The sequence below is a fragment of the Microbacterium azadirachtae genome (assembly GCF_000956505.1).
GTDB lineage: Bacteria > Actinomycetota > Actinomycetes > Actinomycetales > Microbacteriaceae > Microbacterium > Microbacterium azadirachtae_A.
Window position 1 is genome coordinate 1 of the sequence record NZ_JYIX01000027.1, and the last position, 56,606, is coordinate 56,606.

The window sequence follows — 56,606 nt, forward strand, 5'->3', positions numbered from 1 at the left end:
GTTCGGGGGTGGGGTGCCGGAGGAGGGGGAGCGCTGCGTCCGTGTCGGTGATCGTGAGCTGCGGCGGGTAGAGGGACATGACCTGGATCGCGGCGGCGTGATTGGCTGGATCCGAACCTGCGCACGCATCGGCGGCGATCGTCACGCGCGCACCCGCATCGGCGGCGGCCAGCGCGGTCGAGATCACGCAGCAGTCCGTCGAGACGCCAGCCAGCACGACCGGAGCGGACCCCACGATCCGCTCCAGCTCCGGGCCCCACTTGCCGAACGTGGGCAGGTCGAGCGTCGGATGCGGGGAGAGGTCCCGCGCCTCGGGCACGAGGTCGTAGAGCGGGTCGTCGGCCGGCTTGTCCGCGAAGGGCCAGGCCGCGAAGTAGTCGCCCCACGCCGTGCGCCGATCCGCGGTCGGCAGCCAGCGGGTCACGAGCACCCTGCCCGCCGCGGCGTCGGCGAGGCGGCGGATGTTGGCGAACGCATCCGGGAACATCGGGGATCCCCACGCCGAATCCGGCGCGGCGAAGATGTTCTGCGGATCGATCACGACGAGCCAGGCCGCAGCAGTCGGCGCGAGCGGCGTCGGAGCCTCCGCGGCAGTCGGCGCGAGCGGCGTCCCCGTCATGCCTGCTCCTGGCGGCGGATCCTCCCGGCGCGCGCGAACCAGGTCACCACGAAGCCCAGCACGAGTGCGAAGAAGACGCCGAGGTTGGCGTAGGCCCACTCGCCGTCCTTGCCGCCGATCACGCCGAGGAAGTAGCCCTGCCAGTTGTTCCACGGCGCGGCCTCGGCGAAGTTGTTGATCACGAAGCCCCAGCCGATGACCGAGGCCACGACGAGCGTGCCGATCGCGACCCCGTCCCAGGCTCCGTACCGCCCGCGCGCGTCGAAGAGCGCCTCGTCGTCGTAGTCCTTCTTCCGACGCAGGATGTCGGCGATCAGGATCCCGGCCCAGGCCGCCATCGGAACGCCGAGCGTGATGAGGAACGACTGGAACGGCCCGATGAAGTTCTGCGCGAAGAACACGACCACGATCGTGCCGATCGTGAGGATCACGCCGTCGACGGCCGCGGCCGCAGGACGGGGGATCCGGATACCCAGGCTCAGCAGGGTCAGGCCCGAGGAGTAGATGCCGAGCACCGCGCCGGAGACGAGGGTGAGGATCGCGACGATGAGGAACGGGAACAGTGCCCACGTCGGCAGCAGAGTCGCGAGCGCGCCGATCGGGTCGGCGGCGACCGCGGCGCTGAGCTTGTCGTTCGACCCCGCCAGCAGCAGACCGAAGAACACCAGCACGATGGGAGCGACGGATCCGCCGATCGTGTTCCAGGCGACGATCTGGGAGTCGGAGGCGGTGCGCTTCTGGTAGCGCGACCAGTCGGCCGCGATGTTGATCCAGCCGAGGCCGAAGCCCGTCATCACCATGACCAGCGCCCCGATCGTCTGCGCGAGCGTGCCGTCGGGGTGCGCGAACGCCTTGGTCCAGTCGATGCTGTTCACCGTGAGGATGAGGAACAGGATGGTGAACGCCCCGGTCAGCCAGGTCAGCACCGATTGCAGCTTCATGATCGTGTGATAGCCGAGCACCGAGGCGCCCACGATGAGCGCCGCGACCAGCACGGTCGCGATGAGGTGAACCGCGACGTCGCCGTCGGCGCCGACCCAGCCGAGCGCATGCAGCACGGTCGTGGTCGCGAGCACGGCCGTGATCGTGAGCGAGGTCTCCCACCCGATCGAGGTCAGCCACGAGACGATGCCGGGGATCTTCTGCCCCCGCACGCCGAATGCGGCGCGGGACAGCACCATGGTCGGTGCGGATCCGCGCTTGCCGGCGATCGCGATGAGCCCGCACAGTGCGAACGACACCACGATGCCGATGATCGCAACGACCGTCGCCTGCCAGAGCGAGATCCCGAACCCGAGCAGGAAGGATCCGTAGGACATGCCGAACACCGAGACGTTCGCCGCGAACCACGGCCAGAACAGGTCGCGGGGACGCGCGGTGCGCTCGGACTCTGGGACGATCTCGATGCCGCGTCGTTCGATGAGGGCGGCGGATCCGGGCTGGGAATCGGCGGACATGGCTTCATCCTGGCAGGGGTCGCGATCGTGTGGGCGGTCCGGCCGGAATTCGATGCGCGCCGACCGGGTGGCGCGGGTCCCGGTCGGCAGGCGGGCGGGCGCATCGGGCCCTGTGGCCGACCCGCGGCGACGCGGTACGATATCGCCGACCCGTTGATCCGGCGCGGCAGTCGGCTCGTCGCCGGGCGCCCGTCGGCTTCCGGGTCGGAAGGATCCTCCATGGACGCCGCGCGCATGCATGCCGCCTCGCCCGAATCCGCTGCGATCGTCGATGCCGTGCTCGACTACTCCCGTCGCCGGATGCTCGCCACGGATGTGCCGCTGGACAAGCCCCAGCCCGAAGCCGAGCTGCGCCGCCTGGTCGGCACGACCATCACGGACCAGGGGCTCGGCGCCCAGCGCGCGCTGAGCGTGTTCGAGCACATCCTCGCTCCGGCGAGCCTCACCACGAGCCACCCGGCGTACCTGTCGTTCATCCCGACCGCGCCGACCGTCGCTTCGATTGCGTTCGACCTCGTGGTCTCCGCCTCAGGGCTCTACGGCGGCAGCTGGCTCGAGGGCGCCGGCGCCGTGCACGCCGAGAACGAGGTGCTCGCGTTCCTCGCGGCCGAGTTCGGTCTGCCCGCGACCGCCGGCGGCGTGTTTGTGCAGGGCGGCACGATCGGCAACCTGTCGGCGCTCGCCGCGGCACGAGACCGCGCCGCGCGCCGCTTGACCGAGGCCGGCCGTCCGCTGCCCGCGCGGTGGAAGCTCGTGTGCAGCATCGAGGCGCACTCCTCGAACAAGTCCGCCGCGAAGATCATGGACGTCGACGTCGTCGCCGTGCCAGCAGGGCCCGACGGAAAGCTGCGCGCCGACGCCGTGCGCGAGGCGCTCGAGGAGCACGGCGAGGCCGCGTTCGCGGTCGTCGCGACGGCCGGATCCACGAACTTCGGCATCGTCGACGACATCGCCGGGATCGCGGCGCTCAAGGACGAGTTCGACTTCTGGCTGCACATCGACGGCGCCTACGGGCTCACCGCGATGCTCGCGCCCGAGGCTCGGGCGTGGTTCGCGGGCGTGGAGCGCTCCGACTCGCTCATCGTGGATCCGCACAAGTGGCTGTATGCGCCGTTCGACTGCTGCGCGCTGCTGTACCGCGACCCGGAGGACGGCCGTCGCGCGCACACCCAGCACGCGGAGTACCTGGACACCCTCACGGACACCGACGAGTTCAGCCCGTCGGACTACTCGATCCAGCTGACCCGTCGCCCGCGCGGCCTGCCGCTGTGGTTCTCCCTTGCGACCTACGGCGTGGACGCCTACCGCACCGCGGTCTCGGCGACGCTCTCGCTCACGCGCCGGATCGCCGACGAGATCGCGTCCCGCCCCGAGCTGCGACTGGTGCGCGACCCGCAACTGTCGGTCGTGGTGTTCGAGCGCGAGGGCTGGGAGCGCGCCGACTACGACCGCTGGTCCGACGAGCTGCTGCAGACGCAGCGTGCGCTCGTCGTGCCGAGCTCGCACGCGGGCCGCACGAACACGCGGTTCGCGATCCTCAACCCGCTGACGACGTTCGAGAACCTCGTCGGGATCCTGGACACGATGCGCTGACCCTTCGTCTCGCTGCGCTCGCTCAGGGACCGGGGTGAGGGTGGTCCCTGAGCACCCTTCGTCTCGCTGCGCTCGCTCAGGGACCGGGGACCGGGGTGCGCGGTACGCCTCAGCCCGCGAAGAACGCCTTCGCGACGGCGGCGAGATCGTGCAGGTCGCTCACGCCGGCGAGCTCGCGAGCGGAGTGCATCGAGAGGATCGGGATCCCGACGTCGACCGTGCGGATCCCGAGGCGGGTCGCCGTGATCGGGCCGATCGTGGATCCGCAGGGCACGTCGTTGTTCGAGACGAACTCCTGGGTCACGACGCCGGCGGCGTCGCACCAGCGGTGCCAGGCGGCGGCGCCCACGGCGTCCGTGGCGTAGCGCTGGTTCGCGTTGATCTTCAGGATCGGGCCGGATCCGAGGACCGGCTGCACGACCGGGTCGTGCTTGCCGGCGTAGTTGGGGTGCACCGAGTGGCCGACGTCGCTGGACAGGCACCACGACGACGCGTACGCGCGGTGCACGTCGACGGCGTCGGCACCGAGGCCCGCATAGATGCGCTCCAGCACGTCCTCGAGGATCGGGCCGGCGGCGCCCGAGCGGGAGCCGGATCCGAGCTCCTCGTGGTCGAACGCGGCGAGCACGGCGATCGCGTGCGGGTCGCCGTGGGCCGCGATCTCGCCGAGTGCGACCACGCCGGCGTGCACCGAGGCGAGGTCGTCCAGGCGTCCGCTCGCGAAGAACGCGTCGTCCTTGCCGAACACCGCGCCTCGGGCGCTGTCGGCGACCACGGCGTCGAAGCCGCGGATCTCGAGCGGATCGACCCCGGCCGCGCCGGCCAGCTCTGCGAGCAGATCGGCCTCCTCGGGATCGCCCAGGCCCCACACCGGCTGGGTCTCGTTCTGCTTGTCGAGCGCGAGACCGTTGTTCACGCCCCGGTCCAGGTGGATCGCGAGCTGCGGCAGCCGCAGCAGCGGCCCGGTCGAGGCGAGCACGACCCGGCCATCGGCGAGGGCGAGCCGTCCGGCCAGGCGCAGCTCGCGGTCGAGCCACGAGTTCAGCAGCGGGCCGCCGTACACCTCCACGGCCGCCTGGAGCCAGCCCTTGGCGCCCGTGGTCGGGCGCGGCTTGAGCTTGAAACCGGGGGAGTCGGTGTGCGCGCCGAACACGTGCGAGGGCGTAGTCGCCGTCGCCCCCGCCGGCACGACCCAGGCGATGGCGGCGCCGTCGCGCACGATCACGAAGCGGCCGCCGGCCTGCGCCGGCCAGGCCTCGGTCTCGTCGAGGCGGGTGAAGCCCTGCTCCTCGAGGCGCCGGGCGACCTCCTCCGCCGCGTGATAGCTGGACGGGGAGGCGGCGACATAGTCCGCCAGATCCTCGACGTGCGTACGGGCGGAAGCGGCGTGGGACATGAGGATCCTTCCGGGGCGGGTGCGCGACCGCCGAGGCGGCGCAGAGCACCTTCGATGCTAGCCGTGCGGCGTGTCCGCGAGATGGATGCGCCCAGCGCTCAGGTCGCGATTTCTGCTCCTCCGGCCGCCGTTCTCGCGCCGAAAGTGCGACCTGAACGTCGGGGAATGGAAAAGGGAGCGGATCCGTGCGGACCACTCCCTGCACTTCCATTCTAACGGCGGGGGTGGGGCTTGCGGCAAGGCCCCCCTGCGGGGGCAGACTGTGTGGTTTCGCCCAGGAATCGGAGGATCCGTGCGCCCTGAATCCACCCCCGTCACCGCCCTCGTCGCCGACCCGCAGGCCCCTTCGTGGTCGCCGTCGGTCTTCGCTCTGCCGCCCGCTGTCTCCCGCAAGGCGGATCCGGCCCTCATCGCCGCCGACGATGCCCACCTCGCCGCGATCCGCGACCGCCTCGCCGAGGAGATCGCGGCTCTCCAGGAGCGCCTCGTCCGACTCCGCGCCGCCCCGGCGCGTGCCGGGCAGGAGGCGCTCGAGCGCGACCTCGAGATCCATCGCTCGAGCTCGCGCCTGCAGCTGCTGGGCCGGTTCGGCGTCGACCTGTGCCTCGGGCGCATGGTCGTCGCCGGCGCGGCCGGGTCCGAATCCGTCTACATCGGGCGCATCGGGCTGTCCGACGCCGACGGTCGACGGCTGCTCGTGGACTGGCGCGCGCCGGCGGCCGAGCCGTTCTTCGCCGCGACGCACGCGGATCCGGAGGGCCTGATCAGCCGCCGTCGGTACCGCTGGGCCTCGCGTCGCATCACCGACTACTGGGACGAGGTGTTCGACCCCGAGGGACTCGAGGGCGCGGCCGCGCTCGACGACCAGTCCGCCTTCATCGCCAGTCTCGGCGCCTCGCGCTCGCCGCGGATGCGCGACGTCCTCAGCACGATCCAGGCGGACCAGGACGCGATCATCCGGGCCTCGTCCCGCGCCCCTCTGGTCGTGGACGGCGGACCCGGCACGGGCAAGACGGTCGTCGCACTGCACCGGGCCGCCTACCTGATGCACGCCGAGCAGCGGCTCGGCCACGGCGGGATCCTGTTCATCGGGCCGCACCAGCCGTACCTGGCCTACATCGAGGACGTGCTGCCGGGGCTCGGCGAGGACAGCGTCCGCGTGTGCACGCTGTCGGACCTGGTCCGGGAGGGGAGGGCCGGCGACCGCATGCCGGATGAGCGGGATCCGCTCGCGAGGATCCTGAAGTCGAACGCCCGCCTGCTCGACGCCGTGGCCTCCGCGGTCCGTTATCACGAGCACGCGCCGAGCGCCCGCCTCTTCGTGGAGACGCCGTGGCGCGACGTGATCGTGGAGCCGGCGGTATGGACAGAGGCGTTCGACGCGCCGGAGCCCGGCACGTCGCACAATGACGCGAGGGACGTCGTCTGGGAGGCGTTGATCGGCGCTCTCGTGGAGGACAACGCCGACGAGGACGTGCCGCCGCGGCAGCTCGATCGCGCCCTGCGGCAGAGCGACGCGCTGCAGCGCGCATTCGTGGCGGCCTGGCCGGTGCTGGATCCGGCCGGGGTCGTCGCCGATCTCTGGGCGACGCCGGCGTACCTGCGGATCTGTGCGCCCTGGCTCGCGGACGACGAGCGCGCGGTGCTGCGAAGGGAGGACGCGAGGGCGTGGACGCGCCAGGATCTGCCGCTGCTCGACGCGGCCCGTGCGCTCACCGGGGATCCGGAGGGGGCGCGGCAGCGACGGCGGCAGGAGGCCGTGTCCGCCGAGGAGCGGGAGCAGCGCGAGCGGGTGCTGGACGAGCTGCTCGCGGCCGATGACGACAAGGAGAGCGCGATCACCGGGTTCTTCTTCGGCGACGAGAGCGCGGGGGTGCGCGCGATGCTGCAGGACGAGGCTGCTCTGCCGCGTCTCGACTCCGATGCGCTCGCCGGGCCGTTCGCGCACGTGATCGTCGACGAGGCCCAGGAGCTCAGCGATGCGGAGTGGGCGATGCTGCTGAGGCGCGTGCCGTCGCAGAGCCTCACGATCGTCGGCGACCGGGCGCAGGCCAGGCACGGGTTCCGCGAGTCGTGGACCGAGCGGCTGGAGCGGGTGGGGCTGCGGCGCATCGCGCAGGCGTCGCTGCGCATCAACTACCGCACGCCAGAGGAGGTCATGGCGGAGGCAGAGCCCGCGATCCGCGCCGCCCTGCCCGACGCGAACGTCCCGGTCTCGGTGCGCGCGAGCGGGATCCCGGTGCGCCACGCGACGCCCGCGGACCGTGACGGGATCCTCGCCGCCTGGCTCGCGGCGCACGACGACGGCATCGCCTGCGTGATCGGCGACGACCGGCCGTTCCCGGATGCGCGGGTGCGGTTCCGCACGCCCATGACTGCGAAGGGGCTCGAGTTCGACCTCGTCGTGCTCGTGGATCCGGAGTCCTTCGGCGAGGGCATCGAGGGCGCGGTGGACCGATACGTCGCGATGACCCGCGCGACCCAGGAGCTCGTCGTGCTCGACCGGGGTCGTTGAGCGAGTGACCCCCCGGGGGATCAGAGCGCGGCGCCGACGAGCGCCTCACCGAGCGGGCTGCGCAGATGCATCATCCGCGCCCCGTCGCGCGTGCTCACGACCAGGCCGGCGTCGCGCAGCACCCTGAGGTGATGTGAGGCGGTGGATGCGGCGATCCCCGCCTCCTCCGCCACGCGGGTCGTTGTGCGCGGCACATGCGCGGCGAGCAGGATGCCGGCGCGGACGGGGCCGACCAGCGCCTCGAGCGCGTGCACGAGGTCGTCCGCGTCCCTGGCCCAGCCGGCGGTCACCCCGCGGGCGGGGTAGTACAGCGTCGGCTGGGCGGGCGGCTCCGTGATCACCATGCAGCCCCAGGACGACATCACGGAGGGAACGAGCACCAGTCCGCTGCCTCGGCAGTCGACGTCCTCGCTGTGCCGGCGCAGTCGCACCCGCACGGATCCGTCGCCCCAGCTCACCCAGGGGTGGATGCCGGAGGCCATCGCTGCGAGCCCCTCAGTCGCGACGCTGCGGGAGCGCACCGCGACGTCCGCGCGCAGTATCCGCTCGAGCTGCGGCCAGACCGGCGCCATCGCGCTCTCCCAGACCTCAGCCCAGGCATCGGCGATGACGGTGCGCGCCCGCGCAGGGTCGTCCTGCATGCCGCGCAGCGCCTCCTGGCGCCGGCCGGAGGAGCGCACGACCATCTTCGCGAGGTCGACGCGCATTCCCGCGAGGGGAGCGGAGCGGATCGCCGCGAGCTCGTCATCGGGGGTGAGGTCCCAACGGGCGGTCGTGGTGAGGAAGTCCGGCATGTAGCCGTCGGCCCCGATCACCTGCGCGAGCACGCCGAAGGCTTCACGCGGGACCCGCCCGCGGAACTCCTTCAGCCACCCCCAGGCGAGCGGGTACTGCTCCGGTCGCAGCAGCACGCGGATCGCATGGGCGAGCTCGTGCCCGGGCGAGACGCCGAATCGCACGGCCTGGATGTCACCGGGACTGAGCCGGAAGTCGACACGGTGGTGCTCCCACTCCACGCCCTCCATGTTTCGATCCACATCGAAACTCTACGTCGCGAAGCGCGCCCCCGCGAGAGTGGGAGCACCCCGCAGAGAGGACCAGATCATGAGCAGCATCGCCCCCGACATCGCCGTCATCGCACCAGAGGAGATCCGCCTCGGCACCGGCAACGGACGACGCTTCGAAGGCGCCGAGCACGGCGCCGGCGTCTCGTACTTCTACGTCGACAACCAGCCGGGACAGGGATCCCTGCTGCACTGGCACCCGTATCCCGAGACCTGGGTCGTGCTGGAGGGCGATGCCGCGTTCACCGTCGGCGACCGCACCATCACGGCGACCGCGGGCGACACGATCACCGGCCCCGCCTTCGTGCCGCATCGCTTCGAGAACGTAGGATCCGGCACAATGCGACTGATAGGCATTCACGCCTCCGCCGTCATCATCCAGACCGTGGTCGACTGACCGCACCTTCAAGGAGAAGAACGATGTCCTTCCAGGCATACCTCGACGCCGTCGAGACCAAGACCGGCCTCACCCCCCGCCAGATCGTCGACCTCGCCGCCGCGCAGGGCTTCGGCCCCGACACCAAGGCGACGCCGATCCTCGAGTGGCTGAAGTCCGAGTACGACCTCGGGCGCGGCCACGGCATGGCGATCGTGCACGTGATCACGAAGGGGCCGACCATCAGCGCGAAGCATGTCGGAACCGATGGCGTGCACCGCGATGCGAGCGATACGCTCTGGCTCGACGGCAAGGACTCGAACCCGCTCGGCTGAGCCCGCCCGCTACCAGCAAGGACACCGCACATGGCCGTTCGCGTCGACCTCAACATCTCTCTGGACGGATACGCCACCACGACCGACCAGACCCCCGAGAACCCTTTCGGGGAGGACTGGGGCCGTCTCGTGGCCGCGTACACCGCGACGCGCACCTTCCGCGCGCGCGTCCTGGGCGATCCGTCCGGCGGCACCACCGGTGTCGATGATCGCTACGGCGCCGCATACTTCGAGAACATCGGCGCGGAGATCATGGGCGCGGGCATGTTCGGGCTGCACAACTTCCCCGACGATGCGGACTGGCGCGGCTGGTGGGGCGAGGAGCCGCCGTTCCACTGCCCGGTGTTCGTGCTGACGCACAGTGCGGGCCGCGCGCCGATCTCGTTCGACAACGGCACGGAGTTCCGCTTCCTCGACGCGGCCCCGGAGGAGGCGCTCGCGCTCGCCACTGCGGCGGCGGCCGGCGCCGACGTGCGCATCGGCGGCGGCGTCGACACGGTGCGCTCGTTCCTGGCCGCGGGGCTCGTCGACCGCCTGCACGTCGGCATCACGCCGATCCTGCTCGGGCGCGGCAAGAACCTGTGGGCGGACCTGCGCGGGCTCGAGAGCGACTACGCGGTCACGAGCGAGGTCGCCGAGAGCGGTGTCGTGCACCTGACGTTCGCGCGCGACTGACGCGACTGAGCAGGCCCACGGGCGCGCTGGACGACAGCGGTTCGGTGGTCAGGGGGCTTGGCGGTCAGGGGGAGTGGCGGTCAGGCCGCGTGACGGGATCCGGCGTCGCCCGAGTCGTTCGCTCCGGTGCCGTTCGCAGCGGGTCCACGCGGGTCCGTTCCGTCGGAATCGGGAGCCTCGGCGTCCTCGATGTCCTCGTCGGAGGGAGTGGAGGCGACCTTCGACGAGCGCTTGGCGTAGATCGCACGCGACGCGTCGGAGAGAGGGCTGCGCAGGAACAGCAGCGAGATGCTGATGCCGATGAGCGCGGCGAACAGGGCCGCCAGCCACCAGAACTCCCGGAAGATGGGGAAGAAGAACCACAGGATCCCCAGCGGCACGAGGAACGCCAGCAGGCGCAGCACCGAGTAGACGAGCAGGGGAGGAAGTTTCACGCGTTCAGTCTAGGAGGGCGCGTTCGGCACGCGCTGTGAGGTCCCTATGCCGATGCTCGGTCCGCGAGTTCCGCGGTGCTGCCGCAGGGCGGATCCGGGAGCCGCGGGCATGCCTACACTGGAAGGGTGGCACGTTTCCTTGTGATCGGCGGCTTCCTGGCCGCGGTCTTCTGGGTGTTCAGCATCGTCGACTGCATCGTGCAGCCGGCGAGCCGGCACCGCGGCGTGCCCAAGGGCGTGTGGATCGCGATCGTGGTCGTCTTCCCCGTGATCGGCGGCCTGCTGTGGTTCGCGATCGGGCGCACACGGCGCGGACGCACCGCGGATCAGGAGCGCTACCTGCCGCTCGACGACGTCGATCCGGCCGGGCGGCCGGCCGACCGGATCAGTGCTGCCGAGCAGGAGCGGCTGATCCAGGAGCTCCAGGAGGAGCTGTCCCGTTTCGACGACCGCGGCGACACCGACACCCCCGGCCCGCGCCCGTGACACCGCCGCCCTTCGCGGATCCCGCGCCCGCCGCGGCGGGGACCACAGGGCGTGAGGCGTCTCCCTCGTCTTCTTTGTCGTCTCCCGCGTCATCTCCCGCGACCGAGGCGGCCGTGCGCCTGCTGACCGGCCTCATCGCGCACGGCGTCCGCGACATCGTGCTGTCTCCCGGCTCGCGCTCCCAGGCGCTCGCGCTCGCCGCCGTCGCGCTCGCCCGATCCGGATCCGTGCGCGTGCACGTGCGGATCGACGAACGGGTCGCCGGCTTCACCGCCCTGGGCCTCGGCCGCGGAACCGGCGTGCCGGCGGCACTCGTGTGCACCTCTGGCACCGCCGCCGCCGGATACCTGCCCGCCGCGATGGAGGCGTTCCACGCCGGGATGCCGCTGATCCTGCTGACCGCAGACCGGCCTCCCGAGCTGCGCGGCGTCGGGGCGAACCAGGCCACGATCCAGCCCGGCATGTACCGGCCCTGGGCGCGTTCGAGCATCGACGCGCCTGTGCCGGGGGAGGTCGAGCCGGCGCACTTCGAAGCGCTCGCGGCCGATGCCGTGGCCGTGGCCCTCGGCGCGCCGGGCGAGGGGCTCGACGGCGTCGCCGGACCCGTGCACCTGAACCTGCCCACGCGCGAGCCGCTGTCCGGGCCGATGCCGGATCCGCTCCGCGCCACCCTCGGATCCGCTCCGCAACTCGCACCCGGGGAGCCGCTGCGGATCGCCCGGGATCCGCGCACGCTCGTCGTCGCCGGGGCGGACGCCGGTCCGGACGCCGAGCGGATCGCCCGCGCCGGCGGCTGGCCGCTCGTCGCCGAGGTCGTGAGCGGATCCCGCTTCGGCGCCCATCTCGTCCCCGCCTACCGCGAACGGCTGCGCGACCCCGCCCTCGCCGACCGGATCGAGCGCGTGATCGTCTTCGGGCACCCGACGCTCAGTCGCGAGGTCGCGGCCCTGCTGCGCCGCACGGACCTCGAGGTGATCGCCGTGCGCCGGGGCGGTGAGCGGCTGAACCTCTCCGGCGCCGCGGTCGACGCGCGCGCGATCGACGTCGACGCGGAGGCGGGCACCGGCGCGGATGCTGAGGCGTGGCTGGCCGCGTGGACCCGGGCCGGGATGCCGGTGGACGGTGCGGGTGCTGGTGCTGGTGCTGGTGCTGGTGCTGGTGTCGGTGCTGGTGTCGGTGTCGACCGCCCGCTGGACCGCGCCGCGCTGGTGCGGGCGGTGTGGGCGGCGACCGGATCCGAAGACCTTCTGCTTTTCGGATCCTCGCGGATCGTCCGGGTGGCCGACCAGATCCTCGAGGGCAAGGACCTGCGCGTGCACGCGAATCGCGGGCTCGCCGGCATCGACGGCACGATCGCGACGGGCGTCGGCCTCGCCCTCGCGGGCGCCGGGGTCACCCGGGTGCTGCTCGGCGACCTGTCGCTCCTGCACGATGTCGGATCCCTGCTGCTGCCCGGTGACGAACCGGCTCCGCGGATCCAGGTCGTCGTCGGCAACGACGGGGGAGGGACGATCTTCGACGGGCTCGAGGTCGCCGGCACCGCCGCGACGGAGGACCTCGACCGCGCCTTCTACACGCCGCAGACCGTCGCGCTGGCACCTCTCGCTGCGGCGTACGGGTGGGCCTATGCGCGGGCGGCGACCCCCGACGAGCTCGAGCGCGCGCTGTCCGCGGAGGTCGAGGGACCGCAGCTGATCGAGGTGCCGCTGGCGCGCTGACGCCCGGCGCGCCGAGATCCGCTCCGCTCCGATGCGGCCAGGCGGATGCGGCATCATGGGGCCATGAGCCAGCACTCCGCCGGGTGGACCGCCCCCGCTTCGGAAGTCCTCCGCGTCACCTCCGCCGGTCTGAGCGGAGTCGATCCCGAAGCGACGCCCGGGTACCAGGGGAAGAAGACCGACGGAGCCGAGTCGCTGGCGTCCGGGCTCGCCGCGCTCGGCGACCTGCAGGAGCGGCTCTTCGCGCGCTCCGCGGTGGGCGAGGCGCAGGCGAGTGTGCTGCTCGTGCTGCAGGCGATGGACTCGGCGGGCAAGGGCGGCATCGTCCGGCACGTCGTCGGCGGCGTGGATCCGCAGGGCATCGAGCTCGCCGCGTTCAAGGCGCCGACCGCCGAGGAGCTGCAGCACGACTTCCTCTGGCGCATCGAGAAGCGCCTGCCCGCGGAGGGCAAGATCGGCGTCTTCGACCGCTCGCACTACGAGGATGTGCTCATCGGGCGGGTGCGCGCGCTCGCGCCGGCCGAGGAGATCGAGCGCCGCTACCGGGCGATCGTCGACTTCGAGAAGCGCGTGGCGGACTCCGGCACCCGCATCATCAAGGTCATGCTGCACATCTCCCGCGACGAGCAGAAGCAGCGCCTGATGGAGCGGCTCGAGCGCCCGGAGAAGCACTGGAAGTTCAATCCCGGCGACACGGACGAGCGCCTGCTCTGGGACGACTACATGGTGGCGTACGACACCGTCTTCGAGCGCACCTCGACCGACGACGCCCCCTGGTACGTGATCCCGGCGAACCGCAAGTGGTACGCCCGTCTCGCGGTGCAGGAGCTGCTGCTGGCCGCGCTCGAGGACATCGATCCGCAGTGGCCCGTCGCCGACTACGACGTCGCGGCCGAGAAGAAGCGCCTCGCCGCGAGCTGACCCGGGGATTCGGTCGGGGGTGATCCCCGTTTTGGGGCGTGCCGTTCCGTTTTGGGGCGCGTCTCGACGTGGATTCCGGGGCTCCCGCGCCCCGAACCGATGAATCACGCCCCAAAACAGGGGTGGAGGGGGAGCCTCGCTCCGGGCCGGTCCCAGACTGATGCTTGGTTGGGGCGTGCTCTCTCGTTTTGGGGCGCGTCTCGTCGTGGATTCCGGGCGCGACGCGCCCCAAAACGGCAGCCCGCGCCCCAAACCGGGGATGGAGCAGCCGCAACCGGCGCGGCTGCGGTCGGGGCAGCCGGGGATCGAGCAGGCCGGGCCGGGGCGTCGGCGCCCCCTCGTGGCATCGGCGCCCCCTCCTGTGCGCGTCCGTGCGAGGGGGCGCGGACGCTGCGAGGGGGCGCGGACGTGGGGGTGCCCGTCCACTCGAGGTGCGCATCAATGCGAGCGAGCACAGCGCAGGGCGAGGCCCTGGATCCCTGGAGCCACCGGGACATTCGGGGTATCCGGAGTCATCCTCGGGGGTTCCCCGAGTCATCCTCCAGAGGGATGCGCGGAGGGCCCGTCGCCGCATAGCGTCGAAGGCATGATCACAGCAGAGGGCCTCAGCAAGAGATATGGACCCAAGACCGCGGTCGACAACGTGTCGTTCACCGTCCAGCCGGGGTCGGTCACCGGCTTCCTCGGGCCGAACGGTGCCGGCAAGTCGACCACGATGCGCATGATCGTGGGCCTGGACCGCCCGAGCGCGGGCCGCGTCACCGTGAACGGCCAGGAGTACCGCCGTCTGCGCGCGCCCCTCACCGAGGTCGGCGTGCTGCTGGACGCCAAGGCCGTGCACACGGGCCGCTCCGCCCGCAACCACCTGCGCGCGCTCGCCGCCACGCACGGACTCCCGTCGAAGCGCGTCGACGAGGTGATCGAGATCACGGGCATCGGATCCGTCTCCCGCAAGCGTGCGGGCGGGTTCTCCCTCGGCATGGGGCAGCGCCTCGGCATCGCCGCAGCTCTGCTCGGCGACCCGCACACGCTCATCCTGGACGAGCCGGTCAACGGCCTCGACCCCGAGGGCGTGCGCTGGGTGCGCGAGTTCGTGCGGCATGCCGCGTCCGAGGGACGCACGGTGCTGCTCTCCAGCCACCTCATGAGCGAGATGTCGCAGACCGCCGACCACGTGATCGTGCTGGGCCGCGGCCGAGTGCTCGCGGATGCGCCGCTGGCGCAGCTCGTGCAGCAGTGGACCACCGCCCAGGTGCGGGTGCGGAGCCCCCGAGCCGCCGAGCTCGGCGACCTGCTCGTCGCGGCCGGCGCCCTGGTCACCCCCTCGGGTCACGACGTGATCGACGTCACCGGTCCCGAGGCGTGGTGGATCGGCGACCTCGCCGCAGAGCGAGGCATCCCGCTGCACGAGCTCACCCCCACCAGCGGTTCGCTGGAGGACGCGTACCTCGCCCTCACCGGCGAGGCCGTCGAATACCGCACCCGCGCCGTGTCGGAAGCCGGCGCACCGATCCCGGAGGTGGTCGCATGAGCGCCGTCGCTCCCGCCGTCCCCGCCGTCTCGGGCCGGTTCCGCCTGAGCTTCCCCCGGAGCCTCCGCAGCGAGTGGATCAAGCTGAGCACGCTGCGCTCGACCTGGTGGTCGATCGCGATCACCGCCGCGCTCACCATCGGCATCGCCGTGCTGATCGCGTTCGCCTTCACGTCGACGGGCGCCGTGCGCCAGGGCGTCAACGGCATCATGGCCGTCGTCTCGCCGATCCAGTTCACGGCTCTCCTCGCGGGGATCCTGGGTGCGATCGCGGTCACCGGCGAGTACTCCACGGGCATGATCCGCTCCACCCTCACCGCGGATCCGCTTCGCGGGCGGGTGCTGGTCGCGAAGGCCGCCGTGCTCGCGGTGTTCCTCTTCCTCGCCTCCCTGGTGATGTTCGTGATCGCCGCCGTCATCGTCTCGACGATCCTCGGCGCGCACGGTGAGGCGCTCGAGTGGGGCGCGCCCGACAAGGTGCTCCTGCCGCTGCTGTCGGCCGCCGCGACGATGGCGGTGTGCGCGCTGATCGGCGTCTCGTTCGGCTTCATGCTGCGCTCCGGCGCCGGCGCGATCGCCGCGACGGTCGGGCTGCTGTTCGTGCTGCCGATCATGTCGAACTTCTTCGCCTTCGCGGGCGAGTCCTGGAAGTGGGTGCTGGACGCGGCGAACTACCTGCCGCTGTCGGCCGCGCAGAACGCGATCCTGCCCAGCGACACGGCGCCGATGTCCGCGGGCGTGGCGTTCCTCACGCTCGGCGCCTGGGTGGCCGCGGGGCTGCTCGGATCCTGGGTGGTGCTGCGCTCGCGCGACGCCTGATCGCCGCGCGTCTCCCTCGCCCCGTCGCCCCCTCCGGCCGTCCGTGCCGGAGGGGGCGACGTCGTCTGCTCGCGCGGCCGACGCACCCGGATGTGGTACTTGAGGACGACCCCGAGATGGGCGGGATCCTCCCCGAAGCGGATGTGCGGACCCGGTCGCGACCGGTTTCCTGAAGATACGGCTCGTCGCAGGTGGCGACAGCCGGGGCGCCCTGCGCCCGCTCGTGATCGCCCTGGAGGATCCGTGACCCTGCTGACCCGACTCAGCCTCGCCAACCGCGCCGTCGTCGCCCTGTTCACCGTCCTCATCGTCGGGGCGGGGCTCTGGGCCACCGGCAGCATGAAGCAGGAGCTGCTGCCGTCGATGTCGCAGCCCGCGGCGGTCGTCCTCGTGACCAAGCCCGGCGCCTCTGCCGAGACCCTCGACCACGACGTCGTGAAGCCGCTGTCCGACACGCTGGGCTCCGTGACAGGGGTGGACGAGGTGCGCACGAGTACCTCGAGCGGCAGCGGGCAGCTGACCGTGTCGTGGGCGTTCGGCCGCGACGACACCAAGATCCTCGCCGACCTCAAGGCCGCCGCGACGGCCGCCGGATCCGCCGCCGACGGCATCCACACCGAGGTGTATGCGGGCAGCTCCGCCGACATCCCGGTGCAGAGCCTCGCGATCACCGGGGACGGCGACGTCGAGGCACTGGCCGACCGAGTGGACAAGACCCTCGTCTCCGCGATCGAGCACGTGCCGGGCGTGCGCGCCGTGCAGGTGTCGGGACGCGTCTCCGAGCGCGTGCTGGTGACCCTGGATCCGGCCAAGCTCTCGGCGCGATCGGTCGATGCGGCCGCGGTGTCGGGGATCCTGCGCACCGCCGGCGTCGTGGTTCCGGCCGGAACCAGCAGCGACGGCACCAGGGCGATGGCGATCGAGGTGGGCCAGGAGGGCACGTCGATCGAGCGGCTCTCCGCGATGCCGATCCCGACGATGCAGGGGCCCGTGCCGTTGTCCGAGGTCGCGACGGTCGAGCTCGCTCCCGTCCCGCAGAGCTCGATCTCGCGCTCGGACGGCCGTCCCGCACTGAGCCTGACGATCACCAAGACCCCCGAGGCGAACGCCGTGCAGGTGTCGCATGCGGTGACCGCCGCGGTCGGGAAGACCCTGCCCTCTCTCGGTGCGAATGCCGCGAGCTCCGTGCTGTTCGACCAGTCCACGATGATCGAGAAGTCGACCCACGACCTGGCCGTCGAGGGCGGCCTGGGCCTCGTGTTCGCGGTGCTCATCATCCTGGTCTTCCTGCTCTCTCCGAAGGCGACGGTGATCACGGCCGTCTCGATCCCGCTTTCACTGCTCATCGCGGTGATCGGACTGCGCGTCGGCGGCTTCTCCTTCAACGTGTTCACGCTCGCCGCGCTGACGGTCGCCGTGGGTCGGGTCGTCGACGACTCGATCGTCGTCATCGAGAACATCGCGCGACGACGCGGATCCGCACCGCTCACGCCCGCGGACGTGCTCGCCGCGGTGCGCCAGGTGGCCGGTGCCGTGACGGCGTCGACGCTGACGACGGTCGCGGTGTTCCTGCCGGTCGCGCTCGTCGGCGGCATGGCCGGGGAGCTGTTCCGGCCGTTCGCGCTGACGGTGACGATCGCGCTGCTGGCCTCGCTGCTGGTGTCGCTGACGATCGTGCCCGTGCTCGCGTACTGGTTCCTGCGCCGTCCGGCGAAGGGGGCGGCGGCGGAGGCCGCCGCGGACGTCGAGCACGGGGCGACCGCCCTGGTGGAGCACGCGGAGGCGTCGGGCCCGGCCGTCGCGGACTCGCATCAGGCCGGCACAGCAGCAGCGACCGCCTCGGCCTCGGATCCGGCGGCACAGGATCCCGCCGAGCGCGTCACGCGCATGCAGCGGGCGTATCTGCCCTCGCTGCTGTTCGCACTGCGGCGCCCCGTCACCATCGTGCTGATCTCGGTCGTGGTGTTCGCCGGCACGATCGTGGCCGCCGGGTTCCTGAAGACCGATATGCTCGGCAGCTTCGCCGACGAGCGCGCGGTGACCGTCACCCAGACGATGCCGCTGGACACCACGCTCGCCGTCTCGGACAAGGCGGCCACCGCCCTGGAGAAGAAGGTCCGCGACCTCGACGGCGTCGCCTCGTACCGCACCACCGCGGGCGAGCAGGGGGCTCCCGTCACGCTCGACATCGTGATCGCCGCGGATGCGGACCCCAAGGCCGTGCTGCCGCGGATCCGCACCGCGGTGGGCCAGCTCCCTGACGCCGACCGCATCACCGTGTCGACGCAGGCGACGCAGACCACCTCGTCCTCGATCGACGTGATCGTGAAGAGCCCCGACGAGAAGGCGCTCGCGAGCGCGTCCGAGAAGCTCACCGCCGCACTCGGCAAGGTCGACGGCATCGGCACGGTGAAGAGCGATCTCGCCTCTGATCTCCCGGTGCTGAAGGTCTCGGTCGATCCGGCGCGCGCCGCGACGCAGGGCTTCACCACCGCCGAGGTGGGCGCGGCGATCTCCGCCGCCGTGCAGGGCGAGCGGCTCGGCTCCGTCGGCATCGACGGCACCGCCACGGATCTGGTGGTCCGCGCGCAGTCGACGGCGACGGATCCGGAAGCGGTCAAGGCGCTCACCCTGCCGATCTCGGCGCTCCAGGCGCAGAAGACGCAGAAGGATGCCGCGGACGCACTGCAGCGCGAGCAGGAGGCGATGTCCTCCCAGGCGCGCACGGAGGCCGAGAACAAGGCCGACGAGCAGCTCTCCGAGCTGTACGACGCCCGCTCCTCTGGGGCGCAGGATCTGGTCGCGCTGCGCGAGCAGCTCGCGCAGCTGCTCGCCTCCCCGCCGCCCGCCGACGCGAACCCCGCGACGCAGGGCCAGCTCAGCGCGCTCGAGTACCAGAAGCTCGTCCAGCAGCTCACCCAGGCCGTGGCCGGGGCGGAGAGCGGGCTGAGCAACCTGGACGAGCAGATCTCCGGGGCGCGCACCGCGATCGCCGACGGCTCGCGCCAGCAGGCCGAGACCGACCGGCTCACCCAGGCGCAGCGCGACCTCGAGCACCTGCGCGCGACGCCTATCCGGGTCGGCGACATCGCCGCGGTGGAGGTCGTCTCGGCCCCCGCGACGATCACCCGGATCGACGGCGCCCGCGCGGTCACGATCTCGGCCACGCCCGCCGAGGGGGCGGACCTCTCCACGGCGTCGTACGGCGTGCAGACAGCCGTGGATGGGGTCTCCCTGCCCGCAGGCGTGAGCCTGGACGAGGGCGGCGCCGCCGCCGAGCAGGCGCAGTCGTTCGGGGAGCTCGGCATCGCCATGCTCGCCGCGATCGCCCTGGTCTACATCGTGCTGGTCGCGACGTTCCGCTCGCTCGTGCAGCCCCTGCTGCTGCTGGTCTCGGTGCCGTTCGCCGCGACAGGGGCGATCGCGGGCCTGCTGATCACCGGAACGCCGCTCGGCATTCCGGCGCTGATCGGCATGCTCATGCTGATCGGGATCGTGGTCACGAACGCGATCGTGCTGATCGACCTCATCAACGAGTATCGCAGGAACGGCTCGGGCCTGGACGACGCCGTGGTGCACGGCGCGCGACTGCGCCTGCGGCCGATCATCATGACCGCGTGCGCGACCATCTTCGCGCTCATCCCGATGGCGCTCGGCATCACCGGTGGCGGGGCGTTCATCTCGCAGTCGCTGGCGATCGTCGTGATCGGCGGGCTGGTGTCGTCGACCGTGCTCACGCTGCTGCTGGTGCCGGCGCTGGTCGTGCTGTACGAGCGCCGCGGAGACCGCCGGCAGGCGCGGCGGGAGCGTCGCGAGGCCCGCCGCCAGGGCCGCACCGCCGGAGTCGAGGTGTTCGAGAACGAGCAGGATCCGGCATCGTCCGAGGGCGAGACGGCCGCTGCGCTGCCGCTGAGCGCCGAGGAGCCCGGGCCCCGCTCGTCGCGCACGAGCACGGATCGGGCGGCGTCCGCCGACCCGGAGGACCGTGGGAGACTGGCGACGTGACCGACGGCTCCGCGCGCGCCCTGGATCGCGCCGCGTCGCGCTGGCAGCGTCATCCGCACGTGGCCGACGCGCTCACGACGCTCAGCTGGGTCGTGCTGACGGCTGTGCCGATGTTCGCGGCGGAATCCGCGGATCCTGCGATCGCGGCGCGACCCGTCGGGCCGTGGGGCTTCGGCCTCGGGCTCGTCGTGGTCGCGATCGTCGCGACGACCATGGTGCTTCTCCGTCGGCGCAACCCGGTGCTGCTCTTCCTCGTCTCGGTCACGCTGCCGCTCGTGCTGCTGCCGTTCTCGCTCGATGTGGGAGCGTTCGCAGTCGCGTACGCGGTGTTCGCGATCGCCGTGTACGACCGGGTGTCCCGGGCGTGGATCGCCGGAGCGGTCGCCTACGCGGTGACCCTCGTGCTGAGCGCCGTGCACCTGCTCACGGGGTTCGGCTTCACGCCCGTGAACCGCTCCGGGTCGCGACTGGAAACCGCCCTGACCTGGGCCGCCTTCGATCTGCTCTTGCTCCTGGTCGCGCTGCTGTGGGGGCAGAACGCGGGCAACCGCCGCCGCTACGTGGCGGCCCTCGTGGAGCGGGCGCGGATCCTGGAGCATGAGCGCGATCAGGAGGCGCAGCTCGCCGCCCTCGCCGAGCGCTCGCGCATCGCCCGCGACGTGCACGACATCGTGTCGCACTCGCTGAGCGTCATCGTGCGGCTGGCCGACGGCACGAGGGCCGTGTTCGACGCCGATCCGGACCGCGCACGGGAGGCGGTGGGCCAGATCGGCGGCGTCGCGCGCTCCTCCCTCGACGAGATGCGGAGGGCGCTCGGGGTGCTCGAACGGCCGAACGGACAGGAGTCCGCGCGCACCGGTACAGGGCTCGAGGACCTGCCGCGCCTCGCCGAGGTCTACCGAGGGATCGGGCTGCCGGTGCGACTGGACCTGGACCTGGGACGGGCGGGGCGGGAAGGCACCCCGGGACCCGCGGCCGTCGATGCGCAGGGGATCCCGGCAGGGCTCCAGATGACCGTGTTCCGGGTGGTGCAGGAGTCCCTCACCAATGCGCTCCGGCACGCCGAGGCGCCCACCCAGGTGCGGGTCGAGGTGCGGGTGGACGAGGATGCGATCCACGCCGAGATCCGCGACGACGGCGCGGTGGCGACGGTCGCGGCGGAGGGCACGCGCTCGGGGCACGGCGGCACGCCGGAGCGCGGCCGCGCGAGCGGATCGGAGGGCGCGCCGGCCCCCGCCCGCGTCGGGCGCGGGCTGCTGGGGATGCGTGAGCGGGCGGCCCTCTATGGAGGAACGCTCGACGCCGGCCCATCGGGCGCCCGTGGCTGGACCGTGCGCCTCGCGCTGCCGAGGAGCGGGTCATGACGGCGGTGCGGGTGCTCATCGCCGACGACCAGGCCCTGATCCGCGCGGGCCTCGCGATGGTGCTGGGCGCCCAGCCGGACATCGAGGTGGTCGGTGAGGCGCAGGACGGCATCGAGGCCGTGGCGCTCGCGAACGTGCACCAGCCGGACGTCGTGCTGATGGACGTGCAGATGCCCCGCATGGACGGCCTGGAGGCGACGAGGGAACTCGTCTCGTCAGGCAGCGGCATCAGAGTGCTCGTGCTCACCACCTTCGACCTGGACGCCTACGCGTTCGGCGCGATCGACGCCGGAGCCAGCGGCTTCCTGCTCAAGGACTCGGATGCCGAGGACATCATCGCCGCGATCCGTGCGGTGGCCGCCGGCGACGCCGTGCTCGCCCCGCGGGTCACGTCGGAGCTGCTGCGGCGCTTCGGCGCGCTCACCCGCGCCGCGGAGGATCCCGCCCGCCGCGCGAAGGATGACGACCGGCGCGCGGCCGCGGCCCGACTGCAGGTGCTCACCGACCGGGAGCGCGAGGTCTTCGACGCGCTCGTGCAGGGGCTGTCCAACGCCGAGATCGCGGAGAAGCTCTGGCTGAGCGAATCGACCGTCAAGACCCACGTCGGCCGCGTGCTGCAGAAGCTCGGCATGCGGGATCGCGTGCTGGCGGTCGTGTTCGCGTTCCGGAACGGCCTGACCGATCCGCAGTGACCGCACCGACTACGCTGAAACCGTGCTGCTGAGCGACAGGGATATCAGGGCGGGGCTCGACACGGGACGGATCGGACTGGATCCGCTCGAACCGTCGATGATCCAGCCGTCGAGCATCGATGTGCGGCTGGACCGCTACTTCCGCCTCTTCGACAACCACAAATACCCCTTCATCGACCCGGGAGAGGACCAGCCAGAACTGACGCGGCTGATCGAGGTCGAGCCGGATGAGCCGTTCGTGCTGCACCCGGGGGAGTTCGCACTCGGTGCGACGTTCGAGCAGGTGTCGCTCTCGGAGGATGTCGCCGCCCGTCTCGAGGGCAAGTCCTCGCTGGGTCGCCTCGGGCTCATCACGCACTCCACGGCCGGCTTCATCGATCCCGGCTTCACGGGGCACGTCACGCTCGAGCTCGCGAACGTCGCGACCCTGCCGATCAAGCTCTGGCCCGGCATGAAGATCGGACAGCTGTGCTTCTTCCAGCTGTCCTCTCCGGCGGAGAACCCGTACGGATCCGGTCCGTACGGCAACCGCTACCAGGGGCAGCGCGGCCCGACGGCGTCGCGCTCGTTCCAGAACTTCCATCGCACCGACGTCGGCGTCACCGACGCGGGATCCACCGGAGGCTGACATGAGCGCGGACGAGACGGATCCGAACCCGGACGCGCAGTCCGCACCGAAGCCGTCCGTCGCGCCGCCGCCTGCAGCGCCGCCGCCTGCCGGCGACACCGAGCTCGCCCCTGTCCCGGTGGAGAGCGAGGGGCTGGCCGATCTCCTGGCCGATCCCGAGATCGCCCCGGCCGAGGAGAGCGCAGCGCTCGCCGACCTGCTCGCCCCGCCCGCGGAGGCCGCGCCGGCGGAGGAGACGCCGGGGCTCGCGGAGCTCCTCGCCTCGCCGGACCCTGCGGCGTTCGGCGACGCGGAGCCCGCGCCCGAGAGCCCGGCCGCTGCCGATGCCGAGGTCTCGCGCGCCCCGGCTCCTGTGGCGGATCCGGCTCCCCCGGAGGATCCGACTCCTGTGGAGGATCCGGCTCCCGCCTCGGGGCCTCCGCCGCTCCCCGCGCTTCCGCCGGAGCGACCAGCGCCGCCGCTCGCCCCGGAGGGCGGGGGTGGCAACTACCCGCTGCTCGTCGGGCTGGTGTTCCTGCTCCTCGTCGTGCTGCTGGTCGGCGCCATCGTGCTGATCGCCGTGCTCATCGCGAACGCCGCGTGGCCGTTCCCGATCGCCGCCGCCGCGCTCCCGGCCGTGCTGCCGCTCGTCTGACGGACACGGGGTTCGCGCGCGACGGCCGATCCGGACGATCGGTCGGATCCGCCGGACGCACGGTCGGGCGCCCGCGCGAAGAACACGGAAAGCTGGAAGCATGACCACGACCGCCCCTGTGCCCACGACCGCGGCCGCCGCCCCGCGCCGGCTGAACTACAGCGCCCTGCTCGCCATGATGGCGACGGCGTTCCTGCTCGTCACCGCGGAGTTCCTCCCCGGCGGTCTGCTCACCGACATCGCGGCGGAGATCGGGGTCACGCCCGGCCAGGCCGGCCAGATGGTCACGGTGACGGCGCTCGCAGGGCTCATCGTGGCGCCGACCATCGGCCTCATGCTGCCCCGTCTGGATCGTCGCTCGCTGCTGGTGTGGATGGCGATCGGCGCGGCCGTCTCGAATCTGATCGTCGCCGTCGCGCCGAACCTGCCGCTGCTGCTCGTCGCCCGCGTGCTGCTGGGCGCCGCACTGAGCGGCTTCTGGTCGATGTCGGTGACGGTGGCGGCGCGGATCGCCGGGCCGGAGCGCCTGGGCCGGGCGATGATGTTCAATTCGGCCGGCGTATCGCTCGCGACAGTGGCGGGCGTGCCGGCGGGCGTGCTGCTCAGTCAGGTGCTCGACTGGCGCGGGGTGTTCGGGATCGCCGCGGCGGCCAGCGTCGTCCTCGCGGTCCTTCTGCGGATCCTGCTCCCGAGCGTGCCCGCCGAAGGGACTGCCCGGTTGTCGACCCTGGTCGAGACGTTCCGTCGTCGCGGCGTCGGTCTGGGTGTGGTCGGCCATGTGCTCGTCGTGCTCGGGCACTTCATCGCGTACACGTACATCCGGGTCGCCCTCGAGCGGGTCCACGAGGGCGGCGCCGCGATCACCGAGGGAACGATCATCCTGCTGCTCGCGCTGTTCGGCATCGGCGGCTTCATAGGGAACATCGCGATCGGCATCATCGTCGACCGCCGTTACCGGACGCTCGCGGTGATCACCCCGCTCGTGATCGCCGGGATGGTGCTGCTGATGAACGCGCTGGTCGGATCCCTGTGGGCGATCGGCGTGGTCGCGTTCGTCTGGGGCTTCTTCTTCGCCTCGTGGCTGCTGATCGTGAACACCTGGATCGGGCATCGCATGCCGGACCGGCTCGAGTCGGGCGGGAGCCTGGTGGTCATGGGGTTCCAGGCCGCGATCATGATCGCCGCGGGCGTCGGCGGTCTGCTGGTGGACGGCATCGGGATCTCCCAGGTCTACGTGATCGGTGCGGCCGTGCTCATCGTCGGCGCGGTGCTGTTCGGGTTCTCGAGCCGGATCAGCGCCCGCGCGGAGCGCTGATCCGGGCGTCGGTCCCGCAACCCTGAAGGACGATGGCGACTCTGCAGGAGGATCCGAGCGGATCCATCCTCAGAAGTGGCCATCGTCCTTCGACGTTGAGGCGGGGATCCGGCGGATCCGGCCGCCGTCAGGCGGTGCGAGCCTCGCGCCAGGCGGACGGGGTCTGCCCGGTGCGGCGGCGGAACGCGCGGCTGAACCCCTCGTCGGAGCTGTAGCCGAGGTCGCGGGAGATCTCGCTGACCAGGCAGCCGAGCGCGAGACGGTCCTGCGCGGCGCGGATGCGCACCTCGGTCACATAGCTCGCCGGCGAGGTGCCGAACGCGGCGCGGAACCGCTCCGCGAACACCGTCCGCGACATGGCGCCGACACTGGCCATGCCCTCGACGCTCCAGTCGCGTCCCGGCGCGGCGTGGATCGCCTCGATCACGCGCTCCAGGAACGGGTCGCTCGTGCGCGCGGGCCAGCCCGCAGGGGCGCAGCCGTGCGCGGCCCATGCGCGGATCACCGACGCCAGCACGGTGTTCGCCATCATGCGGCAGATCACGGCGTCGCCGTCGCGGCTCGCGTCCTCGAGTGCGGCGGTGTCCAGCGGGAGCGCGGTGAGGTCGAGCCCCACCTGCGCGGCCAGGGCGGCGGCGGCCGGCTCGTGGTGGGCGAAGTCGCGCACCAGGGCGATGTCGGGCAGTGCGTCCGCGACGTGCGCGGCCGCGGGAGCGAGGATGAGGGTGGACACCAGGATCCGCGTGCCGGGGTCGGTCTTGAGCGACATCGGCAGGCGGCCGGGGGTCAGCATGGCGTCGCCGTGGGCGAGCGACATCGGCTTGTCGCCGCAGCGGGTGTGCACGGCGCCCTCGATGACATAGACGACCGAGAGCGCGTTGCGATCCAGGGCGATGGTCTCGGCGGGATCCGGCGCGATGCGCACCTGCCGCCGCAGCCGGACGTCGACGGTCGCGAGGAGGGCATCGACGGCGCCGCGGGCCTGCATCGCCACGTCCGGCACGGCGTGCAGCGGCGGCATCCGGTCGGGAGCGATAAGGGTCATGTGAAAGGGAAACCGTGCACGCGCGGGCTCTATTCCGCCGCGCGGACGAGGGCGTCGTCGGCGGAGAGCCGGACAGAAGGATCCGGCCCCCGCCGCGGAGTGCGGGCAGGGGCCGGATCGGACGCGCGAGGTCAGCCGTTGCGGTGGCGGCCGTCGTGCAGGTGGATGTGGAGGTGGGCAGGGGAGCGACCGGGTGCACCGTGCCCGCGGAACGGGTGCTCGCCGCGCCCGTGCTCACGGGGGAGGCGCTCGCCGTCCGCGTGCCCTCCGCAGCGGTGCTCGTGACGGAGGTGCTCGTGACGGAGGTGCTCGCGGTGCGACCACTCGCGACCGGCACCGGAACGCCCGCCGAAGCGGCCGTGTCCGAAGCCGCCGGGGTGGCCGCCGTGGAAGCCGTCCTCATGACGGGGGTGCTCGCCGTGGCGCGCGAAGCGCTCGCCGAACTCTCCGTCGTGGTGGTCGCCGTGGTGACGATCGTGCCCGCGGTGACCGCGACCGCGGTGTCCGTGCTCGCGACGGTCGCGGCCCGCGCCCCGGCGCTCGCCGGTGTGACGACGGGGCAGGCGCGTGCCCTCCTCGTAGCCGAGGCCGCGGGCGAGCTTCTCGAGGGCGGCCGCCATCGTGGCGAACTCCTCAGGGTCGAGGGCGCCGGCGACCTGCGCGCGGATCTCCTCGACGGCGGTGCTCAGGCGCGCCTTGGCGGCGGCGCCTTCTGCGGTGAGCGTCCAGCCGTCCGGGCCGGGCTCGACCCAGCCGAGGGCGGCCAGGTGGCGCACCTTGCCGTCGGGGAGGTCCCGCCCGAGCGGGACGGTGCCGTCGACGGCGTTGAGGATCCGCCAGTCACGGCGGGTGATCCCCTCGTCCTCGAAGGCGGTGGCGAACTCGGCCGCCAGCAGGCGGTCGACGGCGGTGATCCAGAAGCCGAACGGGCGGCTCCGGTCGGCGGGCGTGTTCTCTGGGGTGTTCTCTGTGCTGTTCATGCGAAGTCCTTCAGGTATCGGGGCGATGACGGCGGCTCGTCGCTGTGGCGGCCGTCTCTCCGGTTCTCCCGGATCCATGTCATCTGCCATGTACATGCAGTGTGACATGCAATTGGGGTCCATGTCAAGTCGCATGTAAAATCGGAGCATGCCTCACGATGCCGAGAACCCGGATCCGCTCGACGCGATCGTCGCCGCGCTCGGCCTGCTGCGCGGACGCGGGCCGCGTTCGCCCCGCGAGCACCGTCACGGGATGCATGACGGGGACCCGCGGCATGGCGAGGGGTTCCGCGGGCGCGGCGGGCCGCACGGCGATCACGGGGATCACGGCGGTCCGCACGCGGATCCGCATGGGCGAGGCGCCGGCCCCTGGGGCGGCGGCCCCTGGGGTGGTGGGCGCGGTGAGGCGCCCGCGCGGCTGCGCATGCTCGAAGCGCTGGCCTCGGGGCCGCTCAGCGTCAGCGCGCTGGGCGAGGCGATCGGCGTGGATCAGCCACGCGCCTCGCGTCTCGTGCAGCAGGGCGTCGAGCGAGGCTGGCTGCGCCGCGACGCGGATCCCGACGACGCCCGCCGCACGCGGATCGTGCTCACCGACGAGGGGCGGCGGATGGGGCGCGGCGTCCGCGGTGACCGGCGCGAGGCGCTGCGCGGCGCGATGTCGGCGCTGACGGCCGAGGAGCAGGCCGAGTTCGCACGCCTGCTCGCCAAGGTCGCCGCGAACTGGCGCTGACCGGGCGGGGAATCGCTCAGGGCGCGGTGGCGACCTGCGGCTCCGATGTCGTGATGCCCGCGATTCCTGCGCCGGTGAAGGCGACGACCGCGTCGAGCACCGGATCCGCTTGCAGTACGCGGTTGTGCCCGAACCCCTCGGTGCGCAGCAGGTGCGAGCGGCCGGCGTGCGCGGCGTGCAGGCGCAGGGCATCGGCGTCGGGCATGCGGCGGTCGACGCGGTCGTGCACCACGAGAAGCTCGGTGCCGGAGGGCAGCGGGTTCTGCACCGCGTCGTAGGCCGCGGCGATCCCCTCCGGGTCGAGGCCGAATCGCGCCCCGAACCGCTGCTCGAAGCGCGCGGCGACCGCGGGCTCGAGGCGAAGGGTGCGGGAGAACTCCGCGAGGAATGCGGTCGGCGCGGAGGCGCCGGCGATGACCGCGACGCGGGAGGCGGGCACGGTCGTGCGCGCGGCGGTGAGGGCGGCGAGCCCGCCGAAGGAGTGGCCGACGATCGCATGGAAGGGACCATCGCTGCGCTGCAGCTGCTCCGCGGCAGTGACCCAGTCTCGAAGGTCGGTGCTCCGCCCGGCGGAGTCTCCATGCGCGGGAGCGTCGAAGGAGACCACCCGGAAGCCCTCGGTGACCAGCTCGCGCACGAGCGGGGCGAACTGCGATGCTCGCCCCTGCCAGCCGTGCATCAGCAGCACGGCGCGCTCGCCGCGCCCCCAGCGGTAGGCGGCGATCTCGGTTCCGCGGATCGGGATCCGTCCCCGCTGGGCGTCCCGATGTGTGGCGAGGTCGGAGCCGCGCACGGCCATGCGCGGGGCCGTCGTGAAGAACAGGCGCAGGGCGAGGCGGCCGGCGAGGCGCGGCGACACGGCGCCGGCGGCGCGGATGCCGCCGAGGATCAGGCGGGCGGAAGTGGGCATGGGATCCCCCTCGGACAAAGAATACGAACGGTCATACGTAGAATAAGCGAACGATCGTTCGTACACTAGGGGCATGTCGAAAGTCGCGCCCCGCCCAGCGGCCGGCGCCGGGATCGCACCGGGGCCGACGTCGGACGGACGTCGCCTGCGCGGCGACGCCTCGCGACGCACCGTGCTCGAGAGCGCGACGGACATCGCGTCGGTGGACGGCCTGGACGGCCTCACGATCGGGCGGCTGGCGACGGCGTCCGGGCGGGGCAAGAGCAGCATCGCGACGCTGTTCCAGAGCAAAGAGGGGCTGCAGCTCGCGACGATCGCCGCCGCGCGGGAGATCTTCACCGCGCTCATCGTCGAGCGGGCACGCGTCGAGCCCCGCGGGGTGCGGCGGCTGTCGGCCCTGCTCCGCAACGCCCTGGACTACTCCCGCGACCGGGTCTTCACGGGCGGCTGTTTCTTCGCGGCGACCGCCGCAGACGTGGATTCCAAGCCCGGTCCGGTGCGAGATGCCGTGCGCACTGCCCTCGTGGACTGGTACGGCTACGTCGAGGCGCAGGTGCGGCACGGGATCGCTGCGGGGGAGCTCGACGCCGGAGCGGATGCCGAGCAGCTGGCGTTCGAGCTCGTCGCGCTGAACGAGGAGGCCAACTCGCGCTCGCTGCTCCTTCAGGACGATCGCCCCTACACTCTCGCGGCTCGGGCGATGCGCGATCGGCTGCGCGCCGCGGGTGCGGCACCGGGGCATGTGATCGCGCTCGACGCGTAGGGATCCGCCGGGCGGACGCGGTCCGTGGGCGGTGCTCCGCCGAGATCCGGCCTAGTGCGAGAGCCGCACGCTCCGCCGCGTCTCCTTGACCGGCAGGAGCAGCAGCAGGCCCACCAGCAGCACCGCGACGATGCCGAGGATGCCGAACTTGGTGTTCCCGGTCAGGATGATCAGCACCGTCCAGGCGCCTTGGGCGATCCAGCTCGCAGCGCGGCCGGTCGTGGCGTAGAGGCCGAAGACCTCGCCCTCGCGGCCGGCCGGTGTGACCCGGGCCAGGAACGAGCGCCCCGCGGACTGCGCCGGTCCGACGAACGCGCACAGGATCAGACCGCCGATCCAGTAGGCGACCTGGCCGGTGTCGACCAGCGCGAACACCGCGATGCCGGACACGATCATGCAGGCGAGCGAGATGATGATGAGCCGCTTCGGGCCCCAGCGGTCGTCGAGGCGGCCTGCCAGGATCGTGGAGACACCGGCGATCAGGTTCGCGGCGACGCCGAAGATCACCAGATGGATGAAGTCGAAGCCGAAGACGGTGCTCGCGATCACGGCGCCGAAGGTGAAGACCGCGCTCAGGCCGTCGCGGAAGACCGCGCTCGCGACGAGGAACCAGAACGTCGTGCGCGTGCCGGGGTTGCGGTAGAGGCCGATCACGTCCTTCACGAGCAGTACGTAAGAGGCGAAGAAGCCGACCTTCCGGTCCGGACGGCCGAGCGACGGCTCCGGCACGTTCAGGAAGATGGGGATCGAGAACGCGATCGCCCAGACCGCGCAGCCGACCGCGATGATGCGGAACGGGAGTCCGCCGTCCGCGGAGAGCCCGAACCAGTCCGACATGTAGAACACGATCACCAGGACGAGCGCGACGATGCCGCCCAGATAGCCGAAGCCCCAGCCGAGGCCCGAGATTCGCCCGACCGTCTTGGGGCTCGCGATCGAGATGAGCATCGCGTTGGAATTGACCGAGGCGATCTCGCTGAACACGACGCCGGCGGAGATCAGGGCGACCCCCAGCCAGAACAGCGAGGGCGTCGGTGTGACGAACCAGAGTCCGAGCATGCACAGGATCAGGGCGCCCGTGCCGATCCCGAGCCACAGCTTCTGCCGCCCTGCCGCGTCCGCGCGCTGCCCGAGCACGGGCGCGAGCAGCAGGATCGCAAGGCCGGCGATCGTGCCGCCGAGCCCGAGGCCGCTCGTGAGCTCTGCGATCCCGGCGACCCTGGCCGGATCCGTCTTGTCGAGCTGCGCGAGCTCGGGCGGCAGGAACGCGTTCGTCGTCAGGTACAGCGCGGTGAAGATGAAGGTCAGGATCACCGAGTGGAACGGCTGCGTCGCCCAGTCCCAGAGCGCCCAGGAGTAGATCTGCTTCTTCGGCGCCGGCTCGTCCCCGCGGAGGTCCAGGCCCACGACCGCGACGGCGCCGCTGTTCGCGGTCGCCTGGGGTTCGGGATGATCGCCGTTGCTCATGCAGGAAGTCTCGTGCGTGCCGGTGAACGAGAGGTAGCGGCGCGCCGGTGCGGGATCCGCGATCCGCGGGGCCGCAGTCCGCGGTGCCGGGTACCGTCGGGGGATGGTGCTGCCCGTCGTGCTCGTCGAGGGGGAGAGCGATCGGCTCGCCCTCCTCGCCGCCGCGCGCGTCCGCGGGGACGACCTCCGTGCGGACGTGGTCTCTCTCGGCGGCATCACGAACCTGCGCTCCTGGCTGGAGCGGAGGGATCCTGTGGTGCCGGTGCGCGGGCTCTACGACGCCGCCGAAATGCGCTACGTGATCGGCGCACTGATCGCCGGAGGACTGCTGGCCGAGGGCGAGACGGATCCGGCCGTCATCGCCCGGGCGGGATTCTTCGGCTGCGAGCGCGACCTCGAGGACGAGGTGATCCGCGCCGCCGGTCCGGAGCTGGTGCTGGAGACGCTGGCCGCCCGCGGAGAGCTGGCGCTGTTCCGGGTCTTCCAGGGGCAGCCGGCGCAACGGGTCCGCTCGGTCGAGGCGCAGCTGCATCGCTTCGCCGGCACCGCGAGCGGCCGCAAGGCGCATTTCGCGGCCGATGTCGTGGCGGCCCTGCCTCCGGACCGAATCCCGGATCCGCTGGTGGCGGTGCTCGACGCCGCCGTGTCGCAGGCCTGAGGGGGGCCGTGGCGGTCACCGACCGTGTCCCAGTTTTGGCTGCGATATCGGGCCCCGCTGGACCAGAAGTGGGACGCGGTGCCGCCGAAAGCGGGACACGGGTGGGGCGGCCGAAGACTCGGAGGTCTTCTGCGGAGGCGTTACTCGCACGAGCACGCCGTAACCCAAACTAACGAGTCTCCCTGAACGCATGGCGGGGCGTCGATCAGGCTTGTGTAGTACTTCTACTAGTTTCGGCGTACCGTGGTTGCATGGGAACCGTGACGAAGACGGAGCTGAACCAGCAGACGGCGCGAGTCCTGGCGCGCGTCGCGTCCGGTGAGCACATCACTGTGACGGAGCGTGGTCGGCCGATCGCGGAGATCAGCCCGCCGCGCGAGAGCGCCTGGGACCGGCTGGTCGCCGAAGGGAAGATCAGGCCGGCGGTCGCGAGCGGAGGCGTGACGATCACGCCGATGTGGAGCGGAGCCACGACGGAGGAGATCATGGACGACATCCGCGGGGAGAACGGATGATCTACCTGGACACGTCCGCAGCGGTCAAGGTGCTCATCGTCGAAGAGCAGACTCAGGAGATGCGGGATCTCTTCGGCGGCACGGAGCCCTTGGTGTCATCCCGACTGCTCGAACTCGAGCTCGCCGTCGCACTGCAGCGTCGCGGAGGCGAGGAAGAGCGGGTATCGCGGGTCCTCTCGCGGATCTCCCTGTTCACTCTTGACGACGGCGTCCTCGCGAAGGCGTTGGAGGCGCGATCCGGGCTGCGAGCGCTGGACGCGCTGCACCTCGCCACGGCCCTGCAGCTGGAGGGCATCGTCGACTCGATGCTCAGCTTCGATCGGGAACTCGTGCAACGCGCACAGGCAGCCGGGATCCCTCCGCATCCGCTCTGCGCGTGATCGGTCCAGGGCCACGCCAGGCGGTCGGGCCATGTCCATGCAGTCTGTGGGATCAACGGGTTCGGGCTGGGGAATCGCTGATGCGGAACGCTGGCGCGGCTCGTTAGCGTGCCCGCACGGCACTGTTCGTGCCGGCCATCCCGAGCACGGAGATTCACATGTCAGCGTCGACTGCAAGACCTCGGATCCGCTTCGCCCTGTTCATCCTGATGCTGGCCATGGTCGCCGAAGGCCTCGACCTCGTCGTCGCGAGCTTCGTGTTCCCGCGCGTGATGGAGGAGTGGGGAACGAGCATCGAGGACATCACGCTGCTGGTCACTCTCAGCGTCGTCGCCGGCGCCATCGGCGGCTATCTCGCGGGCCCACTCGCGGACCGTTTCGGCTGCCGTCCGGTGATCCTTGTGTGCGCCCTGGAGTTCTCGGTGCTCACGATCGCGACCGCAGCGGCCCCCGGGCTCGCCGGGCTGATGATCGTTCGGCTGGCAGCGTGCGTCGGACTCGGCGCGCTTGTGCCCGTCGTGATCGCTCAGGTGGCGGAGCTCGTCCCCGAACGCAGCAGGTCGCACATGGTGAGTCTGGTCTGGTCGGGCGGCGCGTTCGGGTTCATCCTGGGCAGCCTGCTCGCCGCCGTGATCATCCCCGCAGCGGGCTGGCGGACTCTGGTGATCGTCAGCGGCGGCCTCTCACTCGTTCTGGTGCCGTTCCTGCTCCGCGTGCTGCCACGTCGCGCGGAACGGCTCGATGACCCGGCACCGGTCGCGGCCGACGACAAGCGGACCGCTGTCGGGACGCTCTTCGCCCGCCGCTATCTGGCCTCCACCATCCTCACCTGGATCTGCTTCGCCGTCGGCCTCGGCGTCGCGTACCTCATCGCGACGTACTTGCCGCTCATGGTCGAGCGCTACGGCCTGGGCTCCGGCAGCGCGGCGCTGGTGACCGGACTGTTCGGTCTGTGCGGGCTGCTGGGACAGCTCGGGCACGGCTTCGCGCTGCGGCGCTGGGATCCGCGCTCCGTGCTGGCCGTGATCTGGGGCGTCGGGACCGCGGGGATCGTCCTGCTCGCGGTGGTCGACCTCGGGATCGGAGGCTTCCTCGCCGCGATCTGCGCGATCGCATTCACGATCGCGGGATCCAACGCTGTGCTGCCCACTCTCGCCACGGCGCTGTATCCCGCGCGGGCGAACGCGACGGGCGTCTCCTGGGCGAACGGCGCCGGCCAGATCGGCCGCCTCGGCGGAGGGTGGGCCGGGGGTGCCATGCTCGCGGCGGGTCTCAGCACGCCCCAGCTCTTCCTCGGCATCGCCGTGCCCACCGTGGCAGGAATCGTCGCCGCGGTGCTGCTCCGGCGTGCCCGGCGGACGGCGGAGGCAGCGGAGGACGGGGCGCTTTCCCCTGCGATGCAGACGCCGGTCGGATCCGAGACGCTCGCATCCGAGGCCCGTTCGTGACGGGCGGGCCGGCCGCGGCCGCATCCTCTGAGATCGCGATCGCTGTCGGACACCTCCGATTCCGAGCCGTCTCCTGGGGGCCGTCCGACGGCATCCCCCTCCTCGCCCTGCACGGCTTTCCGCAGCACGCCCGCAGCTGGGACCGTGTCGCCCCGCTGCTCGCGGAGCAGGGGATCCGTACGGTCGCCTTCGATCAGCGCGGGTATTCGCCCGGGGCCCGGGTGCCGCTGGATCAGTACACGCTCGACGCTGTGGTCGCCGACGCAGTGGGCGTTGCGGACGCGCTCGGGTGGGATCGTGTGCACCTCGCCGGGTTTGGTCAGGGTGCGCTGCAGAGCTGGGCGACCGCTGCTGCGCATCCCGGTCGGATCGCATCACTCACGGCATTGCGCTTCCCGCACCCCGCAGCCTTCGCCCAGGCCGTGCGCAGGGACCCGGCGCAGCGCAGAGCGTGGAACGAGCTGGAGAGCATGAGCCCGCCCCATGCCGCGGCGCAACAGCTGCTGCGCGACGACGCAGCCGCGCTCCGGGCGTTCCTCGCGGCATCCGGGATGCATCCGACGCTCGTCGAGGAGACGACCGCGCGGCTGCAGGATCCGGAGGTCCTCGAGGCCGCCGTGGCCTGGCACCTCATTCCCGTCGAAGCGATGGCTGAGGTCGCTCCGGTCGCCGTGCCGTCGCTCTACGTCTTCAGCCAGGGCCCTGCGCTGCTGCCGGCCACCGCCCGGCTCTGCGCGGACTTCGCGCGGGGCCCCTACCGGATGGTGGAGCTCGACGAAGGCGGGCACTGGCTACTCGACACCGCTGCCGAGCGACTCGCCGTACTGATCGGCGACCACCTCCGGGCCGCGACGGACGGGAGCGCGAGTGCCTGACGTCGTCCTGTCCACCCCTTCCGGCAGTCTCCTGGGCCGCAGTGACGACGGCCTGCTCCGGTTTCATCGGGTTCCGTACGCTGAGGCCCCGGTGGGCGGCAGGCGATTCGCCGCACCCGTCCCCCTGCTGCCGTGGACAGGGATCCGCGGCTCGGCGGCGCCAGGGCCTATCGCACCGCAGCCGACGAGCCCGCTGGCGGACTCAAGCCGCGACATGAGCGAGGACTGCCTCTTCCTCGACGTCGTCACGCCGTCCGCGCACGGTCGTCGTCCCGTCGTGGTGTGGCTGCATGGCGGAGGCTATTTCGCCGGATCCTCGCTGGAACCCGACAGTGACGGCGCGCGGTTGAGCGCTGAGCACGATGTGGTGGTCGTGTCCGTGACACACCGCCTCGGCATTCTCGGATTCTTGGACCTGGAGCCCCTCGGCGTCCGCGGATCCGGCCTCGCCGGGCACCTCGACCTCATCGAGGCGCTGCGCTGGATCCGTGTGCACATCGCCGCCTTCGGCGGCGACCCGGGACGGGTCACGGTCGTCGGTCACTCCGGGGGCGGAGGCAAGACGTCCATGCTGCTGAGCACGCCTGGCGCGGAGCGGCTCATGCATGGTGCCGTGATCATGGCCGGGCCGGAGTTCGACCTCAACGACTGCGCACGCGCCGAGGCGACCCGGACCGCCGTTTCGGACGCCCTCGGGCTCACGGGCGACGCCGAGGAGCTCGTCTCCGGGCTGCGCCGGGTGCCGGCCGAGGTGCTCCTGCAGGTTCAGGAGCACCTCGGCGCAGGCGCGGCTCCCGGCCCCCACAGCATGCGCTTCTCGCCTGTCGTCGGTCGCCGTCTGCTTCCGCTCGTCCCCACGGCGGCGGCGCGAGTCGGCACCGGCGCCGACATCCCCCTCATCATCGGCACCGCCCGGGACGAGTCACACATCGTGCTCGGCGCGGATCCGGACGCCGCCTCGCGCGACCTCGCACCCGACGAACTACGCCGCCTCGTCGCGGACGGGCTGGATCGGCGCGATGACGCGGACCGGCTGCTGCAGAGCTACCGCGGCCTGCTCCCCGATATCGAGCTGCGAGAACTGTGGCTCACGATCGCCTCGGACCAGTTCCGGATCCGCAGCCTCCGCCTCGCCGAGGCGCGCCTGACCGCCGGCACCGCGGCCACTTACGTGTACCGGTACGACGTGCCGGCGACGACGGGGTCGGCGGCGCATGGCGCCGAGGTGCCCGCGTTCTTCGGATGGACCGGAGACGACACAGGCGCCCGGTGCCTGAGCGCGTTCGCGCGCACGGGGATCCCGGATCCCTCCTGGAGGGCGTACTCGACGGCAGAGCGGCACGAACTGCGCTTCCGCACGGAGGGCGCCGCGTGCATGACCGATCCCGATCCTGAGCGTCGTACGGCCTGGGACGGCATTGCCACCGGGCCGGGCTCGCATCCCTGGGCGCGGCTGCTCGAACCCGCGGAGTAGCCTGCATTCCACGATGAGGCGGCCCGGGAGAGGCATGACGACGAGGAAGCAGACCGCGGCGCGGAGGGCATGCGCGCAGGTCGAGGCCGGGCTCGACGCGCTCGCGACAGGGACCACTGACCACGTGCGCGCCGAGCTGCCCGGCTACGCCCTGGTGCCGCTCGAGGCTCACCGCGCGACCGTGCGCGACACGATCCGGGCGCTCCTGCGCGCACTCGCTGCCGACGGCACCCTCTCGGCGGACGATGCCAGGGCGATCCGTTATGCCGCGCTGCGCCGGGAGGCCGCCGGCATCCCCGCCCAGGATGTACTCGCCGCGTTCCACGTGGTCGGGCGAGACGTGTGGGATGCGCTGTCGCACGTCGACGGGATCGCGCCGAGCACCCTGGTGCAGCTGGCCGACCGGCTGTGGTCGTGGATCCAGAAGACGAGCGTCCACGTCGCCGAGGCATTCGCGGGCGGAGGGGGTGCTCAGGGGCGTCAGGTCGTGCTGCGTCAGCGCCTGCTGGAGTCCGTACGCGCGGGCGACGCCGCGGAGGGCGACGCGGTCGAGAACGCACGGCGGCTCGGCTTCGTTCCCGGCGGGGTCTTCCGCGCCGTGTGCACCGAGGCGGGACCATGGGTGGAGGGTGACCTCGAACTGCTGCAGAGAGGGCTGTCGCGGCTGCCCGGTACGAACCATGCTGGCCTGCACGGGACCCTGATGATCGTGCTCTGCCAGGGTGCCTCCCCGGAGGCGGTGTCGGAGGAGGTGCACCGACAGCTGACCGGTCGCGGAAGCGTCGGCGTCGGGCTGGAGCGGCCCGGCATCTCCGGGGCGGAGACGAGCATCGGAGATGCCGAGCGGGCGCTGCGTGTGGCCTGGCCGGACTCCGTGTCGTATTTCGAGCGCGCGTGGCTGCACTCGGGTCTCGTCGACGCGCGCACCAGGCTCACGCCCCTGTACGGCGAGGCGAAGGCGGTGGCAGCGGAGCATCCCGGTCTCGCTCAAGCCGTGCGTGCGTTCGCCGATGAGGGGTTCAGCCTCGCGGCAGCCGCCGGAGCGCTGCAGCTGCATCCGAACACGGTCGCCTACCGGCTGGATCGGTGGCATGAGCTGACCGGTCACGACCCGCGGCGCTTCGACGGTCTCGCACTATCGATGCTGTCGATCGGGCCGCCGCGCTGAGCTCCCGCCTTTTCCGGCAGCCATGCGGGACCTACCGAGGGCGAGCCGACTCCTTGTGAATTCCGCGAAGAACTGACGCGGAAGGCCAGCGATCCACCGACGAAGTCGGGGTGTTGCTCCTCTTAATGTCGTCGAAACGACAGTCACGAGGGAGTAGCCATGGTCGATGAGGACGGACGCCGCCCGTGCGGTTGCTGAGTGCGGGGCCCGTCGGGGCCGAGGAGCCGTTCGCCCTGATCGACGACGCCGGATCCGCGGGGCCGTTGCGACCGGAGGCTGTCGTCGTGCCGCTGCGTCCGCTGGCCGCCCGGCATGGTGTCCGGATCCGGCATCTGAGCGAGTTACTGGATAGTCTTCCCGGTCTCGCGCGATGGCTGGACGAGCGGCACGCCCGCGACCTCCGTGAGCCGCTGGGGAACCGGCGGATCGGAGCGCCGATCCCGACGCCGCGACTCATCGTCGGAGTCGGGATGAACTATCCGGCGCACGCGGCCGGGCTCGACGCCCGAGCCGGGGATCCGGTCCTCTTCCTCAAGCCTCCCTCCGCGGTCTGCGGGCCCTACGACGCGATCGTTCGCCCGCCCGAGACCACGGCCCTGGACCACGAGGTCGAGCTCGGCATCGTGATCGGAGCCGCCGCCCACCGGGTCCCTCCGGAACGGGCCCTGGAGCGAGTTGCCGGCTTCGTCGTCGCCGACGACGTCTCTGCCAGGGACATCGCCCTCGGCGCCGGTCTCGCGCACCCGCTCTCCTTGCAGCTCACCCGCGCGAAGGGCTTCCCGACGTTCTGCCCGCTCGGGCCATGGCTGCTCACCGTGGACGAGACGACGGATCCTGCCGACTTGCTCCTGCGGTTGAGCGTCAACGGGTCCGCCCGGCAGCAGGCGCGCGCCGCCGAGATGATCACCGGCGTCGCGGAGCTTGTCGCCTTCGTGAGCGCCGGCTTTCCGCTCGAACCGGGCGACGTGATCCTGTCCGGATCCCCGGCCGGGTGCGGATTCGAACAGGATCCTCCGGTGTTCCTGCGGCCGGGGGACGTTGTCGACGCGGAGATCACCGGCCTCGGCCGCATGCGCACGCCCGTCGTCGATGAGATGGATCCGTCCGCGCACGACCATCCGACCCCGCTCCCGAGGAGGAATCCATGATCCGCACCGCCCGCCCGTTCGTCGAGGCGATCAATCCGCCGAGCCTCGCTCCACCCGCCGGGCATTTCGACCGCGCAGTACGGATCGGGCCGTGGCTCACCGTGTCCGGCACCTCGGCGTTGACGAACCTCACCGGCCCGGTCGAGGAACGGAGCCTTCCCGCGGACTTCCGGGCGCAGGCGGAGCTAACCTTCGACAACATCGCCGCCGTGCTCGCGGCGGTCGACGCGGGGTTCGAGCACGTCTACGAGATCCACGCGACCCTCGCCCGCGCCGAGGACTTCGGCACCCTGAACGACATCTTCCGAGTGCGGATCCCCGAGCGCGGCTTCGTCGGCAGCGGCTACGTCGCCGAGTTCCTCGGCCCCGGCATGCTCCTCGAGATCGAGGTCAGGGCCTATCTCCCGGACTTCGCGGATGGATCCACGCCCCGCGGCCCCGGCGCACCGATCCACCCGACCGACCCGATCCCTGCCATCGACCCGACCGACCCGAATGGAGACCACGCATGACCGCTCAGATCCCCGTCCTCGACTCGCGCATCGTCGACCTGACGACGCCGCTGAGCCCGTCCACCCCTGTCGTGCCCGTGCCGGAGCCGTTCGCGCCGACCGCCGCCTTGAGCTTCACCCCGGTGAGCGACTTCGACGAGCACGGACCGGGCTGGTCGTGGAGCGACATCACCCTCGGCGAGCACGCCGGTACGCACGTCGATGCTCCGCGGCACTGGATCAGCGGTCGCGACGGGCGTTCGATCGATCAGATCCCCCCGGAGCGGCTGGTCGGCCCGGTCGCAGTCCTCGACCGCACGGCCGAGGTCGCCGAGAACCCCGGATACCTCGTCACAGCCGACGACCTGGAGCGCTGGGAGGCCGAGCACGGACGGATGCAGCCGGGGACCTGGCTGCTCGTCCGCACCGGCTGGAGCGCCCGCGGCGAGGATGCCGAACGGTTCCTGAACGGCAACGTGTGGCCCGGCCTGACGCTGAAGGCCGCCAAGTGGCTCGCGGCGCATCCGCACCTGTCCGGCTACGGCGTCGAGGCGATCGGCATCGACGGACTCGGCGCTGGCCCCGAGGCGGGCGATGCCGAGGATGATCCCGGCGCTTTCGGCCCGGGGCACTACTACCTGCTCGGATCCGACAAGTACGGGCTGACCTCGCTGCGCAACCTCGACATGCTCCCCGCCACGGGCGCGTGGATCGTCGTCGCCCCGCTGCCACTGGTCGGTGGCACCGCGGGGCCGGCCCGGGTCTTCGCGTTCGTCCCGGATGGCGGTGAAGGGGAATGATCGCCCGTGACGAGGCTGTCGACCTGCTCGTCGTCGGCTGCGGCGCCGGCGGCCTGACCGTCGCCCAGGCCTTCCTCGAGGAGGCCGCGCGCGACGGCGGCATCCCGCGGGTCGCACTTCTGGAGCGGGCCCCGAGGGCCGAACGCGGCGGGGCCACCCGCTGGTCTTGGGTCAACCTCACTGTCGACCAGGACGGGATCGTGGATCCGAAGGTCATCGCGCGGATCCTGGCCTCCCATCCCCAGGTCGATGAGCCTTACTTCCGGGTCATCGAGCGCGAGGGCGCGGGGACCGTGGCCTGGCTCGAAGAGCACGGCGTGCAGATCGTGCACGAGCGGCCGCCGTTCGCGATGGCGAACGACTACGGCGCGATGGTCGGCGGCGGCGCGAGCCTCGTCGATGCGTTCTGCGGGCTGCTCGAGGCAGATCCGGGCGTGCAGATCCTGTACGACACCGAGGCCGTGCGCCTGACGACCGACGAGACCGGCCAGGTGGACGGTGTGATGGTGCGCGGTTCGGACGGGCTCACCCGCCGCCTCGCCGCCGACGCGGTGGTGCTGGCGACCGGTGGCCTCGAGGGCAGCCTGGAGGCCGTCACCCGCTACGTCGGGCAGCGGGCCGGGCAAATCAGGCACGTCGTTCCCGGCCTGCGGTTCAACACCGGCGACGGGCTGCGGATGGCGACCGAGCTCGGCGCGGCCACAGCCGGCCAGTTCGACCGGCTGCACGTGCAACTGGTGGACGAGCGTACGACCAAGCCGGACGCGGGCATCTTCGGGATTCCCTTCGGGGTGATCGTGGACGGGCATGGCCGGCGCTTCGCGGACGAGGGATCCGCCACTCCAGAGGCGCTCAATGCGCCGCTGGCCTGGTCCGTGTGGCGCGATCATGACGCCACCGCGTCCTTCGTCTTCGACGCCCGCGCGGCCCGGATCCCGGGCTGGGGATTCCTGAACCAGACCGACCTCGAGCCGTACCGCGCAGACACCCTCGCCGAGCTCGCGGGGCTGATCGGCGTGGATCCGGAGGTCTTCGAGGAGGAGATCGCCAGGTTCAACGCGGCGGTGGGCGAGGGCGACTTCGATCCCGGGGTCCTCGACGGCAAGCGCACCCACGGGCTGAGTGTCGACAAGACGAACTGGGCGCTGCCCATCGCCGAGGCGCCGTTCTTCGCGTACCCGCTCGCGACCGCATCGACCTTCAGCTACGGCGGCATCCGCATCGACCTTCAGGGCCGGGTGGTGACGCCTCGCGGCACGGCCATCCCTGGTCTGTATGCCGCCGGGGTTGCAACCGGCGTCTGGTACGGCGAGTATCCCGGAGCGATGTCGGTGCTGCGCACGGTGACGTTCGCCCGGCGGACCGGGGCCGAGATCGCCGCAGCCATGGCCGCCGAAGCGGCAAGGCTTCCGGGCTGACGTTCCGGTGCGCTCGGTCGGACGAGAGATGCCCTTCCGACCGGGCAGCCTGCGGCCGGGTCAGTGCGCTGTCGCGACGCCGATCGAGTCGTGGATCATGACGGCGGCGACCCTGGCGCCGGCACCCGCGGCGACGATGAGCTGCTGCGGTCCGGGGGAGGCGACGTCGCCCGCGGCGTAGAGACCGGGAACGCTGGTGCGGCCGGCGCGGTCCGCGGCGAGGTGGCCGTGCGCGTCGAGGTCTGGTGCGAGCGCGGGCAGGAAGGAGAGGTCGGTCTCCCACTCCGGGCGCACGAAGCCGCCCTCGACCGCATGCTCGGATCCGTCGGCGAGGCGGATGCCGGTGAGCGCGCCTCGCTCGCCACGGAGTTCCGCGATCGGGCTGCGCTCGACTCCGATCCCGGCGGCCGCGAGCTCGGCCTCCTCCGCGGCGTCGATCACGTCGGCGCCGTTCGTGAAGGCGGTGAGATCGCGGGTCCACCGCGCGATGAGCCGGGCGCGGGCGGCCAGATCCGGCGTCTCGCCGATGAGCGCGAGCGCGCGGCCCTGCAGCTCCCAGGCGTCGCACGCCGCGCAGCTGAACAGGCTTACGCCGTAGAAGCCGCGCAGGTTCGGCACGTCGGGCAGGGTCTCGCGCAAGCCGGTGGCGAGCAGCACGCGGTGCGCGGCGACCCTTGCCTCCGGCGCACGTCGGCCGATCTCGGCGACGAAACCGGATCCCTCGGCCTCGATCTGGAAAACACGCTCCCTGGTGCGGATCGTGACCTGCGGGTAGGCGGCGAGCTCCTCGCGGGCGAGGCGCCGCAGCTCGTGCGGAGGGATCCCGTCGCGCGTGAGGAATCCGTGCGAGATGAGCGTCGCGGCGTTGCGCGGCCGATCGGCGTCGACGACGAGCACGCGCGCGAGCGAGCGGGCGAGGTTCAGCGCGGCGGAGAGCCCGGCAGGCCCTCCGCCGACGATGAGCACGTCGTAGACATCGTCAGTCATGGCCATCGCCCTGGGGCGGGAGCGCGGCCACGACGGGGTGGTCGAAGGCGTACACGCCGACCTTGGCGGCCCCGCCAGGGGATCCGATCTCGTCGAAGAACTCGACGTTCGCCTTGTAGTAGTCGGTCCACTCGTCGGGGAGGTCGTCCTCGTAGTAGATCGCCTCGACAGGGCAGACGGGCTCGCAGGCGCCGCAGTCGACGCACTCGTCGGGGTGGATGTAGAGGGAGCGCTCGCCCTCGTAGATGCAGTCGACCGGGCACTCGTCGATGCACGCGCGGTCCTTCACATCCACGCAGGGCAGCGCGATCACGTACGTCATCGGGCGAGCGCTCCGCTGCGCGAGATCTCCACCTGCTCCTCGCGCGGCACGACCTTGACCCGCTCGCGGGTGTGCGCGTGCGCGGCGCCGAGCGCGCGCTCGTGCGCGTCGAGCTCGAGCCAGCCGTCCCACGTGGTGACCTCGACCTCGCGCGCGGCGAGGAGCTCCCGCACGTCGGCGGTCTCGGCGGGCGCCACGAGGCGGCCGGCCTCGGCGTCCTCGAGCAGGTTCGCGATGGTCTCGGTCGCGTCGGACTTGGTGTGCCCGATGAGGCCGACCGGGCCGCGCTTGATCCAGCCGGTCGCGTACAGCCCCGGGACGCCGTCGACGCGGCCCGCCTCGTTCGGCACCACCCCGCGCTGCGTGTCGAAAGGCACATCGACGATCGGCGAACCGAAGTAGCCGACGGCCCGGTACACGCCGGTGATCGGGTACTCGACGAACTCGCCGGTGCCCGAGACGGATCCGTCCTCGGCCGGCGCCGTGCGCTCGAACCGCACCGACTCGACGCGATCGGATCCGGCGATCTCCACGGGGGCGTGCCAGAAGTGCAGGTGCAGACGACGGGTCGCCCCTGTGCTCTCGCCGCGGTTCTCCGGACGATCGCGCCAGGCGTTCAGGGTGCGCAGCATGACCTTCAACTGGTTGTTGGGCGCGGCGGCCGGATCCACGCCAGCGAAATCGGCGTCGTCCAGGATGATGTCGACGCCGGCGACCTCGCCCAGCTCGCGCAGCTCGATCGGGGTGAACTTGATGTCGGCCGGCCCGCGGCGGCCGAACACGTGCACGTCGGTGACGGCGGAGGCCTCGAGCCCCGCGAGCACGTTGTCCGGGACCTCGGTGCTGCGCAGGTTCTCCGGCAGCTTGGCGAGGATGCGGGCGACGTCGAGCGCGACGTTGCCGTTGCCGATCACCGCGACCTGCTCGTCGACGAGCGGCCAGGAGCGAGGCACGTCCGGGTGGCCGTCGAACCAGGACACGAAGTCGGCGGCGCCATAGGATCCGGGCAGGTCGACGCCGGGAATCCGCAGGGCGGCGTCGCGGATCGCGCCGGTCGCGAGCACGACGGCGTGGTACCGGGCCTGCAGCTCGTCGAGGGACACGTCGCGACCGACCTCGATGTTGCCGAGGAAGCGGATCGTGCGGCGGTCCCCATCCGAACGGTCCCTGAGCCCGTCGAAGGGCGCGTCGAGCATCTCGTGCAGCGAGTTGACGATGCCCTTGATGCGGGGGTGATCGGGGGCGACGCCGTAGCGGATCAGGCCGTAGGGCGCGGGCAGCGACTCGAACAGGTCGATCTCGACGGCGCCGTACCCGAGGCCGGCGGCGCCGGTTTCGGCGACGCTGGTGTCGGCGACGCTGCCGCCGGCGCGCGCGGCCACGGCGTTCGCGAGGATGTTGCCGGCGTAGATGCCGGCCGGGCCGGCGCCGACGATCGCGACGCGGAGCGGGGCGGAGGTGTTCAGAGCGGTCACGGCTGCAGGGTCTTTCGGTCGGTTCGGGCGAAGTATGACCGCGAGACTCCATCTCCGCGACGAGACTGCACACCAGAAGCGCTGTCTCGTCGCGGAGTTGCAGCCTCGCGGGTAGGGGAGGGGGTGGCGTACGGGCTCAGGCGCACCACGTCGCCGACGACGACGACGGCGGGGTTGCGGACCTGGCGCGCGGCAGCGAGGGCTGCGATCGTGCCGAGGGTGCCGATCGTGACGCGCTCGCCGGATCCGTAGCCGTCCTCGACGATCGCGACGGGGCAGTCGACCCCGCGGTCGCCACGGGCCAGGACCCCCGCCGTGTGCGCGAGAGTGCCGATGCCCATGAGCAGCACGACAGTGTGGTCGGATCCGCCCGGCAGCTGCTCGATCGGATCGTGCGCGCTCGCGACCGTGAAGGCCGTGGCGACGCCCCGGTGCGTGAGCGGGATGCCCGCGACGGCGGGCACCGAGATCGCGCTCGTGATGCCGGGCACCACGCTGACGGCGATGCCCTCGGCCTCGCAGTACAGCGCCTCCTCGCGGCCGCGCCCGAGCACGAAAGGATCCCCGCCCTTGAGGCGCACGACCTCGCGCCCCGCACGGGCGTGCCGCACGAGAAGGGCGTTGATCTCGTTCTGCGGCACGGGGTGGTGCCCCGGGGTCTTGCCCACGTCGATCACCTCGGCCGCGAGGATCACGCCCTCGGCCGCGAGCTGATCGAGCACGGCGCGCGCGCCGAGACGGTCGGCGACGATCACGTCGGCGCGCTCGAGGGCGCGCAGGCCGCGGATCGTGAGCAGGCCGGCATCGCCGGGTCCTGCACCCACGAGGGTGACGGTTCCGTTGGTCATCATGCGCCTCCGAGCAGAAGTCCGCGGCGGCGGAGCACGGCCCGCTCGAGCGGCGCGAACAGCGCCAGCTCGATCAGGATGCCGATCGCCAGGATCAGGATGATGGTCGCGAGCACCCCAGGGAGATCCGCCAGCTCGCGGGACTGATTGAGCATGGTCCCGAGGCCGAACCCGATGGATCCGCCGGTGGTGATGATCTCCGCGGCCATGAGCGAGCGCCAGGAGAACGCCCAGCCCTGCTTGAGTCCGGCGAGATAGCCGGGCAACGCCGCAGGGAGCACGATCGCCGTGGCGGCCTGCCAGCGGCTCGCCCCGAGCACGGTGCCCACGCGGCGCAGCTGCGGCGGCACCTGGTCGATGCCGGCCAGCAGGCCGTTCACGATCGAGGGGATCGCGCCCATCAGGATCACGAAGTACGCCGTCGCGTCGGAGAGCCCGAACCAGATGATCGCCGCGGGCACCCACGCCACGCTCGGCAGCACCTGCAGTCCGGAGATCAGAGGCCCCGCGGCGCGGCGCAGCAGTTTCCACTCGGCCAGCAGCAGCCCGAGCGGAGTGCCGACGGCGATCGCGACGACGAAGCCGATGCCGCCGCGCTCCAGGCTCGTGAGCACGGCCTCCTGCAGGCGCCCCGTCTGCCAGGCGTCGCCCAGCGCGCCCAGCACCTGGAGCGGGCTCGGCGCCTTGTCCGGACGGGGATTCGCGATCACGATGTACAGCTGCCAGGCGGCAAGCAGCACGACCAACAGGCCGACCGGCGGCAGCACCGCACGCAGTCGCTCGCGCGTGCGGGACCCGGATCCGCTCTCGACGGTCTGCAGGCGGTCGAGGCCCGCTTCGAGGCGGGAGAGATCGTCGTCCCGCTCCGTGGTGCGCGATCCCGCGAGCGCACCGCGTTTCGTCTCGGTCGGCGCTGGCGCGCCGTCCTCGCTCAAAGACCCCGGGGGGACGGAGCTCGCGGAGGGGAAGGTGTCAAGAGGCATTGCGGCGGATCTCCTTCCGCAGCTCGACGGTGATCTCGGCGGCCAGCGCCGACACCTCGGGCGATTCGATGCGGCGGCCGCGGGTGCGGGCGACCCGCCATTCGCGCGAGATCCGGCCGGGGCGGCTGCCGAGCAGCACCACGCGCTCGCCGAGGCGGGCGGCCTCGCGCACGTTGTGCGTGACGAAGACGATCGTGCGACCGGTCTCGCGCCACACGTTCTCCAGCACCTCGTGCAGCAGGTCGCGGGTGATCGCGTCGAGCGCGGCGAAGGGCTCGTCCATGAGCAGCACGGGCCGGTCCTGGGCGAGGGCGCGGGCCAGAGCCACGCGCTGCCGCATGCCGCCGGAGAGCTCGTGCGGGCGCTTGTCCGCGGCGTCGGCGAGGTTCACGATCCCGAGCAGGCGCAGCGCCTCGGCCCGGCGCTCGGCGCGGGGCACGCCGCGCAGGCGCAGAGCGAGCTCGACGTTGCGCCGGGCGCTCAGCCAGGGCATGAGCGCCGCGTCCTGGAACATCACGGCCGCGCCCTCGTCGGGTGCGCTGAGCGAGCCCGAGGTGAGGGGCTCGAGGCCTGCGATGAGGTTGAGCAGGGTGGACTTGCCGCAGCCGCTCGCGCCGAGCAGACAGACGAACTCTCCCGGCGCGATGTCGAGCGAGACGTCGTCGAGCACGACAGGGCCGGATCCGAACCGCTTGGTGACGTGCGCGAGGCGCACCGCCGGATCCACCGGATCCGGCGCGGGCAGGACCGGGGTGACCCCGTCGAAACTCGGCGCGAGCGGAGTGGTCATTTCTTGGTTCCCAGCCCGCCGTCGTCGACCTCGGCCTCGTTCCGTGCCTTGAGGGCGGCGTTCAGCGCGGTGAGGTCGAAGAGGCCCTCGATCGAGCCCTTCGTCTGCGTGCCCGCGGTGACGCCGTTCTTCACGAGCGTCGCGAACGCGGCCGCATTCGGATCCGCGGAGAACGTCACCGCCGACAGGGACTTCGTGAGCACCTCATCGGCCAGGGGCTTGCCCGTGGCCTTCTGCAGGGCGGCGTTCACGACGCCGGGGAGCTCGGTCGGGTGGGCCTTGATCCAGTCGAGGGAGTCGAGGTGCCCGGCCAGCAGTTCCTTGACCGCCGCGGGGTGCTTGTCGGCGAAGTCCTTGCTCACGAGCAGCACCGTGGTGGGGAATTTGCCGTCGGGCCACAGGTCGCGCTCATCCTGCAGCACGTGCGCGCCCGCCTCGACGACCAGGCGCGAGGCCCACGGCTCCGGAAGCCAGGCGCCGTCGAGCTGCCCGTTCTTGAAGAGCGTGAGGGTCTGCGCGTTCTCGGTCGGGGTGATCGCGACGTCGCCGCCGCCGGAGACGTTCGTCTTCAGGCCCTTCGAGGAGAGCCAGGTGCGCAGCGCGACGTCCTGCGTGTTGCCCAGCTGCGGCGAGGCGAGCGTCTTGCCCTTGAGATCCTCCGCGCTGTTGATCCCGTCGCGGACGACGAGCGAGGCTCCGCCGCTGGTGGCGCCTGCGATCACGCGCGCCGAGGCGCCGCCCGACTTGATGAACGTGTTGATCGCCGGGTTCGGGCCGATGTAGGCCGCGTCGATCGCGCCTGCGGAGAGCGCCTCGACGGCTGCGGGGCCGGCGTTGAAGACCTCGGTCTGCAGCTTCGTGGAGCCGAGCTCCTTCTGGATCAGGCCCTCGCTCACACCGACCAGGGCCGGGGCGTGCGTGACCGTGGCGAAGTAGCCGAGGCGCAGCGTGTCGAGCTTCTCGCCCTTGTCGGCGGCCGAGGCCTGTCCGGAGGCGCAGCCGGCGAGCATCGCCATCGCGAGTCCGAGGGTCGTGATGGCCGTGCTGATGCGGGTCTTGCGATTCACTGTCGCCTCCTTAGGCGTTCTTTGGGGGGATCTCTGTTGGTCGTTGAGCGTCCTTCGTCTCGTCACTTCGCTCCTCGCTCAGGAACCGGCCCCTGAGCGAGCGAAGCGAGACGAAGGGCGCATGACGACCCCGACTACACCGCCGTGACGACGGTCGCGGCGGCGAGGGTGGCGCCGTCGACCGGGTGGATGAGCAGCAGCGCGCCGCCCTCCCGGTCCTCGGCGTACGGCTCCAGGGGCAGGGCGGATGCGAAGCGGATCCGCACGCGGCCGATCTCGTTCACGGCCAGCTCGGCGGCGTCCTCGAGGGCGAGCGTGTCCAGGTCGCGGCGCGAGAGCACTTCGGTCACGATCGCCTGCACGGTCGACGTGCCGTGCTTGGCGAGCACGCGCGCCCCCGGCGCGATCGGCCGGACGTCGAGCTGGAAGATCTCGACCTCGGCCTCCGCGTGTCCGCTCGGCACGGTGCCGGCGGTCGCGATGAGGGCGCCGCGGGCGGCGTCCACCTCGTCGGCGAGCGTCACGGCGATCGACTGCGCGGTGTGCGCGGACTCGGCGACCCGGCCGGCGACGCGGATCCCGGTGACGGTCGTCTCGTGCCCGCCGGGGAAGACCTGCACGCGGTCGCCGACGCGGACGGATCCGCTGGACACCCGCCCGGCGAAGCCGCGGTAGTCGCGCAGGTCCTCGGTCTCCGCATCGTCGATGAGCGCCGAGACGCCGCCCTGCGGACGGATCACGGTCTGCACCGGGAGACGGAAGGCGGCGTCCTCCTCGGCCTGGCGGGCGGGGAGGGCCTCCAGCAGCTCGCGCAGCGTCGGGCCGTCGTACCAGGGGGTGCGCGCGGACCGATCCACGATGTTGTCGCCCTCGAGCGCCGAGACCGGGATCACGTGCGTATCGATGAGGCCGAGCTCGGCGGCGACTGCGAGCGCCTGCTCCTCGACCGCGCGGAAGCGGTCCTCGTCGAAGCCGGTGAGGTCGATCTTGTTGACCGCGACGATCACATGCGGCACGCGCAGCAGAGACACCACGGCGAGGTGCCGGCGGGTCTGCTCGACGACGCCCTTGCGCGCGTCGATGAGCACGACCACGGCGTCTGCGGTCGCGGATCCGGTGACCATGTTGCGGGTGTACTGCACGTGCCCGGGGCAGTCGGCGAGGATGAAGCTGCGGGCGTCGGTGGCGAAGTAGCGGTACGCGACGTCGATCGTGATGCCCTGCTCGCGCTCGGCGCGCAGGCCGTCGGTGAGCAGCGCGAAGTCGAACTCGCCGTGCGCGAAACCGCGATCGGCCGAGGTGCGGGCGACCTGCTCGAGCTGGTCGGCGAGGATCGCCTTCGCATCGTGCAGCAGCCGCCCGACCAGGGTCGACTTGCCGTCGTCGACGGATCCCGCCGTCGCGAACCGGAACAGCGTGGTGTCGCCCAGCACCCCGGCTTCCCGCCCTTCCCCTGACCGCGAGACTTCATCTCCGCGACGAGACTGCACGTCTGCGGCGCTGTCTCGTCGCCCAGTTGGAGTCTCGCGGGAGTCGCGGGCCTCGCGGGAGAGAAGGGGGCGCGAGGCGGTGGTGTCGGTGCTCATCAGAAGTATCCGTTCTTCTTGCGGTCCTCCATGGCGGCCTCGCTGATCCGGTCGTCGGCGCGGGTGGCGCCGCGCTCGGTGAGCGTGGAGCGGGCGACCTCGGCGACCACCTGGTCGACGGTCGCCGCATCGGACTCGACGGCGCCGGTGCAGCTCGCGTCTCCCACCGTGCGGTAGCGGACCACGCGGCGCTCGACCTGCTCGCCCTCGCGCGGCTGAGCGTGCTCGTTCACGGCCCACCACATGCCGTCGCGGCGGAACACCTCGCGCTCGTGCGCCAGATACAGCGGCGGCAGGGCGATCCGCTCGCGGGCGATGTAGCGCCACACGTCGAGCTCGGTCCAGTTCGAGATCGGGAACGCGCGCACGTGCTTGCCCGGCGTGTGCCGGCCGTTGTACAGGCTCCAGAGCTCCGGACGCTGGTTGCGCGGATCCCACTGCCCGAACTCGTCGCGCAGCGAGATGATGCGCTCCTTGGCGCGCGCCTTGTCCTCGTCGCGGCGGGCGCCGCCGAACACGGCGTCGTGCTTGCCCGCGGCGATCGCGTCGAGCAGCGGCTGGGTCTGCAGCACGTTACGGGTGCCGTCCGGACGCTCCGCCAGGCGGCCGTCGTCGAGGTAGTCCTGCACGCGGGCGACCTCGAGCGTGAGGCCCAGGCGCTCGACGGTCTCGTCCCGGAACCGGATGACCTCGTCGAAGTTGTGCCCCGTGTCCACGTGCAGCACGGGGAAGGGGATCCGGCCCGGCGCGAAGGCGCGCGCGGCGAGATGCAGCACGAGCACGGAGTCCTTGCCGCCCGAGAACAGCAGCACGGGGCGCTCGAACTCGGCCACGACCTCGCGGATGATGTGGATCGCCTCGGCCTCGAGCAGGTCGAGTCCGGTGAGGGATCCGGCGTCGGCCGGCGCGGGCGCGGGCAGGGTGTCGATGATGCTCATACGTGGAGTCCGCATTCGGTCTTGGCGAGTCCGGCCCAGCGGCCGGAGCGGGGATCTTCGCCCGCGGCGACGGGCTTGGTGCACGGCGCGCAGCCGATCGAGGGGTAACCGTTCGCGACGAGCGGGTTGACCACCACGTCGTGCGCGGTGGCGTAGGCGATGAGGTCGTCGAAGGACCACGCCGCGACGGGGTTCACCTTGATGAGTCCGTTGCGCTCGTCGAACGTGATCAGGGGCGTGTTCGCCCTCGTGGGTGCCTCCTCGCGGCGCACCCCGGTGAACCATACCTCGTAGCCGCCGAGGGCCTGGTGCAGGGGAGCGACCTTGCGCATCTCGCAGCACAGCGCCGGATCCCGGGAGAACAGGTCCTTGCCGAACTCGGCGTCCTGCTCGCGGACGGTCTGCGCGGGCTTCACGTCGACGATGCGCACGTCGAGCGTGCGGGCGACCTCGTCGCGCGTGAACGTCGTCTCGAGGAAGTGGTAGCCGGTGTCGAGGAACAGCACGTCGACGCCGCCGATCGCCTCGGCGACGAGGTGCGGGAGCGTCGCGTCCGCCATCGAGCAGGCGACGGCGGCGAGGCGCGGGGAGAAGTTCGCGGCGACCCAGGCGACGACCTCGGCGGGCGAGGCCTCGTCGTCGGCTCCGCTGCGCAGCTCCGCGGCGCCGCGTTCGGCGAGTGCGCGCAGCTCGTCGAGTGGACGCTTCACGGGGACGTTGAGCGAGGACGGCGCAGCCGACCGAGACGAAACGCCGTCTTCGGAAGGGCGCCGCGTTTCGTCTCGCGCAGACTCGCCCTGAGCGAGCGGCAGCGAGTCGAAGGGTCGCTCAACGACCGGTTCGGACGTGCTCACTGCAGCGCCTCCTCGTCGGCACGGTGGGCCCAGACGGCGAAGGTCTCGTCGGCCTCGCGGTCGGCGAGGAACCTGCGCACGACGCGTTCCGTGTAGTCGGCGATGCCGTCGGCGGTGACCTTCAGCCCGCGCACCGTGCGGCCGAGCCCGGCCTCTTCCCGGAGCGGCGACGCCAGTCCGCCGCCGAGGTGCACCTGATAGCCGGGCACCTGCTCGCCGTCGATCGTGACGAGCTGGCCCTTCAGGCCGATGTCGGCGGTCTGGATGCGGGCGCACGAGTTGGGGCAGCCGTTGACGTGGAGCGAGATGGGGTGCGGCAGGTCGATGCCGGCCAGGCGCTCCTCGAGCTGCTCGACGGCGGCGGCCGCGTTCACCTTGGTCTCCACGATCGCGAGCTTGCAGAACTCGATGCCCGTGCAGGCGATCGTGCTGCGCCGGAACAGGTCGGGACGCGAGGACAGCCCGAGCGCATCGAGCCCGGCGATGAGCGAGGGGACCCGATCCTCCGGGATGTCGAGGATCACGAGCTTCTGGTGCGGGGTGGTGCGCAGCCGCGCCGATCCGTGCTCCTCGATGAGGTCGGACAGCTTCGCCAGCGACGGGCCGGAGATCCGGCCGACGAGCGGGGTGACGCCGACGTAGAACCGGCCGTCCTTCTGCCGGTGGATGCCCACGTGGTCACCGGGGCTGGTCGGCTGCGGGGCCGCGGGGCCGTCCGGCAGCGCCGCTTCCAGGTACTCGGTCTCGAGGATCCGGCGGAACTTCTCGGTGCCCCACTCGGCCAGCAGGAACTTCAGCCGGGCCTTGTTCCGCAGCCGGCGGTAGCCGTAGTCGCGGAAGATCCTGGTCACCCCGTGCCACACGTCGGCGACGAGCTCGGGGGCGACGAACACGCCGAGCCGCTCGCCGAGGCGGGGGGTGGTCGACAGGGCGCCGCCGACCCAGAGGTCGTAGCCCACTCCGAGTTCCGGGTGCACGACGCCGACGAATGCGACGTCGTTGATCTCGTGCACGACGTCCTGGCTGGGGTGTCCGGTGATGGCCGTCTTGAACTTGCGGGGGAGGTTCGCAAGCTCCGGGTCGCCGATGAAACGGTCGGTGATCTCGTCGATCTGCGGGGTCGGGTCGATGATCTCGTCGGCGGCGATCCCCGCGACGGGCGAGCCGAGCACGACGCGCGGCACGTCGCCGCAGGCCTCGGTGGTCTGCAGCCCGACCGCCTCCAGGCGCCGCCAGATCTCCGGCACGTCTTCGACGCGCACCCAGTGCAGCTGGATGTTCTGGCGGTCGGTGACGTCTGCGGTGTCGCGCGCGAAGTCGACCGAGATCCCTGCGATGACGCGCAGCTGCTCGGTGGTCAGCTGCCCGCCGTCGATGCGCACGCGCAGCATGAAGTACTCGTCCTCGAGCTCCTCCGGCGTGAGCGTCGCAGTGCGCCCGCCGTCGATGCCCGGCTTGCGCTGCGTGTATAGACCCCATACGCGGAAGCGGCCGTGCAGGTCGGTCGGGTCGATGCTCGAGAAGCCGCCCTTCGAGTACACCTGCTCGATGCGCTCGCGCACGCTCAGGCCGTTGTCGACCTGCTTCCACTCCTCGTTGCCGTTGAGCGGCGCAGTGCCGTCGATCTTCCACTGACCGTTGGGCTTGGACGACGGGCGCGGCGGACGGGCGCGGTCGGTCGTCGGTCGTGCGCCGCGCACGGCAGCGGTCGGTTCGGGAGACATGCGGACAAGTTACGTGCGGATCCGCCCGGGCGCCCGTCTGTGTCAGAGCCTCCGACACGGGGCGTCATTGTTCGACATGGTGCAGATTCTTCGGGGTTTCGTGCGGTTGAATTGTGCGCCGCCGCATGGTCGTCCCGGTGCCCGCGCGCGTCCTCCGCGGCACGACGACGGCGCGGCGCCCTCCTGCGAGAGCCCCGCGCCGTCGTCCTGCGGAGGTCAGTGCGCGACGTACGGGACGCGCTCCCAGCTCAGCACCTGTCCGGCGCCGGGCCGGTTGATCGTGACGCGCAGCCAGTCCTTGTTGTTCGAGGATCCGTCGACCGTCAGGCGCGTGAGGTTGTCGGCCGAGCCGGTCACCCCGTACGTGTTCAGCCAGGCGGATCCCGCCGCGAGCGGCTTGTCGTCGTTGAAGACGTGGCTGTCCCCGTTGACCAGGTACACCTCGCCGTCGAACGCGCTCGACTCGTCGACGAGCGTCTGCACGAGGCCCTGGAAGGCCGAGATGTCGCTCCCCGCCGGCGTGTAGGTCGGGTCGAACATGTCGGCCTGAAGCAGCACCATGACGGCGCGGTCGTGCTTCTGCTTCGCCGTCGCGAAAGCGCTCTTCACGACCGAGATCGCGTTCGCCATGCGCGCCTGCTCCGCGGCGAGCTGTTCGGGGCGCGGGCTGGTGTCGCCGAGACCCGCCCACGGCTGGGCCCCGTCGTTGCTGCCCACCACGTGGATCACGGCGAAGTCCACGCCCTGACGGCGCAGGGTCACGTTCTCCGGGAAGCCGGCCGCGGTCTGCGCGTCGACCTTCACCGGGTTCTGCCCGAGGGAGACTCCCGGGTTCGAGAAGAACACGGAGCGGTCGTAGGCGAGGCGCTCGAGCGGGTTGTACGCACCGTTGTTCGCACGGTGGCAGTCGGTCCACTCGTTGTCGCCCGGGGTGTAGACGAGGGGGTTGGCGAAGGTGTCGAAGTCGCCCTTGATCTGCTGGTAGAGGGCGTCGTCGCAGCGGGTGGATCCGTTCTTGATGTCGCCGACGTGGAACGTCATCGCCGGATCGGCGGCGTTGATCTCCTGAATCCACTGCGGGAACAGCGCCTGCTGCGCGGCGCCGTAGGGGACGTCGCCGATGACGGCGAACGAGTAGTGGCCCGGCTTGTCCTGTCCCGGGGCGTCCGCGGCCCCCGCGGCGAACGCCGGACTCGTGGCGGCCGCGACGGCGGCCAGCGCGGCAGCGAGGGAAAGAAGCGCTCGAGAGGCGCGCATGCGTAGCTCCTTCGGTAGGCGTGGCGCTCCGAGGAGAGCGTCGAGAGCCACACTGCTCCGCTCGCGCGATGCCGAGGTTGCGCCCGGATGAACAGGGCGGGAAGAAGTGCCGCGCGCAGGCCGACGCGAGGCCGCGATGCCGAGGGGCGTCCGCGCTCACCGACCGGACGGGGGCGGATCGGCGATCCGGGCGGCGCCCGCGAGATAGCGGTCCACCACGAGGTCCACGAGCGGGGCGGGCGGCTCGCCGTCGTCCAGCAGCGGCTCGGTGAGGGCGGATCCGGCCACGCGCTCCGCGACGTCGAAGAAGTAGCCGTGCGCGAGCAGGTACGTCGCCACGGGGGCGCCGGGATGCGCGGCGAGGGCGTCGGCGAGGCTCGGCTCCCGGGCGGCGAGGTAGGCGGGTACGACTGGACGGCGCAGGCGCGCGCCGAGCTGCGCCGCCATCGCCTCGGCATCGGGCAGGGAGCGCGGATCCCGTGATCCCGCGACGGCGAGCACGACCGGACCATCGGCGTCGGCATCGGCATCGGCATCGGCGCCGGGAGCGGGGGCTTCCGCCAGCCGGAGTGCGAGCACCTCCGCGAGCCGCGGGTCTGGCCCGAGCGGATCCGTCACGACCGCATTGCTGCGTGCCCGGGCGGCGCCACCCAGGTCCACCCGCACGTGGAAGCCCTGCGACAGCAGCAGCGGCACGACGACCACGGGCCCGTCGACCGCGGCCAGGGCCGTCGGCGCATCCGGCTCCTGCACGTCGACGAATCCGGAGTGCACGGCGACGTCGGGGAGGCGCTCGGCGACGCGGCGCACGAGCAGCGCGATCGCGGCGGCGCCGGCGACGTCCGAGGTGCCGTGCGACACGGCGAGCAGTGCGGGGCGGGGCATGGTCGGAGTGTATGCGGATGTCCGTGGGCGGTGTTCGGAAGTTCTTCACACACCGACATCGACTCCGATGGGCGTCCGCGTCTTGTGGCGGTCCGCAAGTCCGGTTTGGGGCGCCTCCCGCCACGATCAGGTGTCCTGGTGCGCCCCGAACCGGCAGAACACGCCCCAAACGGGGGCGGGTCGTGCACGCATCTAGGCGACCACTCGTGCCGACGATCCGGTTTTGGGGCGCGTCCCGCCACGATCAGGTGTCCTGATGCGCCCCGAATCGGCAGATCGCGCCCCAAACGGGGGCGGGTCACCCGAACGACTCCGCGACCAGCTCGCCGAAGAGCTCCTCCGCGTCGACGTCGAGGCGCTGTCGGGCGAACCAGTCGCACACGTTGACGCAGTCGCGGTGCAGCAGGTCCAGCCCCTGCGGGTTCGCGACCGTGTCCACGATCTGCGGCAGGTCGATCACGACCACGCGGCCGTCCTGGACGAGCAGGTTGTACGGGGACAGGTCGCCGTGCGCGACCCCGGCTCTGGCGAAGGTCCGCATGAGCGCGGCGACCTGCGCGAACAGATCGGGGAGCGCCTCCGGATCGTGCCGCACCTGCGCGAGCCGGGGCGCCGCGGCACCACCGGCGGATCCGATGAACTCCATGAGCACCTCGGTGCCGCTCACCTGCACCGGATAGGGCACGGGGGCGCCGAGCTCCCACATCCGGCGCAGGGCCTCGAACTCGGCCAGCGACCACTGCGCTGCGGCGACCTCGCGGCCGTGCTCCGACTTCTTCGCGAGGGCGCGGGCGTCGCGCGAGTTCCGGGTGCGCCGACCCTCGGTGTACACGGCGGAGCGGTGGAACGAGCGGTGCTCGGTGCCGCGATAGCGCTTGGCGGCGAGGAGCGTGCGCTGGCCGGGATCGCCCGGCACGGCGCGCTCGAGGAGGAAGACGTCGGCCTCCTTGCCGGTCTTGAGGATGCCGAGCTCGGTGTCGACCGCACCGGCCGAGGTCACCACCCAGTCGGGGCGCGGGTGCGGACCGCGCTCGGTCGGCGTCGCGGCGGGCCAGGTGGTCCAGCGCTGTCCTTCGCCGAGTTCGACATCGGCGAAGGACAGGCCGAGGTCGTCGTCATCGGCGGCGGAGAGGAAAAGGGAAGCAGAGGCATCCGAGGATGCGGAGGAAGGGATCACGAGAGGCTCCGGGTCGGGGCCGCTCGCGAAGTGATGGGGCGGGCGGCCTCAGGGAAGAAGGTCGGCAAAGGGCGCGACAACAGAGACGTTCATCGTCAGCTCCTTCCCTCGGATCCCGGGGCGATCCCGGTGCCCGCCGAGTCTACGGGGCCGCGGCCCTCGCGCGGAAGCCCCAGGAAGGATCCGAAGACCCATCGAAAGGTGGAGGCCTGCGGGAAGCGGCCGGGGGATCCCGATCCCTACGCTGGAGGGGACCCGACCCGAGGAGAGACGTGTTCACCACTCCCGCCCGCCTTTTCCGCGTGCTCGCGATCGCCGAGGCCATCACCTGGACCCTCCTGATCGGCGCCCTGATCGGCCGCGCCACGGGTCTGCCTCCGGTGCTCGTGACGATCGCCGGATCCATCCACGGCTTCGTCTTCCTCTCCTACGGCGCCACGGCGGTGCTGCTCGCGTTCCACCAGCGCTGGGGCGTCGGCGTCGCGATCCTCGCGATCGCGAGCGCGATCGTGCCCTACGCCACGATCCCCGCCGAGATCTGGCTGCACCGCAGTGGCCGCCTCGCCGGCGACTGGCGCCTGGAGCAGACGGAGGATCCGCGCGACGCCGCCTGGTACGACCGCACGATGCGGTGGTTCCTGCACCGTCCGTGGGTGCTCGCGCTGCTCATCGTCGCCGCGGTCGCCGCGCTCTTCGCGGTCCTGCTGCTGATCGGCCCTCCCGGCGGGAGCCACTGACCGCAGTCCGACCGCGGAAGAGTCTGGATCGGGCGCGGGGTGCCGTGCGAGGATGGCGGTCATCCGCGCCCGCCGCCCTCTTCCGGAGTCGTCATGACCGTGCTCGAGATCCGCTCCTACGTCCTGCATC

At 71.8% G+C, this 56,606-nt stretch carries 54 protein-coding genes (1 of these 54 running past the window's edge); 31 read left to right on the top strand and 23 right to left on the bottom strand.

Going from position 1 to position 56,606, the window contains the following annotated elements; all coding sequences use genetic code 11:
* Both RS86_RS03810 and RS86_RS03815 read right to left on the bottom strand, forming a co-directional pair.
* Positions 1-619: cysteine hydrolase family protein (locus RS86_RS03810; RefSeq protein WP_152642058.1), on the bottom strand; the 619-nt coding region annotated here is incomplete at its 3' end.
* Positions 616-2,076, bottom strand: a complete 1,461-nt coding sequence (locus RS86_RS03815; protein WP_045270901.1) for a purine-cytosine permease family protein — start codon at positions 2,074-2,076, stop codon at positions 616-618. The genes RS86_RS03815 and RS86_RS03810, both read right to left, overlap by 4 nt.
* 219 nt (positions 2,077-2,295) lie before the next feature.
* On the opposite strand from RS86_RS03815, the gene RS86_RS03820 reads away from it, so the two are divergent.
* Entirely contained in the window at positions 2,296-3,669 is a 1,374-nt protein-coding gene (locus RS86_RS03820) for a pyridoxal phosphate-dependent decarboxylase family protein (RefSeq protein ID WP_045270902.1), read from the top strand.
* Positions 3,670-3,778: 109 nt separating this feature from the next.
* On the opposite strand, the gene RS86_RS03825 is transcribed toward RS86_RS03820, so the two are convergent.
* Positions 3,779-5,065, bottom strand: coding sequence for a M18 family aminopeptidase (locus RS86_RS03825; protein WP_045270903.1), 1,287 nt, complete (start codon positions 5,063-5,065; stop codon positions 3,779-3,781).
* Positions 5,066-5,357: 292 nt separating this feature from the next.
* Here RS86_RS03825 and helR point away from each other — a divergent pair, with 292 nt between their 5' ends.
* A complete protein-coding gene (gene helR / locus RS86_RS03830) occupies positions 5,358-7,580 on the top strand; it encodes an RNA polymerase recycling motor ATPase HelR (protein ID WP_235281592.1) in 2,223 nt (740 codons plus the stop codon).
* 20 nt (positions 7,581-7,600) lie between these two features.
* On the opposite strand, the gene RS86_RS03835 is transcribed toward helR, so the two are convergent.
* Entirely contained in the window at positions 7,601-8,617 is a 1,017-nt protein-coding gene (locus RS86_RS03835; protein WP_235281593.1) for an ArsR/SmtB family transcription factor, read from the bottom strand.
* 67 nt (positions 8,618-8,684) lie between these two features.
* On the opposite strand from RS86_RS03835, the gene RS86_RS03840 reads away from it, so the two are divergent.
* Genes RS86_RS03840 through RS86_RS03850 form a run of 3 tightly spaced genes read left to right on the top strand, consistent with a single transcriptional unit; the run spans position 8,685 to position 10,030 of the window.
* Entirely contained in the window at positions 8,685-9,041 is a 357-nt protein-coding gene (locus tag RS86_RS03840) for a cupin domain-containing protein (RefSeq protein WP_045270905.1), read from the top strand.
* Between the two features lie 23 nt (positions 9,042-9,064).
* Positions 9,065-9,355, top strand: a complete 291-nt coding sequence (locus RS86_RS03845) for a DUF4287 domain-containing protein (protein WP_045270906.1) — start codon at positions 9,065-9,067, stop codon at positions 9,353-9,355.
* Positions 9,356-9,385: 30 nt separating this feature from the next.
* On the top strand, positions 9,386-10,030 hold the full coding sequence (locus RS86_RS03850; protein WP_045270907.1) for a dihydrofolate reductase family protein: 645 nt from the start codon (positions 9,386-9,388) through the stop codon (positions 10,028-10,030).
* An 80-nt stretch (positions 10,031-10,110) separates the two neighbouring features.
* On the opposite strand, the gene RS86_RS03855 is transcribed toward RS86_RS03850, so the two are convergent.
* Positions 10,111-10,464 (bottom strand): DUF4229 domain-containing protein, encoded by a 354-nt coding sequence (locus tag RS86_RS03855; protein WP_045270908.1) that lies wholly within the window; start codon positions 10,462-10,464, stop codon positions 10,111-10,113.
* Positions 10,465-10,590: 126 nt separating this feature from the next.
* On the opposite strand from RS86_RS03855, the gene RS86_RS03860 reads away from it, so the two are divergent.
* The 11 genes from RS86_RS03860 to RS86_RS03910 all read left to right on the top strand — a co-directional run bounded on the left by RS86_RS03860 (position 10,591) and on the right by RS86_RS03910 (position 24,576).
* Positions 10,591-10,950 (top strand): PLD nuclease N-terminal domain-containing protein, encoded by a 360-nt coding sequence (locus RS86_RS03860; RefSeq protein ID WP_045270909.1) that lies wholly within the window; start codon positions 10,591-10,593, stop codon positions 10,948-10,950.
* A gap of 113 nt (positions 10,951-11,063) precedes the next feature.
* Positions 11,064-12,668 (top strand): 2-succinyl-5-enolpyruvyl-6-hydroxy-3-cyclohexene-1-carboxylic-acid synthase, encoded by a 1,605-nt coding sequence (menD, locus tag RS86_RS03865; protein ID WP_235281600.1) that lies wholly within the window; start codon positions 11,064-11,066, stop codon positions 12,666-12,668.
* A 63-nt stretch (positions 12,669-12,731) separates the two neighbouring features.
* The gene (locus tag RS86_RS03870; RefSeq protein ID WP_045270911.1) at positions 12,732-13,589 is read left to right on the top strand and encodes a polyphosphate kinase 2 family protein; all 858 of its coding nucleotides are present in this window, start codon (positions 12,732-12,734) and stop codon (positions 13,587-13,589) included.
* Between the two features lie 586 nt (positions 13,590-14,175).
* Positions 14,176-15,120, top strand: a complete 945-nt coding sequence (locus RS86_RS03875; protein ID WP_045270912.1) for an ABC transporter ATP-binding protein — start codon at positions 14,176-14,178, stop codon at positions 15,118-15,120.
* Complete coding sequence (locus RS86_RS03880) at positions 15,117-15,938, top strand: ABC transporter permease (RefSeq protein WP_045270913.1); 822 nt, start codon at positions 15,117-15,119, stop codon at positions 15,936-15,938. The genes RS86_RS03875 and RS86_RS03880 overlap by 4 nt, the downstream gene beginning before the upstream one ends.
* Positions 15,939-16,181: 243 nt before the next feature.
* Entirely contained in the window at positions 16,182-19,943 is a 3,762-nt protein-coding gene (locus RS86_RS03885; protein WP_052680051.1) for an efflux RND transporter permease subunit, read from the top strand.
* Positions 19,940-21,307 (top strand): sensor histidine kinase, encoded by a 1,368-nt coding sequence (locus tag RS86_RS03890; RefSeq protein ID WP_052680052.1) that lies wholly within the window; start codon positions 19,940-19,942, stop codon positions 21,305-21,307. Before RS86_RS03885 ends, RS86_RS03890 begins: the two co-directional genes overlap by 4 nt.
* On the top strand, positions 21,304-21,999 hold the full coding sequence (locus RS86_RS03895) for a response regulator (RefSeq protein ID WP_045270914.1): 696 nt from the start codon (positions 21,304-21,306) through the stop codon (positions 21,997-21,999). Before RS86_RS03890 ends, RS86_RS03895 begins: the two co-directional genes overlap by 4 nt.
* 22 nt (positions 22,000-22,021) lie before the next feature.
* Positions 22,022-22,627: a dCTP deaminase gene (gene dcd / locus RS86_RS03900; protein WP_045270915.1), complete on the top strand. Its 606-nt coding sequence runs from the start codon at positions 22,022-22,024 to the stop codon at positions 22,625-22,627.
* Position 22,628: 1 nt separating this feature from the next.
* Positions 22,629-23,261 carry a hypothetical protein gene (locus RS86_RS19755; RefSeq protein ID WP_052680053.1) on the top strand — a complete coding sequence of 211 codons (633 nt, stop codon included), beginning with the start codon at positions 22,629-22,631 and terminating at the stop codon, positions 23,259-23,261.
* Positions 23,262-23,361: 100 nt separating this feature from the next.
* On the top strand, positions 23,362-24,576 hold the full coding sequence (locus RS86_RS03910; RefSeq protein ID WP_045270916.1) for an MFS transporter: 1,215 nt from the start codon (positions 23,362-23,364) through the stop codon (positions 24,574-24,576).
* Between the two features lie 127 nt (positions 24,577-24,703).
* Here the strand turns inward: RS86_RS03910 and RS86_RS19760 are convergent, their stop codons facing one another.
* Complete coding sequence (locus RS86_RS19760) at positions 24,704-25,621, bottom strand: helix-turn-helix transcriptional regulator (protein ID WP_052680054.1); 918 nt, start codon at positions 25,619-25,621, stop codon at positions 24,704-24,706.
* Positions 25,622-25,752: 131 nt separating this feature from the next.
* Positions 25,753-26,601 (bottom strand): MarR family winged helix-turn-helix transcriptional regulator, encoded by an 849-nt coding sequence (locus RS86_RS19765; RefSeq protein WP_052680055.1) that lies wholly within the window; start codon positions 26,599-26,601, stop codon positions 25,753-25,755.
* Positions 26,602-26,749: 148 nt separating this feature from the next.
* Between RS86_RS19765 and RS86_RS20060 the strand changes: the two genes are divergently transcribed.
* Positions 26,750-27,331: a MarR family winged helix-turn-helix transcriptional regulator gene (locus RS86_RS20060; protein ID WP_082076541.1), complete on the top strand. Its 582-nt coding sequence runs from the start codon at positions 26,750-26,752 to the stop codon at positions 27,329-27,331.
* Positions 27,332-27,347: 16 nt separating this feature from the next.
* Here the strand turns inward: RS86_RS20060 and RS86_RS03930 are convergent, their stop codons facing one another.
* Positions 27,348-28,241 (bottom strand): alpha/beta fold hydrolase, encoded by an 894-nt coding sequence (locus RS86_RS03930; RefSeq protein ID WP_045270917.1) that lies wholly within the window; start codon positions 28,239-28,241, stop codon positions 27,348-27,350.
* Positions 28,242-28,314: 73 nt separating this feature from the next.
* On the opposite strand from RS86_RS03930, the gene RS86_RS03935 reads away from it, so the two are divergent.
* Complete coding sequence (locus tag RS86_RS03935; RefSeq protein WP_045270918.1) at positions 28,315-29,004, top strand: TetR/AcrR family transcriptional regulator; 690 nt, start codon at positions 28,315-28,317, stop codon at positions 29,002-29,004.
* 51 nt (positions 29,005-29,055) lie between these two features.
* Here the strand turns inward: RS86_RS03935 and RS86_RS03940 are convergent, their stop codons facing one another.
* Entirely contained in the window at positions 29,056-30,471 is a 1,416-nt protein-coding gene (locus RS86_RS03940; RefSeq protein ID WP_052680056.1) for an MFS transporter, read from the bottom strand.
* 103 nt (positions 30,472-30,574) lie between these two features.
* On the opposite strand from RS86_RS03940, the gene RS86_RS03945 reads away from it, so the two are divergent.
* The 11 genes from RS86_RS03945 to RS86_RS03995 all read left to right on the top strand — a co-directional run bounded on the left by RS86_RS03945 (position 30,575) and on the right by RS86_RS03995 (position 40,846).
* On the top strand, positions 30,575-31,129 hold the full coding sequence (locus RS86_RS03945; RefSeq protein WP_045270919.1) for a hypothetical protein: 555 nt from the start codon (positions 30,575-30,577) through the stop codon (positions 31,127-31,129).
* 251 nt (positions 31,130-31,380) lie between these two features.
* Complete coding sequence (locus RS86_RS03950) at positions 31,381-31,644, top strand: type II toxin-antitoxin system Phd/YefM family antitoxin (protein ID WP_045270920.1); 264 nt, start codon at positions 31,381-31,383, stop codon at positions 31,642-31,644.
* On the top strand, positions 31,641-32,024 hold the full coding sequence (locus RS86_RS03955; RefSeq protein WP_045270921.1) for a type II toxin-antitoxin system VapC family toxin: 384 nt from the start codon (positions 31,641-31,643) through the stop codon (positions 32,022-32,024). The genes RS86_RS03950 and RS86_RS03955 overlap by 4 nt, the downstream gene beginning before the upstream one ends.
* A gap of 158 nt (positions 32,025-32,182) precedes the next feature.
* The gene (locus RS86_RS03960; protein ID WP_045270922.1) at positions 32,183-33,472 is read left to right on the top strand and encodes an MFS transporter; all 1,290 of its coding nucleotides are present in this window, start codon (positions 32,183-32,185) and stop codon (positions 33,470-33,472) included.
* On the top strand, positions 33,469-34,347 hold the full coding sequence (locus tag RS86_RS03965; protein ID WP_052680058.1) for an alpha/beta fold hydrolase: 879 nt from the start codon (positions 33,469-33,471) through the stop codon (positions 34,345-34,347). The genes RS86_RS03960 and RS86_RS03965 overlap by 4 nt, the downstream gene beginning before the upstream one ends.
* Positions 34,340-35,821, top strand: a complete 1,482-nt coding sequence (locus RS86_RS19770; protein WP_082076543.1) for a carboxylesterase/lipase family protein — start codon at positions 34,340-34,342, stop codon at positions 35,819-35,821. The genes RS86_RS03965 and RS86_RS19770 overlap by 8 nt, the downstream gene beginning before the upstream one ends.
* A gap of 34 nt (positions 35,822-35,855) precedes the next feature.
* The gene (locus RS86_RS03975; protein WP_052680060.1) at positions 35,856-36,989 is read left to right on the top strand and encodes a PucR family transcriptional regulator; all 1,134 of its coding nucleotides are present in this window, start codon (positions 35,856-35,858) and stop codon (positions 36,987-36,989) included.
* Positions 36,990-37,174: 185 nt separating this feature from the next.
* Positions 37,175-38,137: a fumarylacetoacetate hydrolase family protein gene (locus RS86_RS03980; RefSeq protein WP_052680061.1), complete on the top strand. Its 963-nt coding sequence runs from the start codon at positions 37,175-37,177 to the stop codon at positions 38,135-38,137.
* On the top strand, positions 38,134-38,649 hold the full coding sequence (locus RS86_RS19775; RefSeq protein ID WP_052680062.1) for a RidA family protein: 516 nt from the start codon (positions 38,134-38,136) through the stop codon (positions 38,647-38,649). The genes RS86_RS03980 and RS86_RS19775 overlap by 4 nt, the downstream gene beginning before the upstream one ends.
* The gene (locus tag RS86_RS03990) at positions 38,646-39,428 is read left to right on the top strand and encodes a cyclase family protein (RefSeq protein ID WP_045270923.1); all 783 of its coding nucleotides are present in this window, start codon (positions 38,646-38,648) and stop codon (positions 39,426-39,428) included. The genes RS86_RS19775 and RS86_RS03990 overlap by 4 nt, the downstream gene beginning before the upstream one ends.
* Positions 39,425-40,846: an FAD-binding protein gene (locus RS86_RS03995; protein WP_045270924.1), complete on the top strand. Its 1,422-nt coding sequence runs from the start codon at positions 39,425-39,427 to the stop codon at positions 40,844-40,846. Before RS86_RS03990 ends, RS86_RS03995 begins: the two co-directional genes overlap by 4 nt.
* Positions 40,847-40,906: 60 nt before the next feature.
* Here RS86_RS03995 and RS86_RS04000 read toward each other — a convergent pair whose 3' ends face one another.
* The 14 genes from RS86_RS04000 to RS86_RS04065 form a co-directional block, all read right to left on the bottom strand.
* The gene (locus RS86_RS04000) at positions 40,907-41,833 is read right to left on the bottom strand and encodes an NAD(P)/FAD-dependent oxidoreductase (protein ID WP_045270925.1); all 927 of its coding nucleotides are present in this window, start codon (positions 41,831-41,833) and stop codon (positions 40,907-40,909) included.
* Positions 41,826-42,155: a ferredoxin gene (gene fdxA, locus RS86_RS04005; protein ID WP_045270926.1), complete on the bottom strand. Its 330-nt coding sequence runs from the start codon at positions 42,153-42,155 to the stop codon at positions 41,826-41,828. The genes RS86_RS04000 and fdxA overlap by 8 nt, the downstream gene beginning before the upstream one ends.
* Positions 42,152-43,630: an FAD-dependent oxidoreductase gene (locus RS86_RS04010; RefSeq protein ID WP_045270927.1), complete on the bottom strand. Its 1,479-nt coding sequence runs from the start codon at positions 43,628-43,630 to the stop codon at positions 42,152-42,154. Before RS86_RS04010 ends, fdxA begins: the two co-directional genes overlap by 4 nt.
* The gene (gene cobA / locus RS86_RS04015) at positions 43,627-44,478 is read right to left on the bottom strand and encodes a uroporphyrinogen-III C-methyltransferase (RefSeq protein ID WP_082076546.1); all 852 of its coding nucleotides are present in this window, start codon (positions 44,476-44,478) and stop codon (positions 43,627-43,629) included. Before cobA ends, RS86_RS04010 begins: the two co-directional genes overlap by 4 nt.
* Positions 44,478-45,461 carry an ABC transporter permease gene (locus tag RS86_RS04020; protein WP_082076547.1) on the bottom strand — a complete coding sequence of 328 codons (984 nt, stop codon included), beginning with the start codon at positions 45,459-45,461 and terminating at the stop codon, positions 44,478-44,480. The genes cobA and RS86_RS04020 overlap by 1 nt, the downstream gene beginning before the upstream one ends.
* Positions 45,451-46,251 (bottom strand): ABC transporter ATP-binding protein, encoded by an 801-nt coding sequence (locus tag RS86_RS04025; protein WP_082076548.1) that lies wholly within the window; start codon positions 46,249-46,251, stop codon positions 45,451-45,453. Before RS86_RS04025 ends, RS86_RS04020 begins: the two co-directional genes overlap by 11 nt.
* Entirely contained in the window at positions 46,248-47,318 is a 1,071-nt protein-coding gene (locus RS86_RS04030) for an ABC transporter substrate-binding protein (RefSeq protein WP_045270928.1), read from the bottom strand. The genes RS86_RS04025 and RS86_RS04030 overlap by 4 nt, the downstream gene beginning before the upstream one ends.
* A gap of 134 nt (positions 47,319-47,452) precedes the next feature.
* Complete coding sequence (locus RS86_RS04035; protein ID WP_082076549.1) at positions 47,453-48,904, bottom strand: sulfate adenylyltransferase subunit 1; 1,452 nt, start codon at positions 48,902-48,904, stop codon at positions 47,453-47,455.
* Entirely contained in the window at positions 48,904-49,842 is a 939-nt protein-coding gene (gene cysD / locus RS86_RS04040; protein WP_045270930.1) for a sulfate adenylyltransferase subunit CysD, read from the bottom strand. Before cysD ends, RS86_RS04035 begins: the two co-directional genes overlap by 1 nt.
* On the bottom strand, positions 49,839-50,552 hold the full coding sequence (locus RS86_RS04045; RefSeq protein WP_045270984.1) for a phosphoadenylyl-sulfate reductase: 714 nt from the start codon (positions 50,550-50,552) through the stop codon (positions 49,839-49,841). The genes cysD and RS86_RS04045 overlap by 4 nt, the downstream gene beginning before the upstream one ends.
* Positions 50,553-50,692: 140 nt before the next feature.
* Positions 50,693-52,420, bottom strand: coding sequence for a nitrite/sulfite reductase (locus tag RS86_RS04050; RefSeq protein WP_045270931.1), 1,728 nt, complete (start codon positions 52,418-52,420; stop codon positions 50,693-50,695).
* A gap of 216 nt (positions 52,421-52,636) precedes the next feature.
* Positions 52,637-53,677, bottom strand: a complete 1,041-nt coding sequence (locus RS86_RS04055) for a hypothetical protein (protein ID WP_045270932.1) — start codon at positions 53,675-53,677, stop codon at positions 52,637-52,639.
* Between the two features lie 156 nt (positions 53,678-53,833).
* Entirely contained in the window at positions 53,834-54,562 is a 729-nt protein-coding gene (locus RS86_RS04060; RefSeq protein WP_045270933.1) for a sirohydrochlorin chelatase, read from the bottom strand.
* A 298-nt stretch (positions 54,563-54,860) separates the two neighbouring features.
* Positions 54,861-55,739, bottom strand: coding sequence for a serine protein kinase RIO (locus RS86_RS04065; protein WP_235281601.1), 879 nt, complete (start codon positions 55,737-55,739; stop codon positions 54,861-54,863).
* 272 nt (positions 55,740-56,011) lie between these two features.
* Between RS86_RS04065 and RS86_RS04070 the strand changes: the two genes are divergently transcribed.
* Both RS86_RS04070 and RS86_RS04075 read left to right on the top strand, forming a co-directional pair.
* The gene (locus RS86_RS04070; RefSeq protein WP_045270934.1) at positions 56,012-56,476 is read left to right on the top strand and encodes a DUF3817 domain-containing protein; all 465 of its coding nucleotides are present in this window, start codon (positions 56,012-56,014) and stop codon (positions 56,474-56,476) included.
* Positions 56,477-56,569: 93 nt separating this feature from the next.
* A protein-coding gene (locus RS86_RS04075; protein WP_045270935.1) for an NIPSNAP family protein crosses the window boundary here: on the top strand, positions 56,570-56,606 show its start. 290 nt of this gene lie beyond the right edge of the window; only the first 37 of its 327 coding nucleotides appear in the window; it begins with the start codon at positions 56,570-56,572; the stop codon falls past the right edge of the window.

Bases quoted from the DNA above. Each gene is read 5' to 3' on its own strand.
- RS86_RS03950 (WP_045270920.1), top strand. From the start codon at position 31,381: ATGGGAACCGTGACGAAGACGGAGCTGAACCAGCAGACGGCGCGAGTC.
- RS86_RS03895 (WP_045270914.1), top strand. From the start codon at position 21,304: ATGACGGCGGTGCGGGTGCTCATCGCCGACGACCAGGCCCTGATCCGC.
- RS86_RS04020 (WP_082076547.1), bottom strand. From the start codon at position 45,461: ATGCCTCTTGACACCTTCCCCTCCGCGAGCTCCGTCCCCCCGGGGTCT.
- RS86_RS04035 (WP_082076549.1), bottom strand. From the start codon at position 48,904: ATGAGCACCGACACCACCGCCTCGCGCCCCCTTCTCTCCCGCGAGGCC.
- RS86_RS03930 (WP_045270917.1), bottom strand. From the start codon at position 28,241: ATGCCCACTTCCGCCCGCCTGATCCTCGGCGGCATCCGCGCCGCCGGC.
- RS86_RS03845 (WP_045270906.1), top strand. From the start codon at position 9,065: ATGTCCTTCCAGGCATACCTCGACGCCGTCGAGACCAAGACCGGCCTC.
- RS86_RS03940 (WP_052680056.1), bottom strand. From the start codon at position 30,471: ATGAGCAACGGCGATCATCCCGAACCCCAGGCGACCGCGAACAGCGGC.
- RS86_RS03945 (WP_045270919.1), top strand. From the start codon at position 30,575: ATGGTGCTGCCCGTCGTGCTCGTCGAGGGGGAGAGCGATCGGCTCGCC.
- RS86_RS19775 (WP_052680062.1), top strand. From the start codon at position 38,134: ATGATCCGCACCGCCCGCCCGTTCGTCGAGGCGATCAATCCGCCGAGC.
- RS86_RS03955 (WP_045270921.1), top strand. From the start codon at position 31,641: ATGATCTACCTGGACACGTCCGCAGCGGTCAAGGTGCTCATCGTCGAA.
- RS86_RS03960 (WP_045270922.1), top strand. From the start codon at position 32,183: ATGTCAGCGTCGACTGCAAGACCTCGGATCCGCTTCGCCCTGTTCATC.
- RS86_RS04025 (WP_082076548.1), bottom strand. From the start codon at position 46,251: ATGACCACTCCGCTCGCGCCGAGTTTCGACGGGGTCACCCCGGTCCTG.
- RS86_RS03880 (WP_045270913.1), top strand. From the start codon at position 15,117: ATGAGCGCCGTCGCTCCCGCCGTCCCCGCCGTCTCGGGCCGGTTCCGC.
- RS86_RS19755 (WP_052680053.1), top strand. From the start codon at position 22,629: ATGAGCGCGGACGAGACGGATCCGAACCCGGACGCGCAGTCCGCACCG.
- fdxA (WP_045270926.1), bottom strand. From the start codon at position 42,155: ATGACGTACGTGATCGCGCTGCCCTGCGTGGATGTGAAGGACCGCGCG.
- RS86_RS04000 (WP_045270925.1), bottom strand. From the start codon at position 41,833: ATGACTGACGATGTCTACGACGTGCTCATCGTCGGCGGAGGGCCTGCC.
- cobA (WP_082076546.1), bottom strand. From the start codon at position 44,478: ATGACCAACGGAACCGTCACCCTCGTGGGTGCAGGACCCGGCGATGCC.
- RS86_RS03975 (WP_052680060.1), top strand. From the start codon at position 35,856: ATGACGACGAGGAAGCAGACCGCGGCGCGGAGGGCATGCGCGCAGGTC.
- cysD (WP_045270930.1), bottom strand. From the start codon at position 49,842: ATGAGCATCATCGACACCCTGCCCGCGCCCGCGCCGGCCGACGCCGGA.
- RS86_RS04050 (WP_045270931.1), bottom strand. From the start codon at position 52,420: ATGTCTCCCGAACCGACCGCTGCCGTGCGCGGCGCACGACCGACGACC.
- RS86_RS03990 (WP_045270923.1), top strand. From the start codon at position 38,646: ATGACCGCTCAGATCCCCGTCCTCGACTCGCGCATCGTCGACCTGACG.
- RS86_RS04055 (WP_045270932.1), bottom strand. From the start codon at position 53,677: ATGCGCGCCTCTCGAGCGCTTCTTTCCCTCGCTGCCGCGCTGGCCGCC.
- RS86_RS04060 (WP_045270933.1), bottom strand. From the start codon at position 54,562: ATGCCCCGCCCCGCACTGCTCGCCGTGTCGCACGGCACCTCGGACGTC.
- RS86_RS03870 (WP_045270911.1), top strand. From the start codon at position 12,732: ATGAGCCAGCACTCCGCCGGGTGGACCGCCCCCGCTTCGGAAGTCCTC.
- RS86_RS19765 (WP_052680055.1), bottom strand. From the start codon at position 26,601: ATGAACAGCACAGAGAACACCCCAGAGAACACGCCCGCCGACCGGAGC.
- RS86_RS19760 (WP_052680054.1), bottom strand. From the start codon at position 25,621: ATGACCCTTATCGCTCCCGACCGGATGCCGCCGCTGCACGCCGTGCCG.
- RS86_RS03815 (WP_045270901.1), bottom strand. From the start codon at position 2,076: ATGTCCGCCGATTCCCAGCCCGGATCCGCCGCCCTCATCGAACGACGC.
- RS86_RS03825 (WP_045270903.1), bottom strand. From the start codon at position 5,065: ATGTCCCACGCCGCTTCCGCCCGTACGCACGTCGAGGATCTGGCGGAC.
- RS86_RS20060 (WP_082076541.1), top strand. From the start codon at position 26,750: ATGCCTCACGATGCCGAGAACCCGGATCCGCTCGACGCGATCGTCGCC.
- RS86_RS03910 (WP_045270916.1), top strand. From the start codon at position 23,362: ATGACCACGACCGCCCCTGTGCCCACGACCGCGGCCGCCGCCCCGCGC.
- RS86_RS03875 (WP_045270912.1), top strand. From the start codon at position 14,176: ATGATCACAGCAGAGGGCCTCAGCAAGAGATATGGACCCAAGACCGCG.
- RS86_RS03995 (WP_045270924.1), top strand. From the start codon at position 39,425: ATGATCGCCCGTGACGAGGCTGTCGACCTGCTCGTCGTCGGCTGCGGC.
- RS86_RS03820 (WP_045270902.1), top strand. From the start codon at position 2,296: ATGGACGCCGCGCGCATGCATGCCGCCTCGCCCGAATCCGCTGCGATC.
- RS86_RS03850 (WP_045270907.1), top strand. From the start codon at position 9,386: ATGGCCGTTCGCGTCGACCTCAACATCTCTCTGGACGGATACGCCACC.
- RS86_RS03840 (WP_045270905.1), top strand. From the start codon at position 8,685: ATGAGCAGCATCGCCCCCGACATCGCCGTCATCGCACCAGAGGAGATC.
- RS86_RS03935 (WP_045270918.1), top strand. From the start codon at position 28,315: ATGTCGAAAGTCGCGCCCCGCCCAGCGGCCGGCGCCGGGATCGCACCG.